Genomic DNA, 45,877 nt, shown 5'->3' with positions numbered 1-45,877 from the left:
GTGCCCGCCACCTCCACCGGGGCGACCGGACGGCGGTCGACGAACTGCGTGCGTCACAGCCCGCGTTGAGCGAGACCGCGCCCGGTCGGCATAGGAGTTCACGGTCCACGGCGCGCTGGTGCTCCATCGCCTCCTCGCGGGCCTTGCGCGGGCTCCAGCGGCCGGCCATGACGAAGATGAACGGCAGGAAGATCAATTGCCCGGCGGCACAGATCAGCCACCAGGTGCGCCACTGTCCGGGGCCCTGGGCCGCGGCGCTCTTCACCTGGGGGCCGTAGCGTTGCAGCAGAGCCAGCTGCGGCTGGGCCCTGCGCACGGTCGCCAGGCCGTCGGCCCCGACCTCGCGCGCCGCCCGGTCCGCCAGTGCCGGCGGGACCGCGGTGGGAGGGTAGGCCCGGAGCTCGGCGAAGAGCCGCGGGTGTGCGTCGATGACGGCCAGGGCCGGGGCGGCCTGGACGCGTGCGGCCTGTACCTGGGCGCCGTGCTCGACCAGCGGCGTGGCCGACGTCACCACGACCGGGACGAACGCCGTGGAGACCGCGACCACCGCCCGGATGATCCACCCCCACACGGCCAGACCGGTCGCCGTGGCGGCCGGGTTGTGCTTCTCCACGGTCTCGGTGAAGCTCGCCATCCAGGGTGCGTAGGCGACGCCGGTGAGGACGCCGATGGCGACGAACAGTGCGGCGAAGGTGTAGTAACCGGTGTGCGGCTGCGTGGCGTGCACGGCGAAGAGCGTGGTGACGGCGATCGAGCCCACGGCCCCGACGATCATGAACGGCTTGCGCACCTTCAGCTTGTCGGAGAGCAGCCCCGCCGCCACCAGTGCCACCGCGTTGGCCGCCCAGTACCAGTTGGCCAGTCCGTTGGTGCGCTGCTCGCTGTAGCCGAACGTCGCGGCGAAATAGACGACGAAGTTGCCCACGGCGCCGAAGTAGAGCAGGAGGAAGAGGCTGACGGCCGTGGCCGAGCCGATGACGTCCGGCCGCAGCATCTGCCGCCAGTGGCCCGCGGGCGCCGTCGCCGGGTCCGTGCCCTTGGCCCGTGCTTCGACGAGGGCGCGGTCGCGGAGGCTGACCATGATCTGGTCACGGAGCCGGGGCGACAGCTCGCGCAGCCCCAGCAGCGCCAGGACGAAGACGGCGAGCCCGGCCCAGCCGGAGTAGCGCAGCTCGTCCTGCCAGCCGGCGAAGGACAGGGTGCTGCTGGTGACGACCGTGACGACCAGGCTCCCGATGACCGGGCCCATGGTCCAGTAGCCCATCGCGGTGGCCCGGCCGAGCTGGGGGGAGAAGTCCCGGATCAGTGCCGGCGTGGCCACCAGCACGATGCCCTCGATGAAGCTGAGGGCGGCGAAGAGCACCAGGTAGGTGCCCTTGTCGGGGGCGTTGGGCAGGCCGACGAGGCTGAGCAGGGCGGCGATGAGGAGCCCGTAGACGACCATGTTGGCCCGGCCCCAGCGGTCGGCGAGGCCCGCCACGAGCGAGGCGAAGGCGCCGACCGCGTTGCCTATGACGCTGACCCACACGAAGTAGCCGTAGGTCATGTGGAAGTGCGTGATGATCGACGTGGCGACCGCGTACTGCACGTAGAGGGCGTAGTACAGGACGACGGTGGTCACCACCACGATCGCCAGGTACGCCATCCGGTGTGGGGTGACGGGGTAGTGGTCCAGCTCGCGGCGCCACAGCCGGGCGGCGCGGTGGGGGGTTTCCGGCGTGCCGGTGCCGGTGTCGGTGCCGGTGTCGGTGGGGCGGAGGTTCGTGTCGTCGGGCGAAGCGGGCATGGCGGTCATGCGGCGGCTCCTGGGTCGGGTCCATGGGCCCGGTGCGGTGGGTGCGGGGACGGTGCACGCCTTGCGGTGCGGCGGGCACGGGCACTGTCCGGCCAGGGGCGAACCCCGGGGGTCTCGGGTTTCGGGTCTGGGAGGCCGGGCGGGGACGATGTGCGCAGACGCTAGTACCGACCAGTCGGTACGGCCTAGGGGTGTGCAGGCGGATACCGAAACGTGACCTCGCGCCCGGGAGTCGCCGGAGCCCGGGCGCGCCGGGACGGGTCACACCGGGACGGGCCGGCGTCCACGGTGCCGAACGGGGCGTCCGCGCTGTACTCCTCGCTCCTCTCCGGCCGCGCCGAGGCGGCCGGTGACACCCGTCGAAGGAACGCGCGGAGGCGGTCATGGACCGCGTGGTGCAAGCTTCGAAGAGCGGGCGGTACCGCGGCCGTGTGCTGCGGTGCGACGTTCACGGCATCTCGGCCTGCGCGGGCGGGACGGCCCGGGAAGCTGCGCGGGGCGGGACGGCCTGTGGAAGCTGCGCGGGGCGGGACGGCCTGTGGAAGCTGCGCGTCGGGATGACCTGTGAAAGGTGATCATGAGTGTGAGGGATCCGAACTCCGGGCTGCGGGCCGAGGACATCGCCCGCTCCATCACCTGCATGATCACTCAGCCCCCGCATGCCGCCGTCAACGAGGTCATGGTCCGCCCCACGGCCCAGGAAGACTGACCGCCGACCCGCTGGGGGCGCTCCATGACCGGCCTGACCGTCGTCCTGCTGCTCGTCATCCTGGCCACGGCGGTGGCGACCGGTGCCCGGCGCTGGAGTCTGCCCGCTCCCTCGCTCCTCGTGATCGCCGGTCTGGTCGTGGGGCTGGTGCCCTGGGTCCCCGAGGTGCGCCTGCCCCCGGAAGTGATCAACGTGCTGGTGCTTCCTCCCCTGCTCTACGCCTCGGCCGGGGAGATCTCCGTCCGGGACCTGCGCGCCGTGTGGAGACCGGTGAGCGGACTGGTCTTCGGACTGGTCCTCGCCTCGGCCGCCGCCGTCGGGTACGTGGCCGCCGCGATCACTCCGCTCACCGCCGCGACCGCGCTCATCCTCGGCTCCGCCCTGGCCAGCACCGACCCCGTGGCGGTCACCGCGCTCGGCCGGCGTCTGTCCCTCCCGCCGCGCGTGCAGGCGCTGGTGCAGGCGGAGAGCCTGTTCAACGACGCCACGTCGCTGGTCCTGTACAAGGTCGCCGTGGTGACCGCGGTCACCGGCAGCGCCATCAGCGTGTCCGGGACCGCCGTGCAGTTCCTGGTCCTCGCGGGCGGCGGAGCCCTCCTGGGCGCGGCGGTCGCCGCGGTGGTGACCCTGATCCGCCGGCGGACCGACGACCCCATGCTGGAGACCGTCATCGCCCTGGTCACTCCCTACGTCTCCTACGTCGTCGCGGAGCAGTCGCACACCTCCGGGGTGACCGCCGTCATCGTGTCCGGGGTCGTCCTCGGCAGCACCGGCCACAAGCTCGGCGACGCCTCCGTCCGCCTCCAGGTCCACGCCGTGTACGACACGGTGACCTTCCTGCTGGAGAGCGTCGTCTTCGCCCTGATCGGCCTGGAACTCCCCTCGACCGTCCGCCATCTCGCGCGCGACGAGCACGGCTGGCCGCTGTGGGTGCCGGTGATCGCCTTCACTCTGCTGGCGATCCGCCTGCTGTGGATCTTCCCGCTGTCCGCCCTGATCCATCGGAGGCACAGGATCGGTGACAACCGCCTCTCCTGGCGCGTTCCTGCCGTCCTGTCCTGGGCGGGCACCCGAGGTGTCATGCCGCTGGCGGCCGCGCTCTCGGTCCCCCTGGTCACCCGCACCGGGGCGCCGCTGCCGCACCGGGCACTCATTCTCATGCTCACCACCGGGACGGTCGCGCTCACTCTCGTCTTCCAGGGGTTCACCCTGGCCCCCGTCGTCCGCCGCTCCGGCATCGCCGTGGAACCGGAGCACACCGCTCGCGAGGAGGCGCGGACCCGCCGGCGCATCGCCCATGCCGCCCTCGAAGAGCTGGAGCAACTCGGCGATCCGGAGGAGCTCGCCGATCTGGGTGCCGCCGCGCAGGCCGCCCTGAAACAGGCCCGTCGTCATCTGGAGGCGCGCATCCATCAGGTGGAAGACGCCCACTACAGCGATCCGGACGCCCGTCCCGCCGACGCCTACCGCGAGATCCGCCGGACGCTCATCGCCATCGAGGCGGCCGAGCTCCAGCACCTCTACGAAGCGAACAAGATCAGCAACGCCACCCGGCGCCGGATCCAGCACGAACTCGACCTCGAGGAAGCCAGCCTCCGCCCCCGCGACTGACGCCCGGCCCCGTCGAGCCCGTCCCCCGGGTTCCCTCCGGCCTCGGATCGTCCGGCGCCTGCGGACGGCGCCTCGTTCCGGCAGAGCGTGGGGCCGCCCCGGACGCATACCGGGGCGGGGGTGTGAGACGGGGCCGACCCCGTGCGAGTGCGGGCGGAAGAGCGCGAGACGGGGGCGCGGTGCAGGGCGCAGCCCGCCCCGGCAGCGGGCGCGGCTGTCCCGTGCGTCGCCGTCCCCGGCAGCGGGCGCGGCTGTTCCGTGCGTCGCCGTCCCCGGCAGCGGGCGCGGCTGTTCCGGCCGTGCTGGCAGGAGGCAAGCCGCGCAGCAGCCCCCGCGAAAATGCGATGCCCCCGCCGATCATCCCCGCCTACACTCGCCCACATCGTCCGGCACCGCCCTCAACACAGGCGGGCCGGACGGGAGTCAGTCCGACGAGTGAGACGAGTGAGGGGAGCCCTGCCGTGCGCGCACGCACCGCTGTCGTCGCTCCCCGTTCCCGGTACGAGGTGATCCTCGTGTCCTCGTCCGTCCGGTGCCCGCTGCGCGGCCGGCACCGGATGCCCGTGACGCCCCGCTGACACACCACGGCAGTCTGCCCGGGCCCCACGCCCGGCCGCCGCCGTACCGTCATGCCGCCACCCGGCGCACGGGTGATCGCGCTGCCCCTTTTCTCCGATCTTTCCTGATCCCCAGAAAGGCACCGGGCCGTGCGCACCGACCTCACCACCCTCGCCGCCGTCCGCAACCTCGGCATCCTCGCCCACGTCGACGCCGGCAAGACCACCGTCACCGAGCGCATCCTGTATGCGACGGGCACCACCCACAAGCGGGGCGAGGTGCACGACGGCACCACCGTCACCGACTTCGACCCGCAGGAACGCGACCGCGGCATCACGATCTTCGCCGCCGCGGTGAGCTGCGCCTGGGACGGGCACCGCATCAACCTCATCGACACCCCCGGCCACGTCGACTTCGCCGACGAGGTCGAGCGCTCGCTGCGCGTCCTCGACGGGGCGGTCGCCGTGTTCGACGCCGTCGCCGGTGTCGAGCCGCAGAGCGAGTCGGTGTGGCGGCAGGCCGACCGGCACGGCGTACCGAGGATCGCGTTCGTCAACAAACTCGACCGCGCGGGCGCCGACCTCGACCGGGCCGTCGACTCGATCCGGCAGCGGCTGCATCCGGCGCCACTCGTCGTCCAGTTGCCGATCGGGGTCGAGGACGGCTTCACCGGTGTCGTCGACCTGGTGCGGATGCGCGCCCTCATCTGGGACGGCGATGGCAACGGAGACGGCGACGGCGCGGGTCCGGCCGGCGCGGGCCCGGCCGTCGCGGGTCCGGTGCCCGAAGCGCTCCGGGAGGAGGCCGTACGGCGGCGCCGCGCGCTGGAGGAGACGGTCGCGGAGCTGCATCCGGGCGCCCTGGAGGAGTTCTGCGCCCACGAGACGCTCTCGGCCTCCACCCTCGCCTCCGCCCTGCGCGACCTCACCCGCAGCGGCGACGGCGTGGTCGTGCTGTGCGGCTCCGCCTACCGCAACCGCGGCGTCGAACCGCTGCTGGACGCGGTGGTGGCCTACCTGCCGTCGCCGCTGGACGTGCCCGCCGTACGCGGTGAGCACGACGGCACCGAGCAGCACCGAGCCGCCGATCCCCAGGCGCCGTTCGCGGGACTCGTGTTCAAGGTGAGCGCGAGCGGCACCGGCCGCCTGGCCCACGTCCGCGTCTACTCGGGCACGATCGAGAAGGGAGACACCGTGTGGGACCCGGGCACCGGACGCACCGAGCGCGTCGCACGCATCCTGCGGGTCATGGCGGACCGGCACGACCGGCTCGACCGGGCGGTCGCCGGTGACATCGTCGCCCTCGTGGGGGTGAAGTCGGCGCGGACCGGCTCCACCCTGTGCGCCCCGCACGCGCCGCTGCTGCTGGAACCACCCGTGGCCGCGGAGCCCGTGGTGTCCGTGGCGGTCGAGGCGCGGCGGGCCACGGACACCGGACGGCGGCGACGGCGCTGGCCCGGCTGGCGGAGGAGGACCCCTCCCTCGTCGTACGGACCGACGCCGAGACCGGGCAGACCGTGCTGTCCGGGATGGGCGAACTCCATCTGGAGGTCGCGGTGGAGAAGATCCGCCGCGACGGCGGGCCGGAGGTCACCGTGGGCCGGCCGCGCGTCGCCCATCGCGAGACCGTCGTCGGCGGCGTGACCGGTTTCGTGTACCGGCACGTCAAACAGGACGGCGGCGCGGGGCAGTTCGCCCACGTCGTGCTCGACGTGGAGCCGCTCGGTCCCGAAGCGGGGGTCACCGGCTTCGCGATCCGGTCCGCCGTCGTCGGCGGGCGGGTGCCTCAGGAGTACGTGCGCGCGGTGGAGGCCGGCTGCCGGGACGCCCTCGCCGAAGGGCCGCTCCACGGGCACCCGGTGACCGGGCTGCGGGTCACGCTCACCGACGGCTCCACGCACGTGAAGGACTCCTCCGACACGGCGTTCCGGGCCGCCGGCCGGCTCGGTCTCCGTGAAGCCCTGCGCGCCTGCGGGACGGCTCTGCTGGAACCGGTCGCCGAGGTCACGGTCACCGTGCCCAAGGACGCGGTCGGCGGGGTCCTCGGGGACCTGGCCGCCCGGCGCGGCCGGGTGGGCGGCTCCGAGACCCGCGGCGGCGCGGCCGTACTGACCGCGACCGTGCCGCTGGCCGAACTGTTCGGCTACGCCACCCGTTTGCGCAGCCGCACCCAGGGCCGGGGCACCTTCACGGCCCGGCCCGCCGGCTACGCCCCGGCACCGGGACCGGTACCGGTCCGCTGACACCGGCGTCCGCACCGGGACCCGGATCGGGGCCGTGCCACGAACCGCGCGGTTCGTGGCACAGCCCCCGCCCCATGGAGCGGCAGTCCGAAACCGGTTCCTCTTCCGACACATATGGCGGCACGTCAGGGAGCGGGGAGGTGCCGGGTGGCTCCTCTTCCGTCCTCGGCACCACGCCCGCCGTCGTCATGAAACCGTTGTAGAACCCCACTGCGCCCCTCCCGCGCAGGTCACGCCCCGCGCAACCGGCGACTCCCGCCGCTGACCTCCCTGTTCGTCCTGCCGGATCCCTTGACGAGGGCCGCCTCCGCCGATTAACTCACGTCCTAAATTAAGCCATGAGGGGGGCTTCGGGGCGGACGGTGTGCCGGCTCCCGCAGCAGCCCTCGGGTTCTCGACTCCCGGAAAGGGACACCAGGAGCCATGCGCAGCATCCGAGCCGCGGCCGTAGGCGCCGTCACCCTGTCTCTCGCTCTCGCGGCCACGGCCTGCGGAGGCGGATCGTCCACCGGCGGCGGCTCCGACGCCTCGCCGAAGACGCTGACGTACTGGGCCTCCAACCAGGGCGCCAGCGTCGCCGTCGACAAGAAGGTCCTCCAGCCCGAGCTCGACAGGTTCGAGAAGCAGACCGGCATCAAGGTCAAGCTGGAGGTCGTGCCCTGGTCCGACCTGCTCAACCGGATCCTGACCGCGACCACGTCGGGTCAGGGCCCGGACGTGCTGAACATCGGCAACACCTGGAGCGCCTCCCTGCAGGCGACCGGCGCGCTGCTGCCCTGGGACGCGAAGAACTTCGACCGGATCGGCGGCAAGGACCGCTTCGTCGACTCCGCGCTCGGCTCGACCGGCGCCGCCGGCAAGGACCCGGCCGCCGTGCCGCTGTACTCGATGGCGTACGCGCTCTACTACAACAAGCGGATATTCGCCGACGCCGGGATCAGCAAGCCGCCCGCCACCTGGGACGAACTCGTCGCCGACGGGAAGAAGATCAAGGCCAAGGGCAAGTCCGTGCTCGGCGCCGAGGGCGGGAACCTCTCGGAGAACATCCACCACGTCTTCGTCTTCGCCCAGCAGCACGGCGCCGAGTTCTTCACCCCGGACGGCAAGCCCGACTTCACGAACCCCAAGGTGGTCGACGCGGTCAAGAGCTACGTCGATCTGATGGCCAAGGACAAGGTCATCCCGACCGGTGACGCCGAGTACGCGCAGAACCAGTCCGTGAGCGACTTCGCCAAGGGCAACCTGGCGATGCTGCTGTGGCAGTCCGCCGCCGCCAACCTCGCGTCCCAGGGCATGAGCGAGGACGCCTACGGCATCGCACCCGTACCCGTGACGTCCGGCACCCCCGGCGCCGGAACCGGGACCAACTCGATGGTCGCCGGCATCAACATCGCCGTCTTCAAGAACACCCACAACCTCGACGGCGCCACGAAGTTCGTGAAGTTCATGACCTCCGACGCCGAGCAGAAGACCCTCAACACGGCCTACAGCTCCATCCCGCCGGTCAAGTCCGCGCAGGCGGACGCCGCGTTCAACTCGCCGGCCACCGCCGTCCTGAAGAGCACCCTCGCCACCAGCGCCGCGGCCCTGCCGCAGGTCGCCTCCGAGTCGCAGTTCGAGACGACGGTCGGTACGGCCGTGAAGGAGCTGTTCGCCGACGCCGCCGCCGGGCGCGCGATCACCACCGACTCGGTCAAGGCCGAGCTGGAGAAGGCCCAGCAGCAGATGCCGGCGGCCTGACACGATGACGACCACCGCCTTCAAGGAACCGGTGCGGGCGTCGTCCCCGGACGCGGCGGCACACGAACCGCGCCGCCGCGCCGGGCGCCTGCGCAGGATCTCCCTGCCGTACCTGCTGCTCCTGCCCGCCCTGCTGCTCGAACTCCTCGTCCACCTGGTGCCGATGGTCATCGGCATCGTGATGAGCTTCAAGGAACTCACGCAGTTCTACATCCGGGACTGGAGCCTGGCCCCCTGGTCCGGGCTAGGCAATTACCGGGTGTCGATGGACTTCGACGCCCCCGTCGGCCAGGCCCTGCTGCACTCGTTCTTCGTGACCGTCGGCTTCACCCTGCTCTCGGTCGCCCTGTGCTGGCTGATCGGCACCGCGGCCGCGATTCTCATGCAGGACGGCTTCCGCGGACGGGGCCTGCTGCGCGCGCTGTTCCTGGTGCCGTACGCGCTGCCCGTCTACACGGCCGTCATCACCTGGGTCTTCATGTTCCAGCACGACAACGGCCTGGTGAACCACGTCCTGCACGACCAGCTCCACCTCACCGGCAAGCCCTCCTTCTGGCTCATCGGCGACAACAGTTTCTACGCCCTGCTGACCGTGTCGGTGTGGAAGGGCTGGCCGTTCGCCTTCCTGATCGTGATGGCCGGACTGCAGAACATCCCGCGCGAGCTGTACGAGGCGGCCGCGCTGGACGGCGCCGGGATGTGGCAGCAGATCCGCCGCATCACCCTGCCCTCGCTGCGCCCCGTCAACCAGGTGCTGGTCCTGGTGCTGTTCCTGTGGACGTTCAACGACTTCAACACGCCCTACGTGCTCTTCGGCAGAGCCGCCCCCGAGGCCGCCGACCTCATCTCCGTCCACATCTACCAGGCCTCCTTCGTCACCTGGAACTTCGGGACCGGCTCCGCCATGTCCGTCCTGCTGCTGCTCTTCCTCCTCGTCGTGACGGGCGCCTACCTGCTGCTCACCTCGCGCGGACGGAGGGCCTCCGATGCCTAGCTCACCCATGGCGCCCGCCCGTTCCTTCCTGTGGACGCGGCGCGTCTTCCTCACCCTGCTGACCGGATTCGTGCTGGTCCCGGTGTACGTGATGGTGTCCAGCTCGCTGAAGCCGCTCGCGGACGTCACCGGCACGTTCCGCTGGCTGCCCAGCGAGCTGACGATCCGGCCGTACATCGACATCTGGTCGACGGTCCCGCTCGCCCGCTACTTCGTGAACTCGCTGATCGTGGCCGGCGCGGCCACCGTCTGCTCGGTGGTCATCGCCGTGTTCGCCGCGTACGCGGTGAGCCGTTACGAATTCCGCGGCAAGCGCGTCTTCACGGTGACCGTGCTGTCCACGCAGATGCTCCCGGGCATCCTCTTCCTGCTCCCGCTGTTCCTGCTCTACGTCAACATCGGCAACGCCACCGGCATCGCCCTGTTCGGCTCCCGCGGCGGCCTGATCCTGACGTACCTCACCTTCTCGCTGCCGTTCTCCATCTGGATGCTGATCGGGTACTTCGACTCGGTGCCGCGCGACCTGGACGAGGCCGCGCTGGTGGACGGCTGCGGCCCGCTCGGCGCCCTGCTGCGGATCGTCGTGCCGGCCGCGGTCCCCGGCATCGTCGCGGTCGCCGTCTACGCCTTCATGACCGCCTGGGGCGAGGTGCTCTTCGCGTCCGTCATGACCGACGACACCACCCGCACCCTCGCCGTCGGTCTCCAGGGCTACTCCACCCTCAACAACGTCTACTGGAACCAGATCATGGCCGCCTCGCTGGTCGTCAGCGTGCCCGTGGTGGCCGGCTTTTTGCTCCTGCAGCGCTATCTCGTCGCCGGTCTGACGGCGGGCGCCGTCAAGTGACCGACACCCCGCACTCCGAAGGGACTTCCGTGTCCGAACGCATCGACCTGGCCGCACTCCCGCACGACTTCCTGTGGGGCACGGCCACCGCGGCGTACCAGATCGAGGGGGCCGTCGCCGAGGACGGCCGTACGCCCTCGATCTGGGACACCTTCTCCCACACCCCCGGGAAGGTCGCGAACGGCGACCACGGCGACGTCGCGTGCGACCACTACCACCGCTGGCGCGAGGACATCGGCCTGATGCGGCAACTCGGCGTCGACGCCTACCGGTTGTCCGTGGCCTGGCCGCGCGTCATCCCGGGCGGCACCGGTCCGGTGAACGCCAAGGGCCTCGCCTTCTACGACGCGCTGGTCGACGCCCTGCTCGAGGCGGGCATCACCCCGTCCGTCACCCTCTACCACTGGGACCTGCCCCAGGTGCTCCAGGACCGCGGCGGCTGGCCCGAGCGGGACACCGCCCACGCCTTCGCCGAGTACGCCTCGGCCGTGGCCGCCCGCCTCGGCGACCGCGTCTCGCTGTGGGCGACCCTCAACGAGCCGTCCTGCTCGGCGTGGATCGGCCACCTGGAAGGCCGGATGGCCCCCGGCCTGACCGACCTGACCGCCGCCGTACGCGCCTCCTGCCACCTGCTCCTCGGCCACGGCCTCGCCACCCAGGCGGTCCGCGCCGCCGCCCCCGCCGCCCAGGTCGGCATCGTCAACAACCTCTCCACCGTGCACCCGGCCACCGACCGCCCCGAGGACGTCGCCGCCGCCCGCCGCCACGACGGCCACGTCAACCGCTGGTGGCTCGACCCGGTGCACGGCCGCGGCTTCCCGGCGGACATGACGCGGACGTACGGCGTCGAACTCCCGCTGAAGCCGGGGGACCTGGAGACGATCGCCGCCCCGCTGGACTGGCTGGGCCTGAACTACTACTTCCCCGCGTACGTCGCCGACGACCCCGACGGCCCGGCCCCTCACGCCCGTTCGGTCCGCCGCGAGGGCGTGCCGCGCACCGGCATGGACTGGGAGATCGACGCGAGCGGGATCGAGACGCTGCTGCTGAGGCTCACCGAGGAGTACGGCGCCCGGAAGATCTACGTCACCGAGAACGGCTCCGCCTTCCCCGACGTGGTCCGTCCCGACGGCAGCGTCGACGACCCCGAGCGCCAGGACTACCTGGAGCGCCACCTGGCCGCCTGCGCCTCGGCCGCCCGCAAGGGCGCCCCGCTGGCCGGCTACTTCGCCTGGTCCCTGCTGGACAACTTCGAGTGGGCGTACGGCTACGACAAGCGCTTCGGCCTGGTCCACGTCGACTACCGCACCCAGGCCCGCACGATCAAGGGCAGCGGACACCGCTACGCGGACATCGTCCGCGTCCACCGCGGCCGCACCCGCCGGGCGGCCTGACCACACCGGGTGGCCTGACACTCGCCGAGCGGCTTTGCGTACGCCGGGCGGCCTGAGCCCCGCCCGGCCGGCCGGTGGACCCGGGCGGGGGAAGCCCGGGCCCACCGGTCCCGACGAACCGGCACCTGCACCCGGGCCGGCACAGGCGCCTACGAGTTCACCTCCGGCCGCATCGGCACCCACACCCGCCTCGACTTCACGCAGGGCAGGAGACGACGCGCAACCTGTTGGATTCGACGCGGGGCCAGTGGCTCTACGACCAGCCCCAGTACGGCGCTGCCGGCGGGGAGTACCCCGTCGGCTGGAACAAGCGGAGCAAGGTGACCAGTCCTTAGCGGGGGGGAGTCGAGTGTGGATCGGATCGGTGGTGGGTGCGTGGCGAGTGTTCCGTTTCCGGTGCTCCGCCGTCCGCCCTGTGGGCCACCGACCCGGCAGGCTCGGACAGGTCGGCTGCGTCTGCACCGCGCAAGGCTTCGAGTACAAGGTGCTGCTGACGCGCGGCATGATCGGAACGATCGTGTACTCGACGGACCCGCAGACGCGGGAGAAGCTGCGGGAGCTGGCCGGCGGGCTGAACCGACGGGCCGTGCCGGCCTGACGATGGGCCTGACGGCACGAGGGGGACGTCGTGAAGCTCACTTATGTCTGCTTCGAAGGCACACCGGAAGAACTCGACGCGTCCGCGCTGGCCCGCGCCGTCCTTCAGCAGGGGAGCGCCGCGGTCGACGCTGCCCGGAAGGCGACGGTGATCGTCGCCGATCCTGACAGCGACGAGGAAGTGGACTTCGGATGGCTCGTCGAGGGTGACGTACCCGGCGTGGCGGACGAAGGACAGGAAACCGTGAAGGCGCAGCTCGCCTTCAACTCTGCGGCGCAGCAGTTCATCGACTTCTTGGCGCAGGCCGCTTCCTGGGAGAACGTCGGGGTTCATGGCATCAAACGCCACACCTGGCAGGAAGGCGAGCCGCTCGACTACTCCGGCTACCTCCGCCTTCGCCGCAAGGGCAGCCAGTACGGCGGCTTCGTCTACGCGTTCCCGTCGACAGGCGTGATCAACTTCCGTCTGCGACACAGTGACGAGATCGACAAGCTGGCCCCGGACGCCAACCCCGTCATCACTGGCCACCGCCAGTACAGGGTGAACATCCAGATCCGGGATGAGGCCACTTTGCAACAGGCGCTCGTCCTGGCCGAAGGTGCCTATGAAGCAACGTGACAACCGTGAGGACGTCGAGGGTGCGTGGCGGCACCGAGAGAACCCGATCGGCTTCAGCTCCCTGACTGAATCCGCCAACCGGGCCGGCAGCGCATAGCGGACTCCTCCCCCAAGAAGGAAGTCGCTGCCGTCGCGGCGGGGACCGGCCGCGCTCGTGGTGTGCCCACGGTGGCGGTCGACCAGGGCGTGACTCAGCCGCCACGTGACGCAGCTACCCGGCAGCTGCCAGGATGGCGACTGAACAGAGCGTCGACGCCGCACGTATCCCCCCACCGTGGCAGGATCCCTCACCATGAGCGCGTCCCCTGCGGTGAGAGGTCTGCGTGCCGCGGTGTTCGCCGCGGTGTGCGTGCTGCTCGCTGCCGCCGGGCACGGGCTGGCCATGGGGGACATGCCGCCGCTGTGGGCCGACGGCGCCGCCTTCGGTGCCGTCCTCGCGCTCGGCTGGGCGCTCGGCCGGCGCGAGCGGTCGCTGCCCGGCATCGGTGCGGCCATGCTCGCCACCCAGGCGGGGCTGCACTTCGTCTTCGCCGCGGCCCACCGGACGGCCGGGCCGGCACCTTCGCAGGCCATGCACATGGCGTCCATGCCGGGGCACGCCATGCCCGCCATGCCCGGCATGGACGCCGCGTCCATGCCTCACGCCACCGCCGCCCAGGCCGCCGTCGCCCACCTCCTCGCCGCCCTGCTCGCCTCCTGGTGGCTGCGGCGCGGTGAGGCCGCCGTGTGGTCGTTGCTGCGCCGTTCCGTCGCGCTCGTGCCGGGGCTCGTCGCCTGGTGGCGGGACGCCCCGCTGCCCGCGACCGCCGTGCGCACCCTGCGCGTCCCCGCCGGCCCCGAGCCGCCCCGCCGGCCCGCGCTGCGGCATGCGGTGAGCCGTCGCGGGCCACCGCCGTCGATCCCGTACTCGGTCTGACCCACCCACACACGTCACTCGTACGGAGATCGACTCACCCATGTCCGCATCACGCCTCACCCTGCGCCGCGCCGGCGCCGTCACCGCCGTCGCCGCCGCTTCCGTCCTCCTCAGCGCCGGCGCCGCCTCCGCGCACGTCACCGTCCACCCGGAGAGCTACGCCAAGGGAGCCACCGACGGCGTCCTGACCTTCCGCGTTCCCAACGAGGAGGACAACGCCGCCACCACCAAGGTCCAGGTCTTCCTGCCCACCGACCACCCCGTCCTCGGCGTCCTCGTCCACCCGCAGGACGGCTGGACCGCCAAGGTCACCACCACCAAGCTCAAGAAGCCGGTCAAGACCGACGACGGCACCATCACGGAGGCGGCCTCCGAGATCACCTTCACCGGCGGCAAGATCGGCGCCGGGCAGTACGAGGACTTCGACGTCGCGTTCGGCCAGCTCCCGGAGGACACCGGTCAGCTGGTCTTCAAGACCCTGCAGAGCTACTCCGACGGCAAGGTCGTGCGCTGGATCGAGGAGACGACCGGCGACGACGAACCGGAGAACCCGGCCCCGGTGCTCAAGCTGACGGCCGGTGAGGACGGCGCCCCGGCCGCCGCCTCCACCACCTCCACCACCTCCACCACCTCCACCGCCAAGGCGGCCGACGCGAGCGACTCCACGGCCCGCGGGCTCGGCATCGCCGGCCTGATCGTCGGCGTCATCGGCCTCGCGGCCGCCGCGTTCGCGCTTCTGCGGAGCCGGGCCGCACGGTCGTAACACCTCACGTAGGGCGACAAGAGAAGTACGGCGAAGGGCCCGGACCGGCAACCCGGTCCGGGCCCTTCGCCGTTCTCCGGCTGCGGCCTGCGGCCTGCGGCCTGCGGCCTGCGGCCTGCGGCATGCGCTCAGCGCGCCGCCAGTTCCAGCAGTTCCCCTCCGGTCGCCGCCTCCACGGTGATGCGCGAGGTGCGCCACAGCCACCGCACGTCCCGGCCGAAGGACCACACCAGCGAGCCCAGAGCCAGCAGCGCGATCGCCAGGTTCACCCCGTGCGGCAGCAGCTCCGCGCCCGCCAGCAGCAGCGCGATCCCCTGGACGGCGGCGACCGTCTTGCGCGCGAACGACGGCGGCAGCGGGGCGTTCAGCCACGGCGCCACGCGGGCCGCGGCGACGAAGGCGTAACGCATCCCGCCGATCAGCAGCACCCACGGCCCGAGCTGCATGGACACGTACACGCTCAGCACCAGGATCAGGAACGCGTCGACCTCCATGTCGAAGCGCGCGCCCAGCGCGGTCGACGTCCCCGTGCGACGGGCCACCTTGCCGTCCACGCCGTCCAGGAGCAGTGCCACCGCGGTCAGTCCGACCAGCACGGTCACCGGCGGCGTGCTCTCGAAGGAGTCTGCGACCAGCGCGGTCACCCCGCCGACCAGGGTCGCCCGGCCGAGCGTGACCCGGTTCGCGGGGCCGAACGAGCTGAGCCGGGAACGGTGCAGAGCCCGGGAGAGGACCGCCCAGGTCGCGAACGCGAACGCGAGCCCCGTCAGCCAGCCGGCCGGCCCCATGCCGATCCCGGTGCCCAGCAGGGCCAGCAGCAGGATCTGGACGCCCGCTCCCACAGCGGTCTCCTGCTGGAGCCTCGCGTCGTACGTGTTGTTCAGGGCCACCGCACATCCTCCGGCCGAGTGACAGAGTCGATCAACGCCGCGTACTGTGCGCGGCCTGTGCACATCTCGGTACGTGAACAACTTCCCGATCGTTCAGGAGGATGCCGATGAACCGTTCGGCCCGCGCGTTCTGGCTCCGCTCGCCCGGCCACGGCGAACTGCGCGACCTCACCCTCGCGGAGCCCGCCGCGGACGAGGTCCTGGTGCGCGCCCTCTACTCCGGAGTCAGCCGCGGCACGGAGACCCTCGTCTTCCGCGGCCAGGTGCCCGAGAACCAACACGCGGCCATGCGGGCCCCGTTCCAGGAGGGCGACTTCCCCGGCCCGGTGAAGTACGGCTACCTGAACGTCGGTGTGGTCGAGGAGGGCCCCGACGCGCTGGTCGGCCGTACGGTGTTCTGCCTGTATCCGCACCAGAGCCGTTACGTCGTTCCGGTGAGCGCCGTGACCGTCGTACCCGAGCGGGTGCCGGCCGGGCGGGCCGTGCTCGCCGGGACCGTCGAGACCGCCGTGAACGCCCTGTGGGACGCGGCCCCGCTGATCGGCGACCGGATCGCGGTGGTCGGCGGCGGCATGGTCGGCTGCTCGGTCGCCGCCCTGCTCACCCGATTCCCCGGCGTCCGGCTGCAACTCGTCGACGCCGACCCGGCCCGCGCGAAGACCGCCGAAGCCCTCGGCGTCGACTTCGCTACGCCCGGCGACGCCCTCGGCGACTGCGACCTCGTCGTGCACGCCAGCGCCACCGAGGCCGGCCTCACCGGCGCCCTGAGCCTCCTCGCCGCCGAGGGCACGGTGGTGGAACTGAGCTGGTACGGCGACCGGCGCGTCACCCTCCCGCTCGGCGAGGCCTTCCACTCCCGCCGGCTCACCCTGCGCAGCAGCCAGGTCGGCACCGTCTCCCGGGCCGCCCGGGCCGGCCGCGGCTACGCCGACCGGCTGGCCCTCGCCCTCGACCTGCTCGCCGACCCGGCGCTGGACGCGCTCATCACCGGAGAGAGCGCTTTCGAGGACCTCCCCGACGTCATGCCCCGGCTCGCCTCCGGGGAGATCCCCGCCCTGTGTCACCGCATCAGCTACGGCGACACCGACCCCAGTTGAGGGACGGGACGGCCCGGACCCGGAAACGAGACGTGTCTGACCTGAGAAAAGAGTGAGAGGAGGCTGAACGCGGGGAAGCGAAGAGCCGTACTACACGGCATCCCCCGGCAGGCAAGGGCCGGGGGACCCGACGCGCCGCACCTGGAGGGTCGTCCGTTGTTCAGCATCACCGTCCGCGATCACCTCATGATCGCCCACAGCTTCCGCGGCGAGGTGTTCGGTCCCGCGCAGCGACTGCACGGCGCCACGTTCCTCGTGGACGCCACGTTCCGCCGCCCAGAGCTGGACGAGGACAACATCGTCGTCGACATCGGCCTCGCCACCCAGGAACTGGGTGCCGTCGTCGCCGGGCTGAACTACCGCAACCTCGACGACGAACCCGAGTTCAAGGGGACCAACACCTCCACCGAGTTCCTCGCCAAGTTCATCGCCGACAAGCTCGCCGAACGCGTCCACCAGGGCGCCCTCGGCGAGGGCGCCAGGGGCCTCACCGGGATCGCGGTCACGCTGCACGAGTCGCACATCGCCTGGGCGAGTTACGAGCGTGACCTGTGACCGATGTGACCGTGGAGAGGGCGCGGCTCACCTATGTGCCCGCCCAACCCGCCGCCGACAACGCCGGAATCATCCCCATGTCCCTGCGCACCGTGCACTTCGTCATGCCGGGCGGCGTCGACGACCCGGCCGCGCCCAGCGGCGGCAACGCCTACGACCGCCGGGTCTGCCTCGACCTGCCCGGCTTCGGCTGGCAGGTCGTCCGGCACGCCGCCGCCGGCACCTGGCCGCGCCCGGACCGCGCCGACCGGGACGCGCTCGCCCGCACCCTGCGCGACCTGCCCGACGACACGGTCGTCCTGCTCGACGGCATCGTCGCCTGCGGCGTCCCGGAGATCGTCGTACCCGAGGCCGGCCGGCTGCGCCTCGCCGTCCTGGTCCACCTCCCGCTCGGCGACGAGACCGGCCTCGACGCGGCCGTCGCCGCCGACCTCGACGCACGCGAACGCGCGGTGCTGCGGGCGGCGGGCGCGGTCGTCGCCACCAGCGACTGGGCCGTGCGCCGGCTCCTCTCCCACCACGGCCTCGCCCCCGACCGGGTGCACGTCGCCGCGCCCGGCGCCGACATCGCCCCCCTCGCCCCCGGCACCGACGGGGTGTCCCGGCTGCTGTGCGTGGCCTCGGTGACCCCCCGCAAGGGACAGCACCGGCTGATCGAGGCACTCGCGGCGGTACGGGACCTGCCCTGGTCCTGCGCCTGCGTCGGCGGCCTCGGCCACGACCCCGAGTACGTCGCCCACCTGCGCGCCCTCATCGCCCGCCACGGCCTCACCGACCGTCTGCACCTGATCGGCCCGCTCTCCGGCGCCGACCTCGACGCGGCCTGGGCCGCCGCCGACCTGATGGTCCTCACCTCCTACGCCGAGACCTACGGCATGGCGGTGACCGAGGCCCTGGCCCGCGGCATCCCCGTCCTCGCGACCGATGTCGGCGGCCTGCCCGAGGCGGTCGGCCGCGCCCCCGACGGCGGCGTGCCCGGCATCCTCGTCCCGCCGGAGGACCCCGCCGCACTCGCCGCCGAACTGCGCGGCTGGTTCGGCGAGGCCGACGTACGCCGCCGGCTGAAGGCCGCGGCCCGCAGCCGCCGGGCCGCCCTCGACGGCTGGGCGACGACGGCCCGCAGCCTGGCAGGCGTTCTCCAGCGGCTCCCCGAACCCCCGAGGAGGGCGGCATGAACAGGCCGAAGACGGCGACCGACGGCACGGGTTCGATCCCGGCCCAGCCGGGACCGAGGGGCACGCACACCACGCTCGACGGTTTCTTCGAGAGCACACCGGGGGCTGGTTCCGTGGACGATTCCGCCGAGCACGGCCACCGCGCCGCGGCGGACGACGGGGCCGGCGCTGTCATCGCCGGTGCCGGGCCCGTCGTACGGCCGGGCGAGCGGGCCACCGTACGGCTGCGGGACGGCGGTTCCGAGGAGGAGGCGCCGCGGTACGCGCCCGAGTGGCTGCAACTGCGGGAAGGGCCCGACGCGGCCGCCCGGGCCGTGCAGTCGCTGGACCCCCTCAGGCGCCGGCTGACCGATCTGCCCCACCGGGCGGGCGGACTGGTCGTGCACGACCTGGGCTGCGGCACCGGCTCGATGGGCCGCTGGCTCGCACCCCGCCTGGACGGCGCCCAGCACTGGGTCCTGCACGACCGCGACCCCTACCTGCTGCACTTCGCCGCCGTGGCCGCGCCGCGCTCCGCCGCAGACGGCAGCCGCGTCACCGTCGAGACCCGGCGCGGCGACGTGTCCCTGCTGACCCCGGACGCCCTGGCCGGCGCCTCACTGGTCACCGCCTCCGCCCTCCTCGACGTGCTCACCGCCGAAGAAGTCATCGCTCTCGCCGGCGCCTGCGCCGGGGCCGGCTGCCCCGCGCTGCTCACGCTCTCCGTCGCCGGACGCGTCGAACTCACCCCGGCGGACCCGCTGGACGCCGAGATCACCGAGGCGTTCAACGCCCACCAGCGGCGAGGCGGGCTGCTCGGTCCGGACGCGGTGACCCTGGCCTGCGAGGCGTTCTCCGAGCGCGGCGCGACGGTGCGCGTCCACCCGAGCCCGTGGCGGCTCGGCCCCGCGGAGTCGGCACTGACCGAGCAGTGGCTGCGCGGCTGGGTGGGCGCGGCCGTCGAACAGCGGCCCGAACTGCGCGACCGCGCCGAACGCTACCTGCGCGACCGGCTGGCCGCCTGCGCGGCCGGTGAGCTGCGGGTCGTGGTCCACCACAGCGACCTGCTGGCCCTGCCCCGGCCGACGGGCGGGGCGTCATGAACGCGGGGGCGGCCGGAGCGGAAGCGGACGCGCGGGTGGCAGGCGCGGCACGTGGGGCAGGCGCGGCACGTGGGGCAGGTGTGGCAGGTGGGGCAGGCGTAACGGCAGCGGGAGCGCGGACTCCGGCGGCCGGCACCCACGTGTGTGTGACGCACGCCGATACGACGCACGCGCGTGTGGCGTCCGCGGATACGACGCACGCGCGTGTGGCGTCCGCGGATACGACGCACGCGCGTGTGGCGTCCGCGGATACGACGCTTACGCGCGTGACGCACGCAGATGCGACGCACGCGCATGTGACGCAGTGGGGCAGGGCTCGCGGGAACAGTGCCCGCACGGGCCGCCCCGCACCCGGCATCTCCACGGCCCGCCCCGCCACCGACGTCACACAGGCCGCCCGCCCGGAGTCGTCCCCTCTGGAGACCGCGTCGGCCGAAACCTCCACCCCGCGCCGCCTCGACGCCCGTACGATCCGCACCCACTGCGGCACGATCGCCGGTGCGGCCATCCTCGGTGTCCTGCTGTGGCACCTGGGCACCGGCGTGCTCCTCGACGGGCTGCGGCGGATCGACACCGCGACCGTCCTGGCCGCGCTCGGCATCGGCGTGGTCACGACCGTGTTCAGCGCCTGGCGCTGGCAGTTGGTGGCCCGGGGCCTGCGCATCCGGCTGCCGCTGGGCTCCGCCGTCGCCGACTACTACCGGGCGCTGTTCCTCAACGCGGCCCTGCCGGGCGGCATCCTGGGCGACGTGCACCGCGCGGTCCGGCACGGGCAGAGCGCCGGTGACCTGCGCCGCGGGGTGAAGGCGGTCGTACTGGAACGGGTCGCAGGCCAGCTGGCGCTGACCGTCGTCGGCGCGGCGGTGCTGCTGACCCTCCCGTCCCCGGTCCGTTCCGACGTGCGCGGCTTCGCCCCGCTGGTCGCCCTCGCCGGGGCCGGCGCGCTGGCCGTCGTCCTCGCCGTCCGCATGAACCGGCCGCCCGCCCGCCGCGACGGCGCCCTGCGCGCCGCTCTGCGCGAGGCACGGCAGGGCCTGCTGTCCCGCCGTACCGGGCCCGGGATCGCACTGTCCTCCGCCGTCGTCCTGGCCGGGCACCTGGCGATGTTCGTGGTCTCCGCCCGGGTCGCCGACTCGGCCGCCCCGGTCGCGGTGCTGCTTCCGCTCGCCGTGCTCGCCCTCGTCGCCATGGGGGTGCCGCTGAACGTCGGCGGCTTCGGCCCCCGGGAGGGCGTCACCGCCTGGGCGTTCGGCGCGGCGGGGCTGGGCGCGAGCACCGGAGTCGCGGTCGCCGTCGTGTACGGCGTCCTGAGCTTCGTGGCGAGCCTGCCCGGCGCCGTCGTACTCGTCGTCCGCTGGTACGCGGGCGTGCGGGCCGGAACCGCCGCGCAGGCCCCCGCCCCGACGGCCCCCGTGGCCCCGACGTCCCGGTCCGTCGGCCCGCGCCCGGCGGCGGCGCCCGGCCGCGCCTGCGCCGCCGGCTACCCCTCCCCGTCCCCGGACGTCAGCAACGCGAAATACGGCGCGAAGGATTCCGCGAGGGCCGCCAGCAACTCCTTCCCCTTTTCCGCCGATCCCAAGGAAGGACGGCCGATGACGCCCGACTCGGTATAGGCGGACATTCCCACGGTGAGCAGATGGCGACGATCGTCAGCGGTGAAATCGGCGGACTCGTAACCAGGGCGGACGAATTCGGGGTGAGCGTGCAGCAGAATCGAGGTCTCGATTTCTCCCGCGTGCATGTCGGTGAGCAGCGAGGTGAGCACCCCCGCACGCTCCCGCGCCGCCTCCCAGTCCTCGGCGGCCGGGAACAGCGCCGCCTTCTCCCCCCGCGCGGAGGCCTCCTGGACGACGTTGCCCAGCACGTAGTTCCCGCCGTGCCCGTTCACCACGACGAGCGCCTCGACGCCCGAGCGGCGCAGCGACTCCGCGATGTCCCGCACCACCGCGTGCAGCGTCACCGACGAGATGCTGACCGTCCCCGGCCAGTCCGCGTGCTCGTGCGAGCAGCCGAACGTCACCGGCGGAAGGAGCTGCACCGGATACGCGGCGGCGATCTCACGCGCCACGGCACAGGCGACCAGCGTGTCGGTCGCCAGCGGAAGGAACGGACCGTGCTGTTCGAAACTGCCCACGGGAAGGACGGCGACCCGTGCTGAAACGCCCGCCCCCCGCCTTCGCACGTCCTCCGTGGTGTCCGCCGGCATCACCCCGTGTGCCACCGCCCGTGCATCCGAACCACTCATCTTTTTCACGGCCTTTCGTCTCTGCTTAGGAATCAGATCATGACAGAAAACACCGGCACCACCATCGGCGTACTCGGCAAGAAGTCCCCGCGGCGCAGCGGCGCCGAACGCGTCGTGAATGCGCCGCTGCCCACCGTGTACGGGAAATTCCAGGCGATCGGCTACCTGGACCACGACCGCGGTGACGAGCAAGTGGCCCTGGTGTACGGCGAGATCGGCACCGAGAACGTACTGACCCGGCTGCACTCGGAGTGCCTGACCGGGGACGCGTTCGGCTCCCAGCACTGCGAGTGCGGCGACCAGCTGGCGTCCGCGCTGCGCGCGGTGGCCGCCGAAGGCAGCGGCATCGTCGTCTACCTGCGGGGCCACGAAGGCCGCGGCATCGGACTGCTCGCCAAGCTGCGCGCGATGGCCCTGCAGGCGGAGGGCCTGGACACGGTGGAGGCCAACCTCGCGCTCGGCCTGCCCGTCGACGCCCGTGACTACGGCGTCGCCGCCGAGATCCTGCACGACCTCGGGGTGCGCTCGGTCCGGCTGATGTCCAACAACCCGCGCAAGCGGGAGGCGCTGGTCCGGCACGGCATCCAGGTCGCCGAGCAGGTGCCGCTGCTGATCGAGCCGTGCGAGAGCAACATCACCTATCTGCGCACCAAGCGAGAGCGGATGGACCACATCCTGCCCCACCTGGACGCGGTCGCCCACGGCTCCTGAGACGGGCCAGGGGGCCCTGCACGGGCCGGGCCGGACCGCGACGGTTCGCCCTGTGGCCGGCGGCCCACGATGACTCAGCCTGTGGCGGCGGACCGCGACGCGGGGTGGTGGACCGCGACGCAGGGTGGTGGACCGCGACGCAGGGTGGTGGACGGCGACGCGGGGCAGTGACGGTGACGCGGGGCGGTGGACGCCGAACCGGTCGAGCGGGGGCCGCGGTTCGGCGCGCGGCCCGGCCCGTGGTGGTCAGTCCGTCACCGCCTCGTGCACCAGCCGCCGCAGCTCCGGGAACACCTTCAGCGTCCTCGGGCGCACCTGCGACATGAACTGCACTGTCAGGTCGCGGTCCGGGTCGATCCAGAACGCGGTCGTGGCCGCGCCGGTCCAGCCGTAGGTGCCGGCCCGGGACGGGGCGAAGGTGCGGGACGGGTCGACGACCACGGAGACGTTGAAGCCGAAGCCCAGGCCGTCGTTGCCCGGCTCCTGGTGGACGGGCGCGCCGAACGCGCGGAGGATCGCGTCGCCGGGCAGCTGGTTGCGGGTCATCCGGGCGACCGCCTCCGCGGGCAGCAGCCGGACGCCGTCCAACTCACCGCCGCGGCGCAGCATCTCCATGAACCGGTGGAAGTCGTAGGCGGAGGAGACCAGGCCGCCGCTGCCGGACAGGAACCGGGGCCTGCCGTGCACCGGCAGCCCCGCGACCGGCTCGATCCCGCCGTCGTCGGTCTCCCGGTACAACTCGGCCAGCCGGCAGGCCTGTTCGGGTTCGATGTGGAAGCCGGTGTCGGTCATGCCGAGCGGACCCAGGATCCGCTCGGTGAAGAACGCGTCCAACGGCTGCCCGGAGACCACCTCGACGACCCGGCCCAGCACGTTGGAGGCGACCGAATAGTTCCACTGCGTGCCCGGGTCGAACTGCAGCGGCATCCGCGCGTACACCTCGACCGTGTGCGCCAGATCGGCGCCCGGCGGCACCGAGTACTCAAGGCCCGACTCCCGGTACAGGGCGTCCACCGGATGCCTGTGGTAGAAGCCGAAGGTCAGGCCCGCGGTGTGGGTGAGCAGATGCCGGATCAGGATCGGGCCGGCGGCCGGACGGGTGCGCATGCCGGTGCCCGAACCGCCGTCGTACACCCGGGGGTCGGCGAACACCGGCAGGTGGCGGTCGAGCCGGTCGTCCAGGGAGAGCCGGCCCTCCTGCGCCAGCAGCAGCACCGCGACCGCGGTGACCGGCTTGGTCATCGAGTAGATCCGCCACAGCGTGTCCGGCTCGACCGGCAGTCCGGCCGCCACGTCGCGCAGGCCGTACGCGGTGAGGTGGGCGACGCGGCCGCCGCGGGCCACCGCCACCAGGTAGCCGGGCAGGTGCCCCTCGTCGACGTGGCGGGCGAAGTGCCGGTCCAGGCGCTCCAGCGCCCCGCCGTCCAGCCCCGCCTCGCCCGGGTCGACGTCCTGTCGCAGCTGTGCCATCGCTCTCCTCCGGTCGCGTCCGACGCGCCGCCTCCCGACTGCCCCGACGGGACGCGCGCGTCCCTCATCGTCGCTCAGGAACACCCTCCGGGACCCGCAGGTCGGCGGGACGTGTGAGCGACGTGACGCCGGCGGCCCCGGGCAGCGCGCGGGCCGCGGGCACGCCGAGCGCGGCCACCCCCGCCAGCGCGAACAGCGCCGTCCCCGTGCCGGCGTGCATCAGCGCGGTCGCCGCGGCCACGCCCAGAGCGGGCCCCACGTTCAGCGCGGTCTGCTGCAGCCCGCCCGCCACCCCCGCGACCGCCACGTCCGCACGCCGTACGACGGCATGGGTGGCCGCCGTCATCACCGTCCCGAACCCGGCCCCCAGCAAACCGAATCCGCAGCCCAGGGCGGGCGCGGCGGTGGCCCCGGACAGCACCAGGACACCGAGCGCGACCGCCATCGTCGCCGCCGTCGTCGTCCCCCGCGCACCGAAGCGGCGCAGCAGCACCGGGCAGAGCGCGGCGGACAGCACCATCAGCACCGCCAGCGGCAGACTGCGCAGCGCGCTGTGGAGCGGGTCGAGGCCGAGACGGCGCTGCAGGACGTACGTGGCGACGAACAGCGTCCCGAACAGCGCGGCGGACACGGCCACCAGCAGCGCGAGGGCGGCGGCGACCGTGCGGGAGCCCAGCACCTCGGACGGCAGCAGCGGGTTCGCCGTACGCCGCTCGTGCCGGACCAGGACGGCGGCCGAGACCAGCGCGACGGCGATCCCGGCCACGGAAGCCGGCCGGGAGCCCAGCGCGTGCACCAGACAGCCCAGCGTCACGGCGAGCAGCACGGCACCCGGCAGGTCCAGCGGGGCACGGCCGTCCGCCCGGCACCGGTCCGGGCGCAGCAGGGCGGGCAGGCCGAAGGCGAGCGCGGGCAGCACGTTGACGAAGAACACCGCCCGCCAGCCCAGCCCGGTCACCAGCGCCCCGCCCAGCAGCGGCCCCGCCGCCGCGGCCAGCCCGATCGCGACCGTCCGCACGGCGAGGGGTGCCGCGAGCCGGTCCGCCGGGTAGGCGGCCCGCAGCATGCCCAGCGTGGCCGGCTGCAACAGCGCCCCGAACACCCCCTGCACCGCGCGCAGGCCGACCACCCACCCCACTCCCGGAGCCAGGCCGATGCCCGCCGAGGCCGCGCCGAACCCGAGCATGCCGTACGCGAACAGCCGCCGGTGCCCGTAGCGGTCGCCGAGCCGCCCCGCGAACACCAGCAGGCTCGCCACCGCGACCAGATACGCGGAACTGGTCCACTGCACCTGGGCGAACGACGCCCCCAACTCCCGCTGCAGCCGCGGCTGCGCGACCGTGAGGACCGTACCGTCCAGGGCGACGACCACCGCCCCCGCCACGCTGCTCGCCAGCGTCCACCGCCGGTTCACCGACCGGGCTCCGGACCCAGGTGGGCGGCCAGAGCGGCCTCCAGCAGGCCCTCGAAGTCATCCTCGGCAAGAGTGAGTTGGAGGGCGCGCCAGCGCCACAGCTGGGCGATCCCGTGCAGATTCGCCCACAGCGCTGCGGCGGCCCGCCGCGCGTCGGCCTCCGGGCGGAGCTCCCCGACCAGCCCGGCGAGCAGGGAGAACAGCGGAAGACTCGTCTCCCGCAGCCCCAGATGCCCGCTCGCCAGCAGATCGTGACGGAACATCAGCTCATACATGCCCGGGTCGCCGAGTGCGAACTCCAGATAGGTCCGCGCCAGCACGGCCACCCGTGCGCGCGGCTCCTCGGGCGCCTGCGCCAGCGCCCGGTGCACCCGGTCGGCCAGATCGGCGAAGCCGCGGCGCGCGATGGCCGACAGCAGCTCCAGATGGGTGGGGAAGTGGCGGCGGGGCGCCCCGTGCGAGACACCCGCACGCCGGGCGATCTCCCGCAACGTCAGCGCCTGCAACCCCTCGGCGGCCAGCAGCTCCACTCCTGCGTCGACCAGACGGGCCCGCAGCCCCGTGTCGTACTCAGTCATAGACAGTGTCTACCAGGTGTGCGTAGACACTGTCTACGCACGGAGGGGTGAAGAGGCGGTGGGCGCGCGGGATGGGGGGGAATGTGTGAGCCCGTCGGCGAGTTGACCCGACATGACCCAGGACCCGACCCAGGACGCGCTGCTCGACCAGCTCGCCGCCGGCCACGCTGGAGTGCTGGTCACCCTCAAGCGCGACGGCCGCCCCCAGCTGTCCAACGTCAGCCACGCCTACGACCCGGACGAACGGATCATCCGGATCTCCGTCACCGACGACCGCGCCAAGACCCGCAACCTGCGCCGCGACCCCCGCGCCTCCTACCACGTCACCAGCGCCGACCGCTGGGCGTACACCGTCGCCGAGGGCACGGCCGAGCTGACCCCGGTCGCCCGGGATCCGCACGACGAGACCGTCGAGGAACTGGTCCGGCTCTACCGTGACGTCCTCGGCGAGCACCCGGACTGGGACGACTACCGGAACGCGATGGTGCGCGACCGGCGGCTGGTGGTGCGGTTGCGCGTGGAGAAGGTGTACGGCGTACCGAAACGCTGAGTTCGGTATGCAATCTGCAATCTGCGGGATGCGAAATGCAGTCGGCGACGGCGTGCGGCCCGCACACCCGTATGTATGCGAACAACGGCACATCGAAGGCGATCTCCTGCACACCGTCGGCGGTCGTCCGTATACGGCAGGGGATGTTCTGCGTGCACGCATGCGCGAGACGAGACGACCTTCCGAAATGCGGGCGACGGTCGACTGCATACCGTAGGCGGCCTACGGCGCCTCGGCGGTTCGCGTCTCGATCGCCCGCAGCACGGCGACCATGTCCTCGCCGCCGTATCCCTGGGCCACCGTCTCCTCGAACAGCGCGTGGCACTCGTCGAGGAGCGGTGAAGCCAGGTGGGCCTTCCGCGCCGCCTCGGCGATGAGCCGGTTGTTCTTCAGTACGTCCAGTGCCGCCGCCTGCACCGCGAAGTCCCGCTCGCGGAGCTTGGGCGCCTTCATCCGGGAGACCGCGCTCGCCATGGGGCCCGCGTCGAGCACGTCCAGGAACAGTTGCCGGTCCAGGCCCTGCCGCTCGGCGAAGTGAAAGGCCTCGGTCAGTCCGGTCACCTGGGTGATCAGGAAGAGGTTCACGGACAACTTCATCAGCAGGGCGCGCGGCGCCGGGCCGCACAGGAACGTCTGCCGGCACATCGGGGCGAGCAGCGGGCGTACGGCGGCCACGGCGGACTCCTCCCCGGCGAGCATGGCAACCAACTGCCCCTGTTCGGCCGGGACCCGTGACCCGGAAACGGGTGCCTCGACGTACCGGCCGCCTGCGGCCCGCACATCGCCCTCCAGGGCGTGGGAGTACTCCGGGGAGGTCGTGCCCATGTGGACGACCGTGCGGCCCGCGACCCGCGCCGCCAGGGCAGGGGTACCGCGGCCGAGGACCGTGTCGACGGACGCCTCGTCGGCGAGCATCAGCAGGACCACGTCCGTGCGCGCGAATACCTCGTCGGCGTCCGCCGCGACCTCGGCGCCGGCCGCGCGGAGCGGCTCGGTGCGCTGGGTGGTCCGGTTCCACACCACGAGGGGTGTGCCGGCGGCCGCCAGGCGTAGTGCCATGGGGCGGCCCATCACTCCGAGACCGATGAAACCGACGTCCATGAGGACCGCCCTCCGACCCATGAGTCGACTATGACGGCTGTCATAGTAGCGGGCGTTATGACGGCGGTCATAGAGTGGGATGGTGAGGATCGGAGAGTGACGATGACCGAGGCGCGGCGGGGACCGCGGGAGCGGATGGTCTTCAGCGCGGCCCAGCTCATTCGGCGCGAGGGGGTCGCCGCGACCGGGATGCGCGAGGTCGCCGCACACGCGGGCGCACCGCGCGGCTCGCTCCAGCACTACTTCCCGGGCGGGAAGGAACAGCTGGTCAACGAGGCGGTCGCCTGGGCCGGACGGTACGCGGGCAAGCGGATCGCGCGCTTCCTCGCGGGGCTCGAGGAGCCGGCCCCGAGCGATCTGTTCGCGGCGATGGTCGCCCAGTGGACCGACGAGTACGAGACCGACGGCTTCGCCGCGGGCTGTCCGGTCGCCGCCGCCACCGTCGACTGCGCCTCCTCCGACAACTCCACTCGCCAGGCCGTGGCCGACGCGTTCACGACCTGGAGCACCCCGCTCGCCGACGCCCTCACCGGGATGGGCGTACCGGCAGCCCGCGCCGGGTCCCTGGCCACGCTGATGATCAGCGCTCTGGAGGGCGCGATCATCCTGGCCCGTGCCGAAGGCGACGTACGGCCCCTCAAGGCGGTCGTACGGGAACTCGGGCCTCTGCTCGACGCGGCGGCGGCTCCGGGCTCCTGAGTGCGGCCGAGTGGTGGAACGCCGGCCGACGGTGCTTGTCCGGCACCGCCCGCCGCACTAGCCTCCGCCCGTGATCAACGGTGCGCATGTGGTGCTACAGCCGGGACGCGGAGGCCGACCGGGCCTTCCTGCGCGACACCCTTCAATGGGCGCACGTCGACGCGGGCCACGGATGGCTCATCTTCCAGGCGCCGCCCGCCGAGGTGGCCTGCCATCCCACGGACGACGCGCCGACGCACGAGCTGATGCTGATGTGCGACGACCTCGATGCGACGCGACGGCAACTCGCGGACCGGGGAGTGGAGTTCACCCGGCCAGTGGAGGAGGCCCGCTGGGGCCGGGTGACCGCGTTCCGCCTCCCGGGCGGTGGCGAACTCGCCCTGTACGAGCCGCGCCACCCGAGGCCGTAGACAGTAGGCAGTAGGCGGCGGACGGTAGACGGTAGCCGGTAGATGGGCGGCCACCCCAGGCCGGCCTTCGGAGGGCCTCCGCACTGCGAGCAGCCCAGTGGGCGGCGGGCGGAGGTCAGCCGGTCGTCCGTTCGGCCGTGAGGTAGGCGATCACCATGTCGCCGAGCATGGTCCGGTAGTGGTCGCGCTGGGCGGGGTCGACCAGGTCGCGGCCGAACAGGGCACCGAAGGTATGTCGGTTGGCGACCCGGAAGAAGCAGAACGAGCTGATCATCGCGTGCAGATCGACGGCGTCCACGTCGGCCGTGAACAGCCCGACTCCTGGCCCGTGGCGAGGATCCGGCGGATCACGTCCAGCGCCGGGGAGCCGATCTTGCCGAGTTTCTCGGAGGCCGCGATGTGCCCGGCGCCGTGGATGTTCTCGATGCTGACCAGGCGGACGAAGTCCGGGTGCCGCTCGTGGTGGTCGAAGGTCAGCTCCGCGAGCCGCCGGATCGCGGCGACGGGGTCGAGGTGTTCGACGTCCAGTTGCTGCTCGGTCTCCCGGATCACGCCGTAGGCGCGCTCCAGCACGGCCGTGAACAGCTGTTCCTTGCCGCCGAAGTAGTAGTAGATCATCCGCTTGGTGGTGCGGGTGCGGGCGGCGATCTCGTCGACGCGGGCGCCGTCGTAGCCGGCGCGGGCGAACTCCTGCGTGGCCACGTCGAGGATCTCGGCCTGGGTCCGGGCGGCGTCGCGCACCCGTCCGCCGGGTCGTACCGGTTCTTCGACGCTCGTCATCGGATTCCTTCGGGCCGTAGGACGCCTGGGCGGCACGCGCGCGTGCGTGCCGGTGATTGTAGAAGCAGGTTCCCCGAACGGGGCCGGGGTCTTTCGTACGGGCCGTGCGGCCGCTATAGCTAACGTACTGGTTCGTACATTAGCTACGGCTCGGGAGGTCCCATGTGGCCAAGGACTCGTATCTCGTCGGACTGATCGGAGCCGGGATCGGCCCCTCGCTCAGCCCCGCCCTGCACCAGCGCGAGGCGGACCGTCAGGGCCTGCGCCATCTGTACCGGCTCCTCGACCTCGACGTGCTCGGCGTACGGCCGGAGGCGGTCGGCGACCTCCTGCGCTGCGCACGCGACCTCGGCTTCGACGGGCTGAACGTCACCCAGCACAAGTTCACTCGAACGCATCTACTTGAGGGTTTTCCGCATCAACTTCCGAGATCACCAGCAACGTGCCTGCGGTCCCCGCACACACTGATTCTCCATACACGAGGGAGGGACACGTGGGCGTCAGGAAGATCCTCACGATCAAGCTGGAGATCGAGGTCAACGAGAAGGTCACTCGGTACAGCCGCCTGGAGAACACGTACGGCGAGGTGGTCATCGCCGCCATGAAGGCGGCTCGTGCCGAGATGCCAGCGGGCAGCATCGAGCAGATCACCACTCACGCGCGCTGGGAGTACCGGCATTGGGATCCGGAGCCGATCACCTATGCCAATGGGGAGGAACCAGAGATCGAGGACTTCGATGACGAGGACTTCGTCTTCGAGGAGGAGGTCTGAACGCCACCGGCGGGCCCCGACCGTCCGAGGGTGGTCGGGGCTCGCCCTGTGTCCGAGGTGGGCTCCTGGACAGCTGGGTGACGGTGGTGTTCATCGTGTCGGTGACCACCAGCATGCCGAACCCTCATAGGGCCGGGGTAGCCGTCAGGACGCGGTGTGGATTCGGGCGGTTGGGCTGCTGCTACTTGGTCTCGACCGTGCCGGTGAAGATGGCGGTCCCGGATACGTCTCCAGTGCGTTCGTTGTAGGGCTGGGTCAGTTCCACCTGCAACTTGGTCTGAGAGGGACTGAACGTGCAGCCAGCCGCCCAGGTGGCCGAGTCACCAACCAACAGGTGATTGCCAGGAATGCCCTTGATGGTCTCGGTGCGTACCTCATTGCTGCCTGCGGGGCAGACCATGTTGAACCCCGAGAGATCAAGAGGTTCCTTGGTGCCGTTGATGACTGTGATCTTGAAGCTCAGGTAGGGCTGTCCATCATCCAGCATCGATATGTCGTCGTCGGTGATACGTCTGCGGGTGAGTTCACTGAGCTTCGCGGTGGTGCCGTCACGCCACTTAGCGGTTCCCGTCAGGCCGACGGTGAAAGTGCTCGCCTGCTGCTGGTCGGCCCAGGCCTGCTGGTCTGCGGCCCAGGATGCCCTCGCTTTGGCGTCGGTGTCACTCTTGGACGAGGAGTTGTCACTGCCGCAGGCGGTCAACGAGGCTCCGAGAGCGGCGAGCAGGACCGCGCTCAGGACGGCCTTCTTGAGGAGGGGCACCAGTCTGTTCCTTTCCGCTAGGGCACGGCTTCCGAGCATCTTCTTGTCCGGATCGCGCCCTGTCGGTTGTCTGAATAGCACCCCACCTGCTTGAGCTTGATGTTGGGGTCCGCCGGGAGGCGTGCGAGACCTACAGCGGATCCTCCTCCAGCGCCTCGCGAACGATGTTGACCGCCTCGTGGTGTTGGTGGCCACCGCCTCGGCGTGGACCAGCGCGCGGGCGGATCCGTCGAAGTCGAAGTGCTGGTAGCAGCGGATCTTCTTCGCTCCGCGAAGTCCGGCATAGCGGTGAGGGGCGGGGCGATGGCGCCGCCCTGGTAGTCGTCCAGGCCGGTGCCCTCGGTGGAGTGCCAGACGATCGTGTTCACGCGCATCGAGTCACCGGGGTACTTGCGCTCGTACCAGTGCGCGGTGCTGGCGCCGGGGTACTTCTCAGCGGCCATGGTGCCTCCTTCAGGGTCTGGCGGGCATGAAAAAGCCCCCTCCGGCGGGGGGGGGGAGTGACCGGAGGAGGCGGCTTGGGCGCGGCTCAGGATGAGAGGCCGGTGTCCCACCAGGGGCCGTGGGGAGTGCTGCCGCGGTCGTCTCAAGCGTGGCCGGGCTGCTGACGTTGCGATCGGATCGCTGTTCCACAAGCGCGCCGACTCTGCGCTCGCTCCAGCACATGGAGGCCCAGAGCCGGGGACTTCGTGAAGACATGAAGGCCCAGAGCGACCTGGGCAAGGCGATCGAGCTGTTGACCCAAGAGGAAGACCCCACCATCAAGGCGCATCTGCGAGCCGCGCTGATCCTGAAGCTCTCGGCAGCCGAGCTGTCCGACCTTGGCGGTGGTCCGAAGCCGGCCGATCCTCTTCCGCAAGCGAGCGTCAACGGCGCCGTCCCGCAGCAACAGTCGGAGAACCCCCTGTCGTGACGCGGCTGCGGCCGTTAGTAGTTCACGGCTAGATCACGACCCGGACCTATATGTAGATCCCATGTATGTCTCGTGCATACTCTGTGCCGCCTGACTCCTCGTGCACGACGTAGTTGCCGGTCAGGGCTCCAAGGAGGCTCTCGTGGAGAACCCGTCGCCACTTCCCCCGAACGTTCCCCCGCGCCCGTCTGGTGCTCCCACGGCGCGCACCGGGGCGGACACGCCGGACGGCTGGCGAGACGAGTACGACCCGGAGTACCAGGCCATCCTGACGAGGATGGAGACGCCTTGGTGGAAGCGGCCTGTGGCCCTGTGGGGCGGTGTCGCCGCCGTTGCTGTCGCTTCGTTCTTCCTGGGCGGTGCGGTCCTGGGCTCTGATGGAAGCTCGGGCACCTCTTCTCCGGATCCCTGGGTGCAGGGGCAGGTGGACCAGTCGCAGAACGATCAGCAGCAGAACAACCAGCCTGCCGGGGTGTCCCCCGCGCAGAAGTTCCAGATCCTGACGAGGTTCTGCACCCAACAGGCAGGCGGTCCGACCAACGTGGACGAAGCCGCCCTCATGGAGTGCAAGAACGACTACTACGTGACGGACCAAGGCCAGGTCTTGCCGAAGTAGCTCCGCACGTCCTGCATCAGGCAGCAGAGACCAGTACGCGCTTGGCCTTCGCCCTCGTCGCCTTCTCGGCCCGAGCGACGTCGATGTGTCGGAGGAGCTTCTGGTCTCGGTTCTCTCCTCCGGTGGTGGTCTTCACGCCGTGCTCGTGGGCGTCCATGACCAGGGAGTACAGCTTCTCTCCCGCCGAGGCCCGGTCGGCCCAGCGTTTGATCCACTTGCCCTCGTCATCATTGACGATCTCGCCGAGGATCTTCCGGCGTGGGCCCTCGCCGTCGAACAACCGGGTGTAGCCGAAGGGCCGATGACCGGAGTTGTGGATCTTCCCGGCCGCCACCAGCTCCTGGACCTTGCGGAGGATGCGCTCCTGCTTGTGCTCAACCTCGAACTTCGCGACAGATCCTAGGGTGCGGGCAATAAAGCGTCCTGCCGGAGTGTTGAGGTCGAGCTCCCCGGCCGTCGCGGTCCTGATCTCGGTTTTGTGCTGCTCCACGATGAGGATCAGGTCTTCCAGTTCCGCAGGCTGGCGGTACAGGCGGTCTGGGTGTCAGGACGCGATGGCGTCGATGTGGCCGGACTTCACGTCCTCCAGCATCCGGAGGTAGTGCTTGCGCTTCTTCCGGCGGTCGGCGGCTGTCACGTCGTTGTCGACGTACACCTCCACGACCTTCCAGCCGAGCGAGGCGGCCCGGAGACGGCAGTCGTCCTCCTGGCGCTTCACGCCGAGGCCGCCACCCTCTCGGTCATCGGAGATGCGGACATAGATGCCGACGCGGCGAACCTGGCGGTGGTCTTCATGTGGAGGATAGGCGAGTGGATACGTAGCAAGGAATTTGTGGCACCCCTGCAAGCAGCTCGTCATCGACCACATGGACGCACTCGATCCACAGCCCCGCCCGCCGGCGCCCTCGCCGACTCCCTCGTCCGGCACTTCGGTCCCGGCCGGGCCGTCGGACTGGATCCCGGCAACTGCATCCGGTCGACCGGATCCCCCCGACTGCATCCCGCCGGTGACCAGATCCCCAGCGACAGGATCCTGCCGACTGCATCTCGGCGACTGGATACTCACGACTGCATCCTGACGACTGAATCCCGGCGACTGGATCCCGTTGACCAAATCCCGGCCGCCGTACGACGCCGTAAGACCGTGGCCCGGTCCACCAGCGGTGAACCGGGCCACGGGAAAGGCCGTTACGGCCGTCTGTTCCACTCCGCGATCACGGGACGCCCGTGCTCGGTGGACAGCCGGCTGACCGTGCCGGTGGCCAGCTGGAACAGCCGGCCCTCGGCGGGCGGCAGGCCGAGTCGGCGGGCGGTCAGCACCCGCAGGAAGTGGGCGTGGGCGACGAGGACGACATCCCCGGCGTCCTCGGCGAGTGCCGCGCCGATCCGGGCCAGCACCCGGTCGGCGCGGGCCCCGATCTGCTCGGGCGACTCGCCCGGGTGCCCCTGCGGGCCGGGCGGCACGCCGTCGGTCCACAGGTCCCAGCCGGGTCGGGTGCGGTGGATCTCGGCGGTGGTGATGCCCTCGTAGCCGCCGTAGTCCCACTCGTGCAGGTCCGGGTCGGGCACGATCCCGATCAGGCCCGCCAGTTCGGCGGTGCGTATCGCGCGGCCCAGCGGGCTGGCCAGCGCGCGGGCGTAGGTCCGGCCGGTGAGGAGCGGAGCGAGGGACTTGGCCTGTTCCTCGCCGTGCCCGATCAGGGGCAGGTCGGTGTAGCTGGTGTGCTGTCCCGACCGGCTCCACTCCGTCTCACCGTGGCGGACCAGCAGCAGGTCGCCCACGGCGGTTCAGTCCTTCTTCTCGACCGCGTGGCCGCCGAACTGGTTGCGCAGCGCCGCGATCATCTTCATCTGCGGCGAGTCGTCCTGCCGGGAGGCGAACCGGGCGAACAGGGAGGCGGTGATCGCGGGCAGTGGTACGGCGTTGTCGATGGCCGCCTCGACGGTCCAGCGGCCCTCGCCGGAGTCCTCCGCGTAGCCGCGCAGGTTCTGAAGGTGCTGGTCCTCGTCCAGGGCGTTGACCGCGAGGTCGAGCAGCCAGGAGCGGATGACGGTGCCCTCCTGCCAGGAGCGGAAGACCTCGCGGACGTTGTCCACCGACTTGACCTTCTCCAGCAGCTCCCAGCCCTCGGCGTAGGCCTGCATCATGGCGTACTCGATGCCGTTGTGGACCATCTTCGAGAAGTGCCCGGCGCCGACCCGGCCCGCGTGGACGTAGCCGTACGGGCCCTCGGGCTTGAGCGCCTCGAAGACCGGCCGCAGCCGCTCCACGTGCTCCTTGTCGCCGCCGACCATGAGGGCGTAGCCGTTCTGCAGGCCCCACACGCCGCCGGAGACGCCCGCGTCGACGAAGCCGATGCCCTTGACGCCGAGTTCGGCGGCGTGCTTCTCGTCGTCCGTCCAGCGGGAGTTGCCGCCGTCGACCACCGTGTCGCCCTCGGACAGCAGGTCCTTGAGCTCGTCGATGACGCCCTGGGTGGCGGTGCCGGCCGGGACCATCACCCAGACTGTGCGGGGCGCGTCCAGCTTCTGGACCAGTTCTTCGAGGCTCTTGACGTCGGAGACCTCGGGGTTGCGGTCGTAGCCGATGACGGTGTGGCCGGCGCGGCGGATCCGCTCGCGCATGTTGCCGCCCATCTTGCCGAGACCGATGAGACCGAGCTGCATGTCAGTTCACTTCCTAAGCGTGCGGTAGGCGGCGACGAGGGCCTTGGTGGACGGGTCGAGACCGGGCACGTCGGCGCCGTCGGTGAGGGCGGGTTCCACGCGCTTGGCGAGGACCTTGCCGAGTTCGACGCCCCACTGGTCGAAGGAGTCGATGTTCCAGACCGCGCCCTGCACGAACACCTTGTGCTCGTAGAGGGCGATCAGCTGGCCGAGGACGGAGGGGGTGAGTTCCTTCGCCAGGACCGTCGTGGTCGGGCGGTTGCCGTGGAAGGTCTTGTGCGCGACCAGTTCCTCCGGCACGCCCTCCGCGCGTACCTCCTGCGCGGTCTTGCCGAAGGCGAGGGCCTGCGTCTGCGCGAAGAAGTTGGCCATCAGCAGGTCGTGCTGGGCCTTGAGTTCACCGCTCAGCTCGGCCACCGGCCGGGCGAAGCCGATGAAGTCCGCCGGGATCAGCTTGGTGCCCTGGTGGATCAACTGGTAGTAGGCGTGCTGCCCGTTGGTGCCGGGCGTGCCCCACACGACGGGGCCGGTCTGCCACTCCACGGGCTCGCCGTCGCGCTGCACCGACTTGCCGTTGGACTCCATGTCCAGCTGCTGCAGGTAGGCGGTGAACTTCGACAGGTAGTGGCTGTAGGGCAGGACGGCGTGGGACTGGGCGTCGTGGAAGTTGCCGTACCAGATGCCCAGCAGGCCCAGCAGCAGCGGCGCGTTGGCCTCGGCGGGGGCGGTGCGGAAGTGGTCGTCGACGGTCCGGAAGCCGTCGAGCATCTCACGGAAGCGGTCCGGTCCGATGGCGATCATCAGGGACAGGCCGATCGCGGAGTCGTACGAGTAGCGGCCGCCGACCCAGTCCCAGAACTCGAACATGTTGTCCGGGTCGATGCCGAACTCGGTGACCTTCCCGGCGTTCGTGGACAGCGCCACGAAGTGCCGGGCGACGGCCTTGTCGTCGCCGTCGAAGGCCGCGAGCAGCCAGGAGCGGGCCGAGGTGGCGTTGGTGATCGTCTCGATCGTGGTGAACGTCTTGGACGCCACGATGAACAGCGTCTCGGCCGGGTCCAGGTCGCGGACGGCCTCGTGCAGGTCGGCGCCGTCCACGTTGGACACGAACCGGAACGTCAGCTCGCGCGCGGTGTACGGGCGCAGTGCCTCGTAGGCCATCGCGGGGCCGAGATCGGAGCCGCCGATGCCGATGTTGACGACGTTCCTGATGCGCTTGCCGGTGTGGCCGGTCCACTCACCGGAGCGGACGCGGCCGGCGAAGTCCGCCATCTTGTCGAGGACGGCGTGCACGGCCGGGACCACGTTCTCGCCGTCGACCTCGATCACCGCGTCCCGCGGGGCGCGCAGCGCGGTGTGCAGCACGGCCCGGTCCTCGGTGACGTTGATCTTCTCGCCGCGGAACATGGCGTCCCGCAGCCCGAACACGCCGGTGGCGGTGGCGAGTTCCTGGAGCAGGGCCAGGGTCTCGTCGGTGATCAGGTGCTTGCTGTAGTCGATGTGCAGGTCGCCGACCCGGACGACGTACCGCTCGGCGCGGCCGGGGTCCGCGGCGAACAGCTCGCGCAGGTGCGGCTGGCCCGCGGCGCGGTGGTCGGCGAGCGCCGTCCACTCGGGCCGCCGGGTGAGCTTCGGGGTGTCTGACGGGGCGTCGGACATGTCAGGCGTTCTCCTTGCCGGCCTCGCCCGTGAGGGCGATGGCGTACATCTCGTCGGCGTCGAGGCGGCGCAGCTCCTCGGCGATGAGTTCGGAGGTGGGGCGGACCTTGAGGGCGAGGGTGCGCGGCGGCTGGCCCGGCAGGGTCAGGGTCGCGAGGGGGCCCTCGGGGCGGTCGACGACGATCTCGCCGTTCGCGGTGCCGAGGCGTACGGCCGTGACGAACGGACCGCCGGTCACCACCCGGTCCACCGGGACGCCGAGCCGGACCCCGATCCAGCGCGCGAGGAGTTCGGCGCTGGGGTTGTCCGCCTCGGCCTCCACGGCCGCGGACGTCACCTTCACCCGCGCCTGGTCCAGGGCCGCGGCCAGCATCGACCGCCACAGGGTGAGCCGGGTCCAGGCGAGGTCGGTGTCGCCGGGCGCGTAGTTGTGGGCCCGGGTCTGCAGGACCTCCAGCGGCCGCTCGACCGCGTAGAGGTCGGTGATCCGGCGCTGGGCGAGCGCGCCCAGCGGGTCCTTGGACGGGGTGTCGGGCGCCTCCACCGGCCACCACACGACGACGGGCGCGTCCGGCAGCAGCAGCGGCAGGACGACCGAGTCGGCGTGGTCGGACACCTCGCCGTAGGTGCGCAGTACGACGGTCTCGCCGGTGCCGGCCTCGGAGCCGACCCGGACCTCGGCGTCGAGCCGGGAGTGGGTGCGGTCGCGCAGGGTGCGGGCATGCCGCTTGATGACGACCAGGGTGCGCGAGGGGTGCTCGTGCGAGGCCTCCTCGGCGGCCTTGATCGAGTCGTAGGCGTTCTCCTCGTCCGTGACGATGACCATCGTCAGGACCATGCCCACGGCCGGGGTGCCGATGGCGCGGCGGCCCTGCACCAACGCCTTGTTGATCTTGCTTGCCGTGGTGTCGGTCAGGTCGATCTTCATGGCCTGCGCCAGCTCCGTCCGTCTCGTGCGAGCATCTCGTCCGCTTCCGTCGGTCCCCAGGTGCCCGACGCGTACTGCGCCGGCCTGCCGTGTGCCGCCCAGTACGCCTCGATCGGGTCGAGGATCTTCCAGGACTCTTCCACTTCCTGGTGACGGGGGAACAGGTTCGCGTCGCCGAGCAGCACGTCCAGGATGAGCCGCTCGTACGCCTCCGGGCTCGACTCCGTGAACGACTCGCCGTAGGCGAAGTCCATGGACACGTCCCGGATCTCCATCGAGGTGCCCGGCACCTTCGAGCCGAACCGGACCGTCATGCCCTCGTCCGGCTGGACGCGGATGACGATCGCGTTCTGGCCCAGTTCCTCCGTCGCCGTGGAGTCGAACGGCGAGTGCGGGGCCCGCTTGAAGACCACCGCGATCTCCGTCACGCGGCGGCCGAGCCGCTTGCCGGCGCGCAGGTAGAAGGGGACTCCGGCCCAGCGGCGGTTGTCGATGCCGAGCTTGAGCGCGGCGAAGGTGTCGGTCTTCGACTTGGGGTCGATGCCCTCCTCCTGGAGGTAGCCGACGACCTTCTCGCCGCCCTGCCAGCCGGCCGCGTACTGCGCGCGCACGGTCGACGCGCCCAGGTCCTTCGGCAGCCGCACCGACTTCAGCACCTTCAGCTTCTCGGTGAGCAGCGCCTCCGCGTCGAACGCGATCGGCTCCTCCATGGCGGTGAGCGCCATCAGCTGCAGCAGGTGGTTCTGGATGACGTCACGGGCGGCGCCGATGCCGTCGTAGTAGCCGGCCCGGCCGCCGATGCCGATGTCCTCGGCCATGGTGATCTGCACGTGGTCGACGTAGGAGCGGTTCCAGATCGGCTCGTACATCTGGTTGGCGAAGCGCAGCGCCAGGATGTTCTGGACGGTCTCCTTGCCGAGGTAGTGGTCGATCCGGAACACCTGGTCCGGTTCGAACACCTCGTGCACGATCGTGTTCAGGTCGATGGCGCTGGCCAGGTCGTGTCCGAACGGCTTCTCGATGACCGCGCGCCGCCACGAACCCTGGGGCGGGGTCGCCAGGCCGACCTTCTTCAGCTGCTGGACGACCTTGGGGAAGAACTTCGGCGGCACCGACAGGTAGAAGGCGAAGTTGCCGCCGGTGCCGCGGGAGGCGTCCAGCTCGTCGACGGCGTCCTTGAGCTGCTTGAACGCGGTGTCGTCGTCGAAGTCGCCGGGGATGAACCGCATGCCCTCGGCGAGCTGCTGCCAGACCTCCTCGCGGAACGGGGTCCGCGAGTGCTCGCGCACCGCGTCGTGCACGACCTCGGCGAAGTCCTGGTCCTCCCAGTCCCGGCGGGCGAAGCCGACCAGGGAGAAGCCCGGCGGCAGCAGACCCCGGTTGGCGAGGTCGTACACCGCCGGCATCAGCTTCTTGCGGGACAGGTCACCGGTCACACCGAAGATGACCAGCCCGGACGGTCCGGCGATGCGGGGGAGCCGGCGGTCGCGGGCGTCCCGCAGCGGGTTCTCCCAGTCGGCGGACGGGATCACCGGGACCTGCACCGCCTCGGGTGCGGGTGCCGCGGCGGCGGGTGCGTTCTCGGTCATCGGGCGTCAACTCCCTTGTTCGTCAGGGACTTCGCTACGGCGTCCAGCAGGTCCTGCCAGGCCGCCTCGAACTTGGCGACGCCCTCGTCCTCGAGCTGCTGGACGACCTCGTCGTAGGAGATGCCGAGCCGCTCCACGGCGGCCAGGTCGGCGTGGGCCTGCGCGTAACCGCCGGTCACGGTGTCGCCGGTGATCCCGCCGTGGTCGGCGACCGCGTTCAAGGTGGCCTCCGGCATGGTGTTGACCGTGCCCGGCGCGACCAGCTCGTCCACGTACAGGGTGTCCTTGTATGCAGGATCCTTCATACCGGTGGACGCCCACAGCGGACGCTGCTTGTTCGCCCGGTCGCCGGCGAGTGCCAGCCAGCGCTCGGACGCGAAGACCTCCTCGTAGGCCTCGTAGGCGAGCCGGGCATTGGCGAGGGCCGCGCGGCCCTTGAGGGCGAGGGCCTCGTCTGTGCCGAGGGCGGTCAGCCGCTTGTCGATCTCGGAGTCCACGCGGGAGACGAAGAAGGACGCCACGGAGTGGATCGTCGACAGGTCGATGCCGCGCTCGCGGGCCTTCTCCAGGCCGGCCAGGTAGGCGTCCATGACCGCGCGGTAGCGCTCCAGGGAGAAGATCAGCGTGACGTTGACGCTGATGCCCAGGCCGATGACCTCGGTGATCGCCGGCAGGCCCGCCTCGGTGGCCGGGATCTTGATCATCACGTTGGGGCGGTCGACCAGCCAGGCCAGCTGCTTGGCCTCGGCGACGGTCGCCTGCGTGCGGTGGGCGAGACGGGGGTCGACCTCGATGGAGACGCGGCCGTCACGGCCGTCCGAGGCGGTGTATACAGAATGCAGAATATCGGCGGCGGTCCGCACGTCGGCGGTCGTCATCATCCGCACCGCCTCCTCGACCGTCACCCCGCGCACGGCCAGATCGGTCAGCTGCTCCTCGTATCCCTCACCGGAGCCTATGGCGGCCTGGAAGATCGACGGGTTGGTGGTGACGCCGACGACGTTCCTGTTCTCGATCAGGTCGGCCAGGTTGCCCGAGGCGATCCGCTTGCGCGACAGGTCGTCCAGCCAGATGGAGACCCCCTCGTCGGCAAGGCGCTCGAGGGCTCCGGCGGTGGCGATTGCTTCGGTCACGGTAGTCATCTTTCTCGTGGTGTCGCGGACGGATCAGGCGCGCGCGGCGGCGAGCGACTCGCGGGCCGCCGCGGCGACGTTCTCGGGGGTGAAGCCGAACTCGGCGAACAGGGTCCCGGCAGCGGCGGAGGCGCCGAAGTGCTCGAGGGAGACGATGCGTCCCGCGTCGCCCACGTACCGGTACCAGGTCAGGCCGATCCCGGCCTCGACGGCGACCCGGGCCTTCACGGACGGCGGCAGCACCCGCTCGCGGTAGGCGCGGGGCTGCTCCTCGAACCACTCCACGGACGGCATCGACACCACCCGCGTACCGGTCCCCTCGGCCTCCAGCCGCTCCCGCGCGGCCACGGCGAGCTGCACCTCGGAGCCCGTCGCGATGATGATCACCTCCGGGACCTCCGTCGACGACTCGCGCAGCACATAGCCGCCCTTGGCCGCGTCCTCGTTCGGCGCGTACACCGGCACGCCCTGGCGGGTGAGCGCGAGCCCGTGCGGGGCGGGGTTCACGGCGTGCCTCTTCAGGATCTCGGCCCAGGCCACCGCGGTCTCGTTGGCGTCGGCCGGGCGGACGACGTTCAGCCCCGGGATCGCCCGCAGGGAGGCCAGGTGCTCGACCGGCTGGTGGGTGGGGCCGTCCTCGCCGAGGCCGATGGAGTCGTGCGTCCACACGTACGTCACCGGCAGTTGCATCAGCGCCGACATCCGCACGGCGTTGCGCATGTAGTCGGAGAAGACCAGGAAGGTGCCGCCGTAGATCCGGGTGTTCCCGTGCAGGGCGATGCCGTTCATCTCCGCGGCCATCGAGAACTCGCGGATGCCGAAGTGGACGGTACGGCCGTACGGGTCGGCCTCGGGCAGCGGGTTGCCCTCGGGCAGGAAGGAGGACGTCTTGTCGATGGTGGTGTTGTTCGACCCGGCGAGGTCGGCGGAGCCGCCCCACAGCTCGGGGATCACCGGGCCGAGCGCCTGCAGCACCTTGCCGGAGGCGGCACGCGTGGCGACCGACCTGCCCTCCTCGAAGACGGGCAGCGCGTCCTGCCAGCCCTCGGGCAGCTCGCCCTTGCCGACCCGGTCGAAGAGGGCGCCGCGCTCCGGCCGGGCGGCCCGCCACTCGGCGATCCGCTTGTCCCAGGCCGCGTGGGCCTCGGCGCCCCGGTCCAGGGCCCGGCGGGTGTGCTTCAGCACCGCGTCGTCGACCTCGAAGCTCCGCTCGGGGTCGAAGCCGAGGACGCGCTTGGTGGCGGCGATCTCCTCCTCGCCGAGCGCGGAGCCGTGGGAGGCCTCGGTGTTGCGCGCGTTCGGGGCGGGCCAGGCGATGATCGTGCGCAGCGCGATGATCGAAGGCCGTCCGGTCTCTGCTTGCGCGGCCCTGAGCGCCGCGTACAGGGCGGGGACGTCGACGTCGCCGTCGGCGGTGGGCTCCACGCGCTGGGTGTGCCAGCCGTAGGCCTCGTACCGCTTGAGCACGTCCTCGGAGAAGGCGGTCGCGGTGTCGCCCTCGATGGAGATGTGGTTGTCGTCGTAGAGGAAGACCAGGTTGCCGAGCCTCTGGTGGCCGGCGAGGGAGGAGGCCTCGGCGGAGACGCCCTCCTCCAGGTCGCCGTCGGAGACGATCGCCCAGATGGTGTGGTCGAAGGGGGAGGCGCCCTCGGGGGCCTCCGGGTCGAACAGGCCGCGCTCGTAGCGGGCGGCCATCGCCATGCCGACGGCGTTGGCGACACCCTGGCCCAGCGGGCCGGTGGTGGTCTCCACGCCCGCGGTGTGCCCGTACTCGGGGTGGCCCGGCGTCTTCGAGCCGTGCGTGCGGAACGCCTTCAGGTCGTCCAGCTCCAGCTCGTACCCGGCGAGGAACAGCTGCGTGTAGAGGGTCAGCGAGGTGTGACCGGGGGAGAGGACGAAGCGGTCACGGCCCGCCCACTCCGGGTCGGCAGGGTCATGACGCATCACCTTTTGAAAGATCGTGTACGCGGCAGGAGCCAGGCTCATCGCGGTGCCGGGGTGCCCGTTGCCCACGTTCTGCACCGCATCGGCCGCCAGAAGACGGGCGGTGTCCACGGCTCGCCGGTCGAGGTCGGTCCACTCGAAGCTCTCGGAAGTCTGTGCGCTCATCTTCAAGAAGTCCTCGTCAAGTGCGGGATTGCTGGCCGGACGCGTTCAAACTTAAAAGTCTGACTTTTTCGAAGGAAGGTCGGGGTGTGTCAGTCTGTGGTGAATCTGGGACAGCGAGCACGGAACACGGACGGCGCGAACAGGACATGGCCGACAGAACGCCACAAGCAGCCGGCGGAGCCACGGGCGGCGGCAAAGCCATGGGCGGCGGCAAAGCCATGGGCGGCGGCAAGGTCACGGGCGGCGGCAGAGCCTCGGACGGCGACGGAATCAGAACCTTCCCCTTCCCGGCCGAGCTCGCCGTCGGCGGCGTCGGCATGCAGATCGCACCCATGGGAACCGGCCGCACCTGGCACGCCGACGCCCCGCTCGACCGCGTCCACCGCATCGACTTCCACGTCGTCATGCTCTTCACCGACGGCCCCGTACGCCACATGGTCGACTTCGCCGAGCACGAGGCCACGGCCGGCGACCTGCTGTGGATCCGCCCCGGACAGGTCCACCGCTTCTCCCGGGAGTGCGTGTACCGCGGAACCGTCCTCACCATGCAGCCCGGCTTCCTGCCGCGCGCCACCGTCGAGGCCACCGGCCTGTACCGCTACGACCTCCCGCCGCTGCTGCACCCCGAACCGGCCCAGCGCGCCGCGCTCCAGGCCGCCCTCGACCAGCTGCGCCGCGAGTACGAGGACACCGCGACGCTCCCGCTCAGCCTGCACACGGCCGTCCTCAGACACACCCTCACCGCGTTCCTGCTGCGCCTCGCCCACCTCGCGGCCCGTTCCGCCGAGGTCTCACGGCAGCAGACGGACAGCACCTTCACGCGGTTCCGGGACGCCGTGGAGCAGGGGTTCGCCACCAATCACAGCGTCAGCGCCTACGCCGACGCCCTCGGTTACTCCCGCCGCACCCTCGTCCGCGCCGTCCGCGCGGCCACCGGCGAGACACCGAAGGGCTTCATCGACAAACGCGTCGTCCTCGAGGCCAAACGCCTCCTCGCGCACACGGACATGCCGATCGGCCGCGTCGGGGCGGCCGTGGGCTTTCCCGACGCGGCGAACTTCTCCAAGTTCTTCCATCTGCACACCGGACAGACGCCGGTGACGTTTCGGGCGGAGTTGCGTACCGCGTGAACGCGTGAACGCGTGAACGCGGGACGGACGGCGTGACGGCGTGACCGTTTGACGGCCTGACCGCGTGACTGCGTGACCGCGTGACGGCCTGACTGTGTGACCGCCTGGCGGCGTGGCCGTGTCATGGCGGCGGCGCCAGGGGCGACCGTGCGGGACGGCCGACCCGGGCGCCGCCGGGTGTTCAGTGACCGAAGTCGAACCAGTTCACGTTCACGAAGTCGGCCGGCTGGCCACTGGTGAACGTCAGATAGACGTCGTGCGTGCCGGTCACCGCGCCGATGTTGGCCGGGACCGTCCTCCAGCTCTGCCAGCCGCCGGTGTCGCCCACCGCGAAACTGCCGATCGGCGCGTTGCTGCGGCTGTCCAGACGCACCTCGACCAGACCACTCACCCCGGACGCGGCGCCGCTCGCCACCCGGGCGTTGAACTGGGTCGCCGCCGTCGAGCCGAACTTCACGCCCTTGTACAGCGCCCAGTCGCCGTTCGCGATGTAGCCGACGTCCTGGCCGCCGCCGGTGTCCGTGGTCGTCTCGGTGCTCACGCCCGACTGGCTGTCGTACGACTCGGCCTGGATGGCGCTGTAGGCGTCCCGGTCGCCGGACGGCGGGGGAGTGGTGCCGCCGCCGCTGCCCGAGGACTGCAGGACCTGCACGTAGTCCACGGCCATCGGGTGCCCCGGCTCGGTGGCGCCGGTCGGGCCGCCGCCGAAGGCGCCGGGGAAACCGCCGCCCATCGCCACGTTCAGGATCACGAAGAATCCGTGATTCGTGGCGTTCGCCCACGTGGTGGCGTCCATCTGGTTCGCCGTGACGGTCTGGTAGTTGACGCCGTCGACCGAGAACCGGATGGCCTCCGGGCTCACCGAGCGGTCCCACTCCATCGTGTACGTGTGGAAGCCCGACTGGCAGGTGGTGTTCGGGCAGGCGGTCGAATTGCCGAGCCCCGTCGTCTCGTTGCACGGACCGCCCGGACTGGTGCCGCAGTGCATGGTGGCCCACGTCTTGTTCAGGCCCTGGACGTTCTCCATCACGTCCAGCTCGCCGACGCTCGGCCAGTTCTGGTAGTTGCCGCGGTAGGGCGCGCCCAGCATCCAGAAGGCGGGCCAGTACCCGGCGGCCGCGTCGCTGGTCACGTTCGGCATCTGGACACGGGCCTCGACGCGCAGCTTCCCGCCGGCCGGGGGCTGGAAGTCGGTGCGGGTGGTCTCGATGCGGCCGGAGGTCCAGTTGCCGGAGGCGTCCCGGCGCGGGGTGATGAGCAGGTTGCCGTTGCCGTCGAGGGCGACGTTGTTCGTGCTGGACGTCATCGTCTCGACCTCGCCGGTGCCCCAGTTCGCGGCGCCGCCCGGGTACGACGTCCCGGTGTCGTACTGCCAGTCGGCCGTGTTCACGCCCGAGCCGGCAGAGCCGTTGAAGTCGTCCAGGAAGAGCTGGGTCCAGCCGGAGGGGGGTGCGGGCGCGGAGGCGCCGGCGGGGAGGGTGCCGACGGTCGCCAGGGCGGCGGCGAGGCCCAGCGTGCCGAGGGCGGCGACGAGGATCCTGCGGACGAAATACCGTCGCCGGTGCACGATATGCGACCGACTGCCGTCTGTATGCGAAAGTCCGCCGCTTGTATGCGAACGTCTGCTGTTTGTATGCGATATGCCGGGGGTTTCGTTCAACGGGGGTGCCTCCCGGGTGCAAGTTGGGGGATGCGGGTGACGGCTTGAGAGCGCTCCCAAGGTGCCGACAATGTGCTCCCGGCCCTTGCGGTCGTCAAGACTTGAAACAAAGAAAGTCCTTGACCAGCACGGGACTTCACCGGCTGAAGCCGCCCCGGCCTGCGACACCACGTCGGCGAGCATCGAGCTCTCGTCCGGTGAGTGCGCGCGGAACCGCCGTCCGCCGGGCCGCACCGGCACCGGCCTATCGTGGCCGCGTACGGTCTCCCGCCGACCGAGGACGGACAGCGCTTGACGTCCTCCCCTCCCTAAAGGGAGGGGATTCCCGTCTGCCTGCCGGTGGTGACCGGTTGGGGCTTCGGGTGGGTTCCCCGTTCAACGGGCCGTGCCTGGCGCGGG

At 71.3% G+C, this 45,877-nt stretch carries 37 protein-coding genes and 6 pseudogenes; 25 read left to right on the top strand and 18 right to left on the bottom strand.

Features of this window, described 5'->3' with window-relative positions; genetic code table 11:
• A partial coding sequence (locus AB0N17_RS39925) for an MFS transporter (protein ID WP_366016572.1) occupies positions 1-1,795 on the bottom strand: 1,795 nt, incomplete at its 3' end.
• A 577-nt stretch (positions 1,796-2,372) separates the two neighbouring features.
• Between AB0N17_RS39925 and AB0N17_RS39920 the strand changes: the two genes are divergently transcribed.
• From AB0N17_RS39920 to AB0N17_RS39870, 11 genes and pseudogenes are all read left to right on the top strand, one after another.
• Complete coding sequence (locus tag AB0N17_RS39920; protein WP_366016571.1) at positions 2,373-2,504, top strand: hypothetical protein; 132 nt, start codon at positions 2,373-2,375, stop codon at positions 2,502-2,504.
• A 24-nt stretch (positions 2,505-2,528) separates the two neighbouring features.
• Positions 2,529-4,115 (top strand): Na+/H+ antiporter, encoded by a 1,587-nt coding sequence (locus tag AB0N17_RS39915; protein WP_366016570.1) that lies wholly within the window; start codon positions 2,529-2,531, stop codon positions 4,113-4,115.
• Between the two features lie 707 nt (positions 4,116-4,822).
• Positions 4,823-6,915, top strand: a pseudogene (gene fusA / locus AB0N17_RS39910) (elongation factor G).
• A gap of 423 nt (positions 6,916-7,338) precedes the next feature.
• Positions 7,339-8,655, top strand: a complete 1,317-nt coding sequence (locus AB0N17_RS39905; protein ID WP_366016569.1) for a sugar ABC transporter substrate-binding protein — start codon at positions 7,339-7,341, stop codon at positions 8,653-8,655.
• A gap of 4 nt (positions 8,656-8,659) precedes the next feature.
• Positions 8,660-9,649, top strand: a complete 990-nt coding sequence (locus AB0N17_RS39900) for a sugar ABC transporter permease (protein WP_366016568.1) — start codon at positions 8,660-8,662, stop codon at positions 9,647-9,649.
• A gap of 7 nt (positions 9,650-9,656) precedes the next feature.
• The gene (locus AB0N17_RS39895; RefSeq protein ID WP_366016574.1) at positions 9,657-10,496 is read left to right on the top strand and encodes a carbohydrate ABC transporter permease; all 840 of its coding nucleotides are present in this window, start codon (positions 9,657-9,659) and stop codon (positions 10,494-10,496) included.
• Positions 10,497-10,525: 29 nt separating this feature from the next.
• On the top strand, positions 10,526-11,890 hold the full coding sequence (locus tag AB0N17_RS39890; protein ID WP_366016567.1) for a GH1 family beta-glucosidase: 1,365 nt from the start codon (positions 10,526-10,528) through the stop codon (positions 11,888-11,890).
• 365 nt (positions 11,891-12,255) lie between these two features.
• Positions 12,256-12,488, top strand: a pseudogene (locus AB0N17_RS39885) (ATP-binding protein); the annotation flags it as partial.
• 30 nt (positions 12,489-12,518) lie between these two features.
• Positions 12,519-13,106, top strand: a complete 588-nt coding sequence (locus AB0N17_RS39880; protein ID WP_366016566.1) for a hypothetical protein — start codon at positions 12,519-12,521, stop codon at positions 13,104-13,106.
• Positions 13,107-13,398: 292 nt separating this feature from the next.
• Positions 13,399-14,022: a hypothetical protein gene (locus AB0N17_RS39875; RefSeq protein WP_366016565.1), complete on the top strand. Its 624-nt coding sequence runs from the start codon at positions 13,399-13,401 to the stop codon at positions 14,020-14,022.
• A 40-nt stretch (positions 14,023-14,062) separates the two neighbouring features.
• On the top strand, positions 14,063-14,785 hold the full coding sequence (locus AB0N17_RS39870; RefSeq protein ID WP_366016564.1) for a YcnI family protein: 723 nt from the start codon (positions 14,063-14,065) through the stop codon (positions 14,783-14,785).
• A gap of 128 nt (positions 14,786-14,913) precedes the next feature.
• On the opposite strand, the gene AB0N17_RS39865 is transcribed toward AB0N17_RS39870, so the two are convergent.
• The gene (locus tag AB0N17_RS39865; protein WP_366016563.1) at positions 14,914-15,675 is read right to left on the bottom strand and encodes a CDP-alcohol phosphatidyltransferase family protein; all 762 of its coding nucleotides are present in this window, start codon (positions 15,673-15,675) and stop codon (positions 14,914-14,916) included.
• A 107-nt stretch (positions 15,676-15,782) separates the two neighbouring features.
• On the opposite strand from AB0N17_RS39865, the gene AB0N17_RS39860 reads away from it, so the two are divergent.
• The 5 genes and pseudogenes from AB0N17_RS39860 to AB0N17_RS39840 form a co-directional block, all read left to right on the top strand.
• Entirely contained in the window at positions 15,783-16,772 is a 990-nt protein-coding gene (locus tag AB0N17_RS39860; protein ID WP_366016562.1) for a dehydrogenase, read from the top strand.
• A gap of 156 nt (positions 16,773-16,928) precedes the next feature.
• The gene (locus tag AB0N17_RS39855; RefSeq protein WP_366016561.1) at positions 16,929-17,327 is read left to right on the top strand and encodes a 6-carboxytetrahydropterin synthase; all 399 of its coding nucleotides are present in this window, start codon (positions 16,929-16,931) and stop codon (positions 17,325-17,327) included.
• Positions 17,324-18,502 (top strand): glycosyltransferase family 4 protein, encoded by a 1,179-nt coding sequence (locus AB0N17_RS39850; protein WP_366016560.1) that lies wholly within the window; start codon positions 17,324-17,326, stop codon positions 18,500-18,502. Before AB0N17_RS39855 ends, AB0N17_RS39850 begins: the two co-directional genes overlap by 4 nt.
• On the top strand, positions 18,499-19,584 hold the full coding sequence (locus AB0N17_RS39845) for a trans-aconitate methyltransferase (protein ID WP_366016559.1): 1,086 nt from the start codon (positions 18,499-18,501) through the stop codon (positions 19,582-19,584). The genes AB0N17_RS39850 and AB0N17_RS39845 overlap by 4 nt, the downstream gene beginning before the upstream one ends.
• Positions 19,581-20,906, top strand: a pseudogene (locus tag AB0N17_RS39840) (lysylphosphatidylglycerol synthase transmembrane domain-containing protein); the annotation flags it as partial. The gene AB0N17_RS39845 and the pseudogene AB0N17_RS39840, both read left to right, overlap by 4 nt.
• 158 nt (positions 20,907-21,064) lie before the next feature.
• On the opposite strand, the gene AB0N17_RS39835 reads toward AB0N17_RS39840, so the two are convergent.
• Positions 21,065-21,829: a creatininase family protein gene (locus AB0N17_RS39835; protein WP_366016558.1), complete on the bottom strand. Its 765-nt coding sequence runs from the start codon at positions 21,827-21,829 to the stop codon at positions 21,065-21,067.
• A gap of 39 nt (positions 21,830-21,868) precedes the next feature.
• Here AB0N17_RS39835 and ribA point away from each other — a divergent pair, with 39 nt between their 5' ends.
• Positions 21,869-22,540 carry a GTP cyclohydrolase II gene (gene ribA / locus AB0N17_RS39830; protein WP_366016557.1) on the top strand — a complete coding sequence of 224 codons (672 nt, stop codon included), beginning with the start codon at positions 21,869-21,871 and terminating at the stop codon, positions 22,538-22,540.
• A gap of 246 nt (positions 22,541-22,786) precedes the next feature.
• Here ribA and AB0N17_RS39825 read toward each other — a convergent pair whose 3' ends face one another.
• The 3 genes from AB0N17_RS39825 to AB0N17_RS39815 all read right to left on the bottom strand — a co-directional run bounded on the left by AB0N17_RS39825 (position 22,787) and on the right by AB0N17_RS39815 (position 26,002).
• Entirely contained in the window at positions 22,787-24,010 is a 1,224-nt protein-coding gene (locus tag AB0N17_RS39825) for a serine hydrolase domain-containing protein (RefSeq protein ID WP_366016556.1), read from the bottom strand.
• Positions 24,011-24,074: 64 nt separating this feature from the next.
• Complete coding sequence (locus tag AB0N17_RS39820; protein WP_366016555.1) at positions 24,075-25,424, bottom strand: MFS transporter; 1,350 nt, start codon at positions 25,422-25,424, stop codon at positions 24,075-24,077.
• The gene (locus AB0N17_RS39815) at positions 25,421-26,002 is read right to left on the bottom strand and encodes a TetR/AcrR family transcriptional regulator (RefSeq protein WP_366016554.1); all 582 of its coding nucleotides are present in this window, start codon (positions 26,000-26,002) and stop codon (positions 25,421-25,423) included. The genes AB0N17_RS39820 and AB0N17_RS39815 overlap by 4 nt, the downstream gene beginning before the upstream one ends.
• A 112-nt stretch (positions 26,003-26,114) precedes the next feature.
• Here AB0N17_RS39815 and AB0N17_RS39810 point away from each other — a divergent pair, with 112 nt between their 5' ends.
• Entirely contained in the window at positions 26,115-26,552 is a 438-nt protein-coding gene (locus tag AB0N17_RS39810) for a PPOX class F420-dependent oxidoreductase (RefSeq protein WP_366016553.1), read from the top strand.
• 222 nt (positions 26,553-26,774) lie between these two features.
• On the opposite strand, the gene AB0N17_RS39805 is transcribed toward AB0N17_RS39810, so the two are convergent.
• Complete coding sequence (locus AB0N17_RS39805; protein WP_366016552.1) at positions 26,775-27,863, bottom strand: NAD(P)-dependent oxidoreductase; 1,089 nt, start codon at positions 27,861-27,863, stop codon at positions 26,775-26,777.
• Between AB0N17_RS39805 and AB0N17_RS39800 the strand changes: the two genes are divergently transcribed.
• Both AB0N17_RS39800 and AB0N17_RS39795 read left to right on the top strand, forming a co-directional pair.
• Positions 27,756-28,352 (top strand): TetR/AcrR family transcriptional regulator, encoded by a 597-nt coding sequence (locus AB0N17_RS39800; RefSeq protein ID WP_366016551.1) that lies wholly within the window; start codon positions 27,756-27,758, stop codon positions 28,350-28,352. The genes AB0N17_RS39805 and AB0N17_RS39800 overlap by 108 nt on opposite strands.
• A gap of 86 nt (positions 28,353-28,438) precedes the next feature.
• Positions 28,439-28,762, top strand: a complete 324-nt coding sequence (locus AB0N17_RS39795) for an extradiol dioxygenase (protein ID WP_366016550.1) — start codon at positions 28,439-28,441, stop codon at positions 28,760-28,762.
• Positions 28,763-28,877: 115 nt separating this feature from the next.
• Here AB0N17_RS39795 and AB0N17_RS39790 read toward each other — a convergent pair.
• Positions 28,878-29,542, bottom strand: a pseudogene (locus tag AB0N17_RS39790) (TetR/AcrR family transcriptional regulator).
• Between the two features lie 164 nt (positions 29,543-29,706).
• Between AB0N17_RS39790 and AB0N17_RS39785 the strand changes: the two are divergent.
• Positions 29,707-29,916 (top strand): annotated as a pseudogene (locus tag AB0N17_RS39785) (shikimate dehydrogenase); the annotation flags it as partial.
• A gap of 119 nt (positions 29,917-30,035) precedes the next feature.
• Entirely contained in the window at positions 30,036-30,314 is a 279-nt protein-coding gene (locus AB0N17_RS39780) for a hypothetical protein (protein ID WP_366016575.1), read from the top strand.
• Positions 30,315-30,495: 181 nt separating this feature from the next.
• On the opposite strand, the gene AB0N17_RS39775 is transcribed toward AB0N17_RS39780, so the two are convergent.
• Positions 30,496-31,074 (bottom strand): hypothetical protein, encoded by a 579-nt coding sequence (locus AB0N17_RS39775; RefSeq protein WP_366016549.1) that lies wholly within the window; start codon positions 31,072-31,074, stop codon positions 30,496-30,498.
• A 592-nt stretch (positions 31,075-31,666) separates the two neighbouring features.
• Between AB0N17_RS39775 and AB0N17_RS39770 the strand changes: the two genes are divergently transcribed.
• Together AB0N17_RS39770 and AB0N17_RS39765 are read left to right on the top strand one after the other, a co-directional pair.
• Positions 31,667-31,987 (top strand): hypothetical protein, encoded by a 321-nt coding sequence (locus AB0N17_RS39770; protein WP_366016548.1) that lies wholly within the window; start codon positions 31,667-31,669, stop codon positions 31,985-31,987.
• Positions 31,988-32,129: 142 nt separating this feature from the next.
• Positions 32,130-32,603 carry a hypothetical protein gene (locus tag AB0N17_RS39765; protein ID WP_366016547.1) on the top strand — a complete coding sequence of 158 codons (474 nt, stop codon included), beginning with the start codon at positions 32,130-32,132 and terminating at the stop codon, positions 32,601-32,603.
• Between the two features lie 16 nt (positions 32,604-32,619).
• On the opposite strand, the pseudogene AB0N17_RS39760 reads toward AB0N17_RS39765, so the two are convergent.
• From AB0N17_RS39760 to tkt, 8 genes and pseudogenes are all read right to left on the bottom strand, one after another.
• Positions 32,620-33,462: pseudogene (locus AB0N17_RS39760) on the bottom strand (recombinase family protein).
• Between the two features lie 329 nt (positions 33,463-33,791).
• Complete coding sequence (locus AB0N17_RS39755) at positions 33,792-34,385, bottom strand: histidine phosphatase family protein (RefSeq protein ID WP_366016546.1); 594 nt, start codon at positions 34,383-34,385, stop codon at positions 33,792-33,794.
• Between the two features lie 6 nt (positions 34,386-34,391).
• Entirely contained in the window at positions 34,392-35,270 is an 879-nt protein-coding gene (gene gnd, locus AB0N17_RS39750; RefSeq protein ID WP_366016545.1) for a phosphogluconate dehydrogenase (NAD(+)-dependent, decarboxylating), read from the bottom strand.
• A gap of 6 nt (positions 35,271-35,276) precedes the next feature.
• On the bottom strand, positions 35,277-36,929 hold the full coding sequence (gene pgi / locus AB0N17_RS39745; RefSeq protein ID WP_366016544.1) for a glucose-6-phosphate isomerase: 1,653 nt from the start codon (positions 36,927-36,929) through the stop codon (positions 35,277-35,279).
• Position 36,930: 1 nt separating this feature from the next.
• Positions 36,931-37,857, bottom strand: coding sequence for a glucose-6-phosphate dehydrogenase assembly protein OpcA (gene opcA, locus AB0N17_RS39740; RefSeq protein ID WP_366016543.1), 927 nt, complete (start codon positions 37,855-37,857; stop codon positions 36,931-36,933).
• Complete coding sequence (gene zwf / locus AB0N17_RS39735) at positions 37,854-39,446, bottom strand: glucose-6-phosphate dehydrogenase (protein ID WP_366016542.1); 1,593 nt, start codon at positions 39,444-39,446, stop codon at positions 37,854-37,856. The genes opcA and zwf overlap by 4 nt, the downstream gene beginning before the upstream one ends.
• Positions 39,443-40,588 carry a transaldolase gene (tal, locus tag AB0N17_RS39730; protein WP_366016541.1) on the bottom strand — a complete coding sequence of 382 codons (1,146 nt, stop codon included), beginning with the start codon at positions 40,586-40,588 and terminating at the stop codon, positions 39,443-39,445. The genes zwf and tal overlap by 4 nt, the downstream gene beginning before the upstream one ends.
• Before the next feature lie 24 nt (positions 40,589-40,612).
• Complete coding sequence (gene tkt, locus AB0N17_RS39725; protein WP_366016540.1) at positions 40,613-42,688, bottom strand: transketolase; 2,076 nt, start codon at positions 42,686-42,688, stop codon at positions 40,613-40,615.
• A gap of 218 nt (positions 42,689-42,906) precedes the next feature.
• On the opposite strand from tkt, the gene AB0N17_RS39720 reads away from it, so the two are divergent.
• Positions 42,907-43,818, top strand: coding sequence for an AraC family transcriptional regulator (locus tag AB0N17_RS39720; protein ID WP_366016573.1), 912 nt, complete (start codon positions 42,907-42,909; stop codon positions 43,816-43,818).
• A gap of 181 nt (positions 43,819-43,999) precedes the next feature.
• On the opposite strand, the gene AB0N17_RS39715 is transcribed toward AB0N17_RS39720, so the two are convergent.
• Complete coding sequence (locus tag AB0N17_RS39715) at positions 44,000-45,385, bottom strand: glycoside hydrolase family 16 protein (protein WP_366016539.1); 1,386 nt, start codon at positions 45,383-45,385, stop codon at positions 44,000-44,002.
• Between the last annotated feature and the right edge of the window lie 492 nt (positions 45,386-45,877).

Source organism: Streptomyces sp. NPDC051133, from assembly GCF_040682635.1.
Classification (GTDB): domain Bacteria; phylum Actinomycetota; class Actinomycetes; order Streptomycetales; family Streptomycetaceae; genus Streptomyces.
Note: the sequence above shows the minus strand (reverse complement) of the source record. Positions and strands in the feature narration are given on the sequence as shown.

Bases quoted from the DNA above. Each gene is read 5' to 3' on its own strand.
- AB0N17_RS39905 (WP_366016569.1), top strand. From the start codon at position 7,339: ATGCGCAGCATCCGAGCCGCGGCCGTAGGCGCCGTCACCCTGTCTCTC.
- opcA (WP_366016543.1), bottom strand. From the start codon at position 37,857: ATGAAGATCGACCTGACCGACACCACGGCAAGCAAGATCAACAAGGCG.
- AB0N17_RS39835 (WP_366016558.1), bottom strand. From the start codon at position 21,829: ATGAGTGGTTCGGATGCACGGGCGGTGGCACACGGGGTGATGCCGGCG.
- AB0N17_RS39920 (WP_366016571.1), top strand. From the start codon at position 2,373: ATGAGTGTGAGGGATCCGAACTCCGGGCTGCGGGCCGAGGACATCGCC.
- gnd (WP_366016545.1), bottom strand. From the start codon at position 35,270: ATGCAGCTCGGTCTCATCGGTCTCGGCAAGATGGGCGGCAACATGCGC.
- pgi (WP_366016544.1), bottom strand. From the start codon at position 36,929: ATGTCCGACGCCCCGTCAGACACCCCGAAGCTCACCCGGCGGCCCGAG.
- tal (WP_366016541.1), bottom strand. From the start codon at position 40,588: ATGACTACCGTGACCGAAGCAATCGCCACCGCCGGAGCCCTCGAGCGC.
- AB0N17_RS39900 (WP_366016568.1), top strand. From the start codon at position 8,660: ATGACGACCACCGCCTTCAAGGAACCGGTGCGGGCGTCGTCCCCGGAC.
- AB0N17_RS39795 (WP_366016550.1), top strand. From the start codon at position 28,439: ATGTGGTGCTACAGCCGGGACGCGGAGGCCGACCGGGCCTTCCTGCGC.
- tkt (WP_366016540.1), bottom strand. From the start codon at position 42,688: ATGAGCGCACAGACTTCCGAGAGCTTCGAGTGGACCGACCTCGACCGG.
- ribA (WP_366016557.1), top strand. From the start codon at position 21,869: ATGACAGAAAACACCGGCACCACCATCGGCGTACTCGGCAAGAAGTCC.
- zwf (WP_366016542.1), bottom strand. From the start codon at position 39,446: ATGACCGAGAACGCACCCGCCGCCGCGGCACCCGCACCCGAGGCGGTG.
- AB0N17_RS39870 (WP_366016564.1), top strand. From the start codon at position 14,063: ATGTCCGCATCACGCCTCACCCTGCGCCGCGCCGGCGCCGTCACCGCC.
- AB0N17_RS39860 (WP_366016562.1), top strand. From the start codon at position 15,783: ATGAACCGTTCGGCCCGCGCGTTCTGGCTCCGCTCGCCCGGCCACGGC.
- AB0N17_RS39845 (WP_366016559.1), top strand. From the start codon at position 18,499: ATGAACAGGCCGAAGACGGCGACCGACGGCACGGGTTCGATCCCGGCC.
- AB0N17_RS39825 (WP_366016556.1), bottom strand. From the start codon at position 24,010: ATGGCACAGCTGCGACAGGACGTCGACCCGGGCGAGGCGGGGCTGGAC.
- AB0N17_RS39915 (WP_366016570.1), top strand. From the start codon at position 2,529: ATGACCGGCCTGACCGTCGTCCTGCTGCTCGTCATCCTGGCCACGGCG.
- AB0N17_RS39875 (WP_366016565.1), top strand. From the start codon at position 13,399: ATGAGCGCGTCCCCTGCGGTGAGAGGTCTGCGTGCCGCGGTGTTCGCC.
- AB0N17_RS39895 (WP_366016574.1), top strand. From the start codon at position 9,657: ATGGCGCCCGCCCGTTCCTTCCTGTGGACGCGGCGCGTCTTCCTCACC.
- AB0N17_RS39720 (WP_366016573.1), top strand. From the start codon at position 42,907: ATGGGCGGCGGCAAGGTCACGGGCGGCGGCAGAGCCTCGGACGGCGAC.
- AB0N17_RS39800 (WP_366016551.1), top strand. From the start codon at position 27,756: ATGACCGAGGCGCGGCGGGGACCGCGGGAGCGGATGGTCTTCAGCGCG.
- AB0N17_RS39810 (WP_366016553.1), top strand. From the start codon at position 26,115: ATGACCCAGGACCCGACCCAGGACGCGCTGCTCGACCAGCTCGCCGCC.
- AB0N17_RS39815 (WP_366016554.1), bottom strand. From the start codon at position 26,002: ATGACTGAGTACGACACGGGGCTGCGGGCCCGTCTGGTCGACGCAGGA.